A 56,029-nucleotide genomic window follows, 5' to 3' on the forward strand; every position below is an offset into this window, starting at 1 on the left:
CCTTGATGGCGAGTATCGCTCTCAAAAGACCGGAACGAAACCGGTGCAGGTCCAATTTGGTGGCAGCGGGCGATCGCGCCGAGCGCGTCCTCCGGGCGGACTTGGCTCGCCTCGTCGATCACCAGAAGGTCGAACTCCGCAGTGCCGGGGGGGAGGTATTGCGCGATCGAGATCGGGCTCATCAGGAAGACCGGTTTGATCCGCTGCACCATCGGCCCAGCCGCCTTCATGATCTGACGGATGGACCGGTGGCGGCGCTTCTTGGCCATCTCCCCGCGCAGGAACCCCATTGGACCGGACGCCCCCGTGGGCAGCTGCGCGAGGTGTTTGCCGCGCACGAGGCGCTGCGTCTCCTCCATCCGCGCGCCCTCCAGATCCCGAAACGCGGCGACCAGCGCGTGCCGGTCCAGATGGGCCAGCCCCTCCAGCTCCGACAGGGCCGCGCGCGCGGCCTCCCAGCGGGCCTCGCCGATCGCGTAGAGAAGCTCGTCCACCGCCCCCTCCGGACGCAGGGTCCCGTCGTCCAGCGCGGTCAGAAGCGGGGTCAGCCCGTCCCCGATGAGACCGGAGGCGAGCATAGAGAGGCGTGCCCACTCCCCGTAAAGGTCCAGCCGGGCCCGCATCCGCTCAAGCCGGGCTGACAGAGTCTCAAGGGGGATCTCCTCCCCCTCAGGCCAGGTGATCATGAGCCGGTTCGTGACCGTCTCCAGCGCCCCGATCGCCCCCTCAAGGGCCTGACCGAGCTCGGACGCGCGCGGTGCGGCCGCGCAGATCCGCGCAAGGGCGTCCACGTCCCCGATCGGGGAGAGGGCAGTGAGGGTCCGAAGCCAGCGCGCCTGCGCGAGCAACTGGGCGAACGGGGTCCGCTCGCCGCGCCATTGCGGACCAAGCAGATTTTGCAGCCACGCCTCCTCATCGGACAGGGTCCTGCGCAGCGCGCGCAACTGCTACGACAATTCCGCGGTCGAAAGCTTCTTCAAGTCGCTGAAGGCTGAACTCGTCTGGCGCCGCAACTGGCAAACCCGTCGCGAGGTCGAGATCGCCCTCTTCGAATACATCAACGGCTTCTACAACCCGCGACGCAAACACTCAGCCCTCGGCTGGAAATCCCCCGTGGCCTTCGAACAAAGGGCCGCCTAACATGAGCACCTGACCGGAACGAAACCGGTGCAGGTCCATGGAGAAGGCCCGGATGACTTTGGGCGTGACATCGACGGCGGCAAAGACCGCCGCGTCATCTGCCGCCAGCAGATCGGCCGGATCGGCGGCATCGAGGTCGAAGAAGGCCGCCTGATTGGGGTTGCTGGCCGAGGTTCCGCAGAAGCAGCCAATCGTCGGGCGCGGCGGGCCGCCCCCGAACCTCTCCACCAGCGCCATGGGCTGGAAGGTCGCGAGGCTGGCCTGGACTTGCGCCTTGTCGCGGTTGGCCAGCAGTTCTGTCCAGAGCACCGGGGCGCGATGGCCGATCTGGCGCGCGATGTGGATCGTTGCCTCGACGTCACCCAGAGCGTCATGCGCATTGTGCGCGGCGAAGCCGTTCAGCGGTGCGATGCGGTCCAGCTTGAAGCGCACCCGGCCATCGGGATCCCCAACCATGCGGGTGCTGCTCGAAGAGCTGCTTGATGACCTCGCCTACATCGAAGGGCGCATCAGCATATCATGCCCCCTGGTTGTCGAGTTGCGCGCGCACCGCCAGGCGCCCGCGTTTCGAGATGTAGTAAGGGCTGCCGGATCGGGATTCGACCAGCCGCTTGCGCCGCAGCCGGAAGAAGGTATCCAGAGCAAATTCGGACAGGATCATCCCTTCGCGGGTCACGCAGGTGACAGCCGTGACTTTACGGTGGTCATCGCGTTCATGCAGGATGTGACCCCCAAGAGCCAGAACGTGCAGCGCACGTTGTTCATTTCCTGAGATATTCATTGGAGTCTCGTGAGCAGGTGTGAATCAACGCTCAGGCGCTACCGCGCCCGGCGACTTTTGTTTCACGAGGCTCTCTGATCTTCAGAGAGCCTTATCACGCAAGCTCTGACATCCAGTCTCCATTGTCCGAGAGCCGATCTCTGCCGTCCCTCAACCCAAAAGATAGATACTGCCGGGATCAAGTGCAACCGGTGCAGATGATGTCTGCTGCCCGGCAACTCGTCCACGCTGCTGCCATTCAGCAACATGAAATGCTGCGCGATGGATGAATGGCCGGTCTGGTGAAGCTGTGACCTGCCACGGGATTTTTCCTCCATCTGCAACTAGAGTCCGCCCCAACGAGAGGACGGACTATGAAGAAGGCACGACGGACCGAGGAACAAATCATCGGCATTCTTGCGGAGCATGATGCAGGCGCGAAGTGCGCAGATCTGTGCCGCAAGCATGGCATGTCGGAAGGCACGTTCTAGGCGAAGTATTCGGGCATGACGGTGCCCGAGGCCAAGCGGCTGAAGACACTGGAGGACGAGAACGCGAAGCTGAAGAAGCTTCTGGCCGAGCAGATGCTCGACATGGCGGCGATGAAGGAACTGCTGTCAAAAATGTATGGTCCGCCCCGCTATTGCAAGGTTTTCGTGGGTGACGCACCGGCATGCGTAAATGTATCCGGCCTCTGATCAGTCAGCCGCTTTTGGCGGCAAGGCCTTGATGAGATCCGCCCCTCGGGTTCCAGATTAGTGGTGCGGGATCGGGTCCCGCTTTTTTGCGCGTGGCTTACCCGAGGTCGATCAACCGTTTGGTCATCACGTTCCCCTGCAATCGGTTCTGCGGTCGCCTGATCAGCCCTGGGCTGCCCCTTTCGACTGCAGATAGACGGTGCCCGGCCTTGTCAGGATGGCCCAGACGATCCGGGTCAGCTTGTTGGCCAAGGCGACGACGGCCTTGTTGCGATGGGTTCGGGCCTCAAGCGCCGAGAGCCAGCCACCGAGGGCATGGTTCGCCCGGTTGAGGTGCAGGAAGCAAGATCGCGCGCCGTGGATGATCAGCCGCCGCACATAGCGATTGCCGCGCTTGCTGATACCGAGAAGGGTCTGTTTGCCCCCCGTCGAATGTTCTGCCGGAACCAGCCCCAGCCACGCGGCCAGATCGCGTGCCTTGCGGAATTGCCGACCGTCTCCGGCGGCCGCAACAATCGCCGTCGCGCCAAGTGCCCCGATGCCCGGGATGGTCACCAGGCGGCTGACGGCGTCATGCTGGCTGGCATAGGCCTCGATCTTGCCATTCACGGCCTTGATCCGAAATGAAACTGTCGATGACATCCCCGAAATCCGCGCAGTTGTGACAGAGGCCATGACGATGCTGGCGCAATCCACCGGCACCGAGGCGCAGATTATTGACAGGTTAAGGGGAGACAACGCCCTCGCCCTGACACTTGTGGCGGTAGACCATGGCCGGGTGGTTGGCTATGTCGCTGCATCGCAAGCCCAGATCGGGGCGCATGATCGTTGGGGTCTGATTGGGCCGCTTGCGGTCTTGCCGTCGAGGCACGGCCAAGGGATCGGTAGCACCCTGATGGCCGAAACGATCCGGCGATTGCGGGCGACCTTCCACGGGGCGGTTCTCGTTGGCGATCCCCGATACTATGGCAGGTTCGGCTTCAAAGCTTACCCGGGGCTGGGCGTGGGGGCCATTCCTCTCGAGTTTGTGCAGGCCTTGCCGTTCGATGTTGCCGAGCCGCGAGGCGAAGTGATCCATCACCCGGCGTTCGGCCTGAAGCAACAAGGATGATGCAAGTCTGGGCCGCACCGCAAGCTTCGCGGCCCAGACAACGCGTTCTGGTTGCTACTATCTGCTGTGGGTTCGCTGCAGCCATGCTACGTCACAGAACGGGCCTCGCCTTCGAGCGTCGCAGCCCGTCGACATCGGCCTTTTGCGGACAGCCGGACCGCACGGATGCATTCGGGAAAGGCTCTCCAAAGCAGCCGCCCAGTTGTTGCCATAGCAAGACGCTCTCCGGAAAATCCCGGCCCGGATCACGACTTTCGTAGGAGCCACGAAGTGCTTGGAGAGCGGATCCCAGCATGCAAAAGTATATGCATGTTGTGAGGGCAAAAAAATGTCAGAACTTCTTCATATCGATGCAACTCCTCAGAAGAGATTGTTCCTGTCCATCATCGCAGATTACGATGTAAACACGGCTGTCTGCGAGCTTATTGACAACGCGATCGATCATTGGATTGATGGAGGCAAGGAGGGGACGCTAAAGGTTGACGCCAGAATAAACGCAGACAGACAGACAATAGTCATTAGTGACAACGCGGGTGGCGTAAAGAAGGAAGATTTACAGCTTCTTGTTGCGCCTGGGGCCAGTCGAGAAAGAATCCAAGAAGGCCTAATTGGTAATTTCGGCGTTGGCGGAAAGCGAGCGGGAATTGCTCTCGGCGAGCTCGTCGAGATAAAGACTCGGCACAAGAAAAGCAAGACTTTTGAATTCGAACTGTCGGATAAATGGTTGAGCCAAAGTGACTGGAATGTTGATGTATATGAATGTGAAAGCATTGGTGTAGGCACCACGACTGTTCGCATCTCCAAGATGAGGCAAGGTTTTGATAAAAAAACCGTCGCTAGTCTCAGAAAGCACATCGCCGAAACTTATGGAAAGTTCATCTCTGATAGCTGCAGGATAGAATTCAACGGCGAACCTGTTAATCCAGTCCAATTTGATCAGTGGGCTTTCCCTCCCAACTACCCCCCCTCTCAGCATTCTGGAGAAGTTGGACCGTTCGGAGTTGATGACTCCAAGGTGAAAGTAAGAATAACGGGCGGCCTAACTTATGACCGCGACCCATCAGATAGAAACTACGGCGTATATTTCTACTGCAATGATCGACTTGTATTGGCACATGAGAAGAGCCACCATGTCGGTTTTATGCAGAAGATTGCCGGGGTGCCACACCCAGACGCTTCGCTCTGTCGCGTAATTGTCGAACTGAGAGGTATGCCAACTCAGATGCCTTGGAATTCCAGCAAGAGCGGTGTGAATTGGAGTCACCCAGTGTATCTAGAAATACGGGAGGAAATATTTGCGCTTGCCACTCGCTACTCAACAATTTCTCGACGACTAAAGGGGGATCGAGAAGGTGAGGTTTATGCATATAAAAGCGGAAGCCTTGAACCTAAGGCACTTAACCCGGGATTAACAGGAAAGGAAATTGTATCACTTCCCGTTCCGCGAGGGCGTCAGAAAAACTACCCTGATCGAATTATTGAACAGAACGAGAATTTATTCAGAAAGAAGCCTTGGATCCGAGGGTTGGTTGAAGCTGTCGGCATTGCCGAATTAATATTCCGTCGAAAGGTTAGCACCAAGAACCGTGTTGCACTTATCGTGATTGACAGCACCTTGGAGATATCCCTAAAGGAATATCTGGTTCATCAGAAAACAAAATATTACAGCGACAGCCAAATTGCTGACCTATTCAAAAGTCGCGACAAAGTCCTGAAAGAAATAGAGTCGCTGACAAGAATATCGAAGCGTGATCTTGATCTTGCTAGACACTATGCCAACCTTCGGAATAAACTCATACATGAACGCGCTACGGTAAACATTCCCGACAATGACGTTGTGACATACAAAGCAGTCACCGATCGAATAATTCACAGGCTTTTTGGGGTGTCCCTAGACTAGTTGAATCAATATTTTTCCTAATTTGATGGCTGTGCGGAAATGCCATTTAGTGGATCCCCGGCAACTCGCAACGCGATCCTACTTCCGCACATACCGGTCATTCGGCCAGTGCGCAACGAACGACCGCTTTCCGCCCCTCGCGCGGGTGCCGCCACATCGACGAGTTCGGTTGTTTGTGTCGTTGGCATCTTAGTACACTGAGTAAGTCCGGCTCCCAAAAAGGGCTTCCCTGACCGTTGCCCGCCTTCTACCTTGGGCGGGGCGCGATCATGCTGGCCAAGGTTTTTCACGCGCGCCCGATACCTGAGAGTGTGTGCGTGTCCGATTATCACCATGCCATCACCCATATCTATGATGCAGCTGCGGATCACCTCCGCTGGAAGCAGGCTCTCAATGCCGTGGCTGACTGTGCCGGGGCGCGGGCCGGGGCGCTGCTGGTGCGCGACTTCGGCGACATGCCCTTCTCTATCACCGCCTTGAGTTCCGCGTACAGCATCCTCGAGCCCGCGGGACAGGTGCAGTATTACATGGAGAAACTGGCGCAGTTCGAAGCCCCGCAATGGGACTTCATCAGCCGCATGCGGCTCGGCCAGATCGAACGCGACGAGGAGATGGGCATTCCCCGGGCGGATCTGGATCTGCGGCCCGATTACGTCTTCCTGCGCGGGCAGATAGGCACGCTGCGCCGTCTAGCTTTCCGGCTCAACGACAACCGTGGCTGGTTCGATGGCGTGACGCTGGCCTTCCCGGCCGAGGTGACCCATGTTCCGCAGGCGGCGATTAACGTCCTAAGGCCGCTGCTACCGCACATGGCCAAGTCGATTGAGATCGGCCGCACCTTCATTAGGCTGAAAGAGCGCTATCACGCAGTACTGGCCATGCTCGACAAGGTGGCGATCGGCTTAGTGATGGCGTTGGAAACCGGCGAGATCGTCATCGCCAACCGCGAAGCCGAACGCACTCTTTCACTGCAGGACGGGATAGGCAAGTCTCTCGTCAACCGGCTGGTCCTGCGAGACAGCGACGAGAGCGCCCAGTTGCAGGCGCATGTTGCGGCGATGGCGCGTACTGCCTCGGGGGAGGCCTCCGCCGTTGAAAGGGTGATGCGCTGCACGCGGCCCTCTGGGCTGCATCCCTTCCTGATCGAGGTCGTGCCGCTGCGCGACAGCGGGGCCGAGATCGAGCGCAACCTGCAGGGCGCCTTGGTCATCCTGGTCGATCCCGAGAGCCAGACGGATCTGAATGTCGGCAGTTTCGCGGTGTTGCACCAACTGACCCCGGCTGAGACCCAAGTCTGCGACATGCTCATCCGCGGTTATCAGGCACCCGAGATCGCCGAGATCCGCAACACCAGCCTTGCCACCGCGCGCAACCAGATTGCGGCGGTCTATCTCAAGACCGCGACCCGGCGGCGCGGCGACCTGATCCGGCTTGTGATCCGCACCCTGCCGCCGATCCTCTGACATCTCGGACTCGCTCCGCATAGTGCTTTTGTATCATGAGAGAAAGATTGGGCTATGCTAAATCCTACAAAGAACCTTCGACGGGTCATGATTCTCCCGTTTTCTCTGCCGAACCTCTGTTAATAAGGATCTCTAAGATGGCACAGGATGAGAATAATCTTCGCGAAGTACATCGTGATCTTGGGCCATTCTTCACTGAGGATGGGGTTATAGATGACGATCATATCCCATTAGATGTTTCTGCACACATCGACAGACTCAAGCAAGCGATTGATTCAGCGAACGATATTTCGTCTTTGGCCTTTCTTGCGAGTATATACTATTCTGGAAGCTGTGGAGTTGGGGGGCAGAACGCCATACTGCGGAACCTAACAGGCAGGCGCATACGCGTATCCGTTCGCGTGACATCATATTTGATTGGCAACCAAAGTTTGACTCACACAGCCGAACGAATACTTGGGCCTAATGGAACAACAAATCTCGGCTGCACAAGGCCTAATACGTTTGTGCCCGGCGGTTGGCTCCAGCGGAGCTATACAATACTATCTGCTTCTTACGCCTGATCGGTGCTGCTAGGGTCAGGCCGAACCGAGGCACTTCGCGGCGCCAGTCTACCGTGGTCGATCAGTGTTTGTGCTCTGCCTACGTTTTCTAGACCGCCGGACGCAGGAGTTTCCGGCCTTGGTCACGACGGCGGGCTGGCTGCGCCATCGGGAAAGTGTGGTGCGCTCGGGACATTGTATCCGATCGCGCTATGGAGACGGTCAGCCCCTCCTCGCGGTAGAGGCGATAGATACAGTTACCCCCCGTGCTCAGTCAGTTTGTCGTCCGTGATGGCCGTCTGCAAGTTTATTTCCAGATATCATGCTGCGCTTCATCTCGGCGTTCAAGAATTGGGGGCCGAAGGTGAACGCGGTACGCGTCCCCATCTGAAAGATTGCTCGGCCAGCCCCAAGGCTTGCGGACGCAATCGAGTGTCGCGCGCCATAAACGGGCGATTTTGTCCCTCCTAGTGGCATGAACGGCTGGCAACACCTTACGTCGGTCAGAACCCTAGGGCAAAAAAGACCTTTGCTTCGGCACGTTTGTGTTCGACAGCCGAAGCTGCCGTTCGTCGACGGCGGGTCGGCAATGTCACCTCCTCTGGTGTCGCGAGAGAAGGGCCGCGTCCGCCTCCTTCGGCAAGGGATTGCCGCGCCTGCATCGGTCCGCTTTCCGCCCGATGCCCTCACTCCCGGCGCGAAACGTGGTATACTGTTGTGGTCGGCATGACCGAAGAAGGGTGGGCCCGGTGGACAGGAGGTAGCCCCATGTCCGTCGATTTTCTTCCCGTCCTCCGCCCCGTGCGCGTGCCTTGGAACAAGGGCCGCATCATCGGCCAGAAACGCCCGCTTCTGCCCCGGCATGTCTGGTCCATTCGCGTCCGCCTGGAGATGGCGGGCAACGCGCGCGACCTGGCGCTCTTCAACATGGCAGTGGACAGCAAGTTGCGCGGTTGCGATCTCGTCGGCCTCAGGGTCCGGGATGTTTTCGCCGCAGGGCGGGTCAAGGAACGAACCTCGATGATCCAGAGCAAAACAGGGAAGCCGGTCCGGTTCGAGATCACCGAGACGACGCGGCTGTCCCTCGAGCGCTGGATTCGCGATCCCGAAATGTTCGGGCTGGAGTTTCTGTGGCCCAGCCGGATTCACGGCAGCCTGCACCTGTCAACGCGACAGTATGCCCGGATCGTCCGGGGGTGGGTCGTGTCGATCGGCCTGGAGCCGAGCGCCTACGGCACGCATTCGATGCGGCGGACCAAGGTGGCGCAAATCTACAAGAAAACCGGAAACCTGCGTGCGGTCCAACTGCTGCTCGGCCACACGAAGATGGACAGCACGGTGCGTTACCTCGGCGTCGACATCGAGGATGCCTTGACGCTCTCCGAGGGAATAGACCTGTAGCAAACCGTCCCGACCGGCGCGGTCCGCGCCGGTCGGCCCAAAGCGGACACTGAACCGTCGTCCCCTACATCTTCAAAGTGCCGGTTGTTGCGCGGCGGGCGAACGCGCGATGACGGCCGCCATGCGCGAAGCCGGGACGGGGCTGAAAACGGCGTGGCGATTGCAGATCACCGGCGCGGGGCTCGGCACACGGCTCGCCAATTCGATACAGAGCCAGAACTTCCCGAGGTCGGGCAAGAGCCTCGACGCCGCGGCGCTGGTCTGGTCAAAGGCGCCGGTCATCGTGGGCGCGCATGACACGGGGCCGCTGATCCGCTCGAAAAACGGGTTCTGGCTGGCGATCCCGCTGCCAGCGGCGGGCAAATCCCTGCGCGGCGGTCGGATCACCCCCGGCGAATGGGAGCGGCGACGTGGGTTGCGCCTGCGCTTCGTCTATCGCCGCACCGGACCGAGCCTGCTGGTGGCGGAGGGCCGGCTGAACACGAAGGGCCAGGCGGTAGTGTCGCGCTCGAAGGCCGGGCGCGGCAACGTCACCGCGCCGATCTTCCTGCTGGTGCCGCAGGTCAAGCTGCCGAAGCGGCTCGATCTGGCGCGGGATGCCGAGCGGGCGTTGGACAGCGTGCCAGGGTTGATCGTGGCGAACTGGGTGGAGGGAAGGTTGTGAGCGTAAGGTTTACCACCAAAGAATTAACCCTTTTGTGTGAAGTTGGCGAAAACTCTGTCCAGGGGCTTCTGCATGCAAATCGACCCACATCTTTATCGCAAGGCGTTCCAAGCCTACCTGCGCAAAGGGACGCCTATCGAGTGGTCGATCAAGCAAGAGCGGCCAACCACGCATTACATCTGGCGCACGCGCGGAGATGACAAAGTCCGCCCAAGCCATGCTGCAAACAACGGTCAGGTCTTCGCATGGGATGACCCGCCCGAGACGGGCCACCCCGGCGAAGACTATGGCTGCCGCTGCACGGCTGAGCCATTCATGCCGTCAGTCGATGAGTTCATTGAAATCGAATTGGCCGATACGGGGGACTCCGGAGCCGCTTGGAGCAGCCGTGACTTCGTCCGCCACTACTACAACGGACGTGGGCGCGGTGTTACCGTTCGGGAAACCGGACATCTGAGCAGGATCGTGGCACAGTACATGGGTGAGGTGAGAGAGCGAATGAAAGGCCATATTGCCCGGGTCGCGAGAAGACACCCAAACGGTGCCTTCTCCGACGATTTCGTCAACACCTACAACATGACTGGGGTCGTATTCAGCATCGGTGACACGACGATAGGCGGTCGCTTCACGGGAAACTGTATTGCGGAGTTAGGCATTCTGACGGTCTCGGAGCAATTCGAGTTCTACCTAGAAGATGAATTCGCCGATCCAGCCGACGTCGGTTTGGAAGTCATCGACCTAGGCGAGACAATCTACGAAAATATCCATAGACCGCTAGATGACTATCTGCGTGGGCGCCCGAGCGGAAGGCAACGGCTCGGCATCCACACTGGCGAACCGTATGCGATCACGGACCGGTGGACTGGAAGCTTCTCGGGTCAGGTCTATGCGGACCCAGCTCGCAGCAACTTCTGATGAATTGCGGGCGGAACGATCAGGGAAGGGGAGTGTCAGCCGCCGTCGCTGGTGTCGTTCTGCTTCCGTGCGTATTATTGGCTCTTTGGGTCGTGATCGTTTTCAACGCCAGATATCGCACATGTGTCCAACTTGAGAACGGCGCGAACCTCGGCTACGAAGCGGTCTTCGACCTCAGCAGGCCGTACCTGAAGCCAATTGCGGTTCCGCGATTGGAGAATGGCACACCGATCCTGCGCGACATGCTTTGGTCGATCAAGATCACGCCGACAAGCATCTACGGCCTCTCGCTGGAGCCGATAGAGGAACGTGGGTATCAGTTCGCTTGGCGCAATGACGTCGGGCTTGTCTTGGAATCCGATGATCCCGCCGAATACGAGCGTCTTGTCGCCGAAGCGGGCCATGCGAACTGGGACATTGAGATCAACAATGTCGGCACCCAATGGTTGATGAATGAACTAGCCGGGCGACCGGATTTCGAAGTCCGCCGATGCCCGACGTCCTTGGTAACATGGTGATCCAGTGCCCACCCCCCGCGAAACCATCCTCGCCGCGCTGCACTCGCTGCTCTCGGTGCTGCCCGAGCGCGTGCCGGCCGAGGGTCTTCTGATCCTTCGGGACGGGGAGCCGGGCGAACCAGATGTCACGCTGTCGCCGCTCACCTACCACTACCGTCACCGCGCCGAGATCGAGGCGGTGGTTCAGGGCGCTGCACGTGACACCGCCTTCGACATGCTGACCGCCAGCATCGGCGCGGCTATCGCCGGGGACCGCACGCTTGGCGGGCTCTGCGACTGGGTCGAGACGGAAGCGCACGGCCCGTCGATCTTCCCAATGAGGGCGCGGCGAGCCTGAGGGCCGCCGTGATCCCGGTGGTGCTGCACTATTCCACGGCCGACCCGCTGGCCTGACCCAACCGACCACAGGAGTTGAGACATGGCACGAGCCCAGGGGGCGCGGGCGCTGATGGCGCTTGCGTTCGAGACGACCTGGAACGCCGCCCGCGGGCGGCTTCACCCGCATACCCTTCGCCAGCCCGTCGCTCGGCGCGGAGCAGCCGCTCCTGAACTCGGAGTTGCTGGGCTACGGCCGCGATCCGCTGGCGCCGATCAAGGATGCGGTGATGGCCGACGGCGATGTCGTGGTGCCGGTTCACTTCGAGAGTTCTTGGCCAAGAGCTGAAAGCTGTCTCTTGCGAGAAACAGTATTCGGGACACCTCAAGAGCCGGCCTACCACAACCTATGCATCTTGGTGCGACTGTCCGCTTCCCGCCCTCCTTGACGATGACGCGACACATGCTGCACCCTGCATGACGGTCCGCAATGTGGCTGGAACCAGCCGCATGTCCGAGTGCCGCTGGGCGGCGGTTATCGCGACTCTCGTCGGAGGGGCAAACCGGTTTACTTGCGCCAGACACCTTTTTACCGACATCGGTCTGAGCATGTAATCGGTATCCAGCTTCAGCGCGATCCTCCAGAGCGGGGTCTTGAGGACTTGGCACACATGCTTGCCGGGGCTGTCCTTGCGGGTCTCCGCCCTGGCAACGCTGCCGTTGCCCGGCTGACGTGCCAGACAAAGGGCGCTCTGCGCCCAGTTTCAAATCCTCATCAACCGGCCCGCAAAGCCGCGTTCTGGATCTTGCGCTGAGCCGGCCTATTTGATCGCCATGAACAATGGACCCGTAACAGCCGTTCTCTATAATGCCAACTTCCCTGTCTGCAGTTTCGAGATTTCGCACTATGCGCGCTATGCGAGCGCGCACGATTTGCCGATCCGGTTTGATGACCTGAACTCGGACGCACGGGAACAATGGGGCCTTGATGCCGATACCGCAGCGCGGCGGCTTTATGTGCTGCATGAAGGCGAATTAACCTCTGGCATACCTGCATTCCTGGTTCTTTGGGCGCAGATGCCAAAATACCGGTGGCTTGTCCGTTTCGTGGGCTTGCCGGGGGTCAGGCAGATCGCCTCGGTGCTTTATGATCATCTGCTGGCGCCGCTCATCTACCGCTGGCACCTGATCCGGCTACGCAAGAGAACCACCTGATCTGCGCCCCGCTCCATCGTCAGGGGTTTAGCGCCATCTTCATGCAGAACAGAGAGCAGAGCAAACCTTGCCACGAAAGAACCATGACAGTGGCGCCGCTGTGCCCACCGGTCGCGTAGAGCGGCTGTTGCGATTTGGCGGCATGGCCTCGGGGATTGCAGGCAATGTCGCGGCGGGCGGGTTGCGCGCGCTGGCGCAGGGCAGACGACCCGAGATGGCGCAGCTTTTGCTTACACCTGCCAATACACTTCGGCTTACGCAGGAGTTGTCGCATTTGCGGGGCGCTGCGCTGAAACTGGGGCAGATGCTGTCGATGGACCCCGGGCTGGTGCTGCCCGATGAACTGACGGCGATCCTTGGACGGATGCGCGATGACGCGCGCCACATGCCACCCAAACAACTGCAAAGCGTGCTGAATGCCGAATGGGGGCCGGGCTGGTACGGTCGATTTGCCCGGTGCGATGTGCGCCCCTTTGCGGCGGCCTCCATCGGCCAGGTGCATCACGCGGTTCTGCCGGATGGCCGCGAACTGGCCATAAAGGTGCAGTATCCCGGTGTGCGCGCTAGCATCGACAGCGATGTCGACAGCATCGCCGCGCTCTTGCGGCTGCCGGGGTTGCTGCCGCGCGGGATGGACATCACCCCCTTGCTGACCGAGGCTAAACGCCAGCTGCATACCGAGGCCGACTATCAAGCCGAAGCGCGGCATCTGGCACGTTTTGGTGCCCTTTTGGCCGGGTCCGACATGTTTGTGCTGCCCGAATTACATGCGGATCTCTGCACTCCGCAGGTTCTCGCCATGCGCTATCTGGCAAGCGCACCGTTGGAGAGCGTCATCGACGCCTCCCAATCAGTGCGTGACCGGGTTGCGACGGCGCTGATCGACCTCGTCTTGCGCGAATTGTTTGCCTTTGGCGCCATGCAGACCGATCCGAACCTCGCCAACTACCGATATGACATGGAAGCAGGCCGCATCGTGCTGCTGGATTTTGGCGCCGTGCAACTGATCGCCCCCGCGCTCGCTGCCGATTTCCAAAATCTCGCGCGGGTGGCACTGAATGGCGGGACGGATGAAACGCGAGAAGCGCTGCTGCGTGTGGGATACTTCGCCACCGACACTGCCCAGCATCACCAGGCCTTGATCCAGTCCATGTTTGATCTTGCCATGACGTCCTTTCGCCATGATACCCCCTTCGACTTTGCCCGCAGCGACCTGCTGCAACGCTTGCGCGACATGGGCATGGCCATCGGCAATGATCGTGAACTCAGCCATGTGCCACCACCCGCAACGCTGTTCCTGCACCGCAAGATCGGCGGTATGTATCTGATGGCTGCGAAACTACGCGCCCGCATCGCCTTGCGACCCATGCTTGAGGAATATGAAGGGCTGCGTTGAAAGCCCCTTGGCGCGCGACACAGCCACGTTGATGCGGTTGAGCGAGAACAGGAACTTGATCCCGCAGGACGTCTCTTCGGCCGAGGACGCGGTCATGGACACAAGGCAGACAGGTGCTTCTCCCGTCTTGCGGGCGTGTTGCACTCACATTCGCGCTTGTGTGACCAATCGCAGACGAATGTTCTCTGCCATACCACCGACCGGATGATCGACGCTTGCCAGCACCGCCATCGTGGTGACGCCAGCCGCCTCCAGCTTTTCCACCTGAGTACGGCTGATATTGGCCACGTTGAACAGGCTGTCCTCAACCTGCCAGACGCTTTCGCAACGTTCCGCACAACGGCAAAAGCTGCAGTCGGCACAGGGGACGGGACGCGTTGGCCCCGGGTCGGCAACGAAGCCCTCAAGGCGCGCCCGGGCCGCCCGCGCGTAATAGGCGTAATCGGCTAGCCGGAGTGTTGCACGCTCGCCTGTGCCAAGCTCGACATGGGTGAATTCCGGGGCAACGCCCTGAACCTCGGTAAGCAGGTCAGAATAGAGAACCAGTTGCAGCACATGCTTTGGACGGGGGCGCCGCTTCAACGTTGTGTCGGCGGCTTCGTATCTGAAGTGTCCGAGTGTCGAGGGTCGATCCATCCACATCAGAAAATCTGATCAACCCAAGCCACATCCAGACGCGACCAAAACCTCCATGAAAACCCTCTTTTGGCCATCCCCGGGCGGTTTCTTGTCCGGTGCCTTGGCGCTTCCGTTTGAAAATTTCCGGAATCCAAAAGGGGTGAAAATCCAAATTTTTCCGGGGGATAAACCTGGCATCGTCTGGGTGCCGGCCACCCCCCGCCCCCGAAAAAGCCTATACCGGGTGCAGGTCAACGGGACCGGGCAGCGCCCAGCGCGCAACATGCCCCCTCCCCTTGGCCTGACCTTTTCGCGTTTGGCCCCAGGCCAGACGACGGGACAGGTATGTCTAACAGAAACATGGTTCAAATTTTGAACCGCTTGCCACGAAAGGGAAAGAACATGGCAACGATTGAAACGATTTTGGCCGCAGGCCGCGCCGATTACCTTCTGGGCCGTAAGGCCGCTCTCCGGTCCATCATCTGGTTCGGGTTCGGCGCGCATGAGGTGCTGAGCAACGGCACCACCAAAGAACAAACCGCGTATTTCGATGATCTGGGCGCTATCTTGCGCGAAAGTGGCGCGGTCAAGTCGGAAGTGTCCACCAAGCGGAAACAGGCGAAACAGATTGGCGAGAAATTCGCCACGCTCTTCGGCAAAGAGCTGGCAACGTCCTATCGGACCGAGGCCGATTTTGTGCAGGCCTGTTTCGTGGCGGCGCAAGCGGCGGGTGCCTCTTCCGTCAACCGGCTTGTCGATTGGGCCGTGAACGGCGATCCTGACGCAACCGACAAGGCCAAGGCCGCGAAAGAGGCCGAACGCATGGCTGAAAAGGATGCCGCGCGGGCTGAGTCGCTGGCGGCGATCAACAACGCGCCGGTTGTTCAAATGGGCTTTGATGAAGTCCCTGAGCCGGTTCAAAATTTGAACCCGGTCATGGATCAGGATCAGGAGCCGCGCGCCATTGATTTTGTCGCGATTGCCCAGTCCCTGAATGATGAGCAGTTGGCAGAGATGGCGCAAGCGATTGCAGCCGAGATGGCCGCGCGCAAGGCCGCGCAGGCCGAAGTCAAGGCCGCATGATGGTGGCCTTGCCGCTGGCGACCATGCCCAGCGCCGGGGATGTGGAGCATATCCACATCCTCCGGCGGCAGCAGGATCTTGTGCGGCGGTTCACGTTGCCGGAACCGGCCAAGCCCGCGCGACCTCCTGAATTGCTCAAGCCCAGCCGGGTTATCACTACGCGTAAGTATGAGCGGTGGACCCACAAACTGAAGGGATTCAAAGTATGATCACGCTCCAGACCCGCAACCATGCGGCCGACCCATGGCGCAATGTCCAATCCTTCGCACAGGTCACACCGACCATGTGTGAGCGTGTCCTACGCTCCAAGCTGGAGGCCCGGCTGGTGGATCTCGCAAAAGGCGAGATCCTGGCCCAGTCCCTGCCCACGCTTGGGGTTCCGGTCACAGACGAGAACATCGAGGACGCAGTGCGGCTGTTCGGCTGATGGTGAAACTGCCTCCAATTCGAGCCTCGCCCCGATCCCGATCCTGGAGCTGATCCGGGTTCGGGTTCGTCGGCTGTTTTCCCCTTTCCCTTTCCAGTTGGCGAACCCGAACCGGCTTCCGGTTCGGGTCTTAGGGGGTATTCTGACTTACGAGGTTCAAAATTTGAACCCTCACACGGTCCTGGATCGGGATCGGGATCGGGATCGGGATCGGGATCGGGATCGGGATCGGAAAACTGTGGTGATTTTGGGCACAGTCGATGGTTTCCGGAAACTGTTACATATTGTGGTTTGGAGTACGAGGGACGCTATATATGCTAAATGGTTCTTTTTGGTATTAAAAACGGCGTCTATATGTTGTGGTCATTTTTTAGTTGACAACAAAAGTCGAGGGTTTTGTGTCAACTGCTCTAGTGTCCATGAGAACGGAATGAGAACAAATGTGAACAAATCATGCTTTCCTGAAACGAGTTAGTTTAACGTTAAACTATGCTGCGGTGCAGAATCGGGCTCGAGAGCGCCGTTTTTGGCCAGAAGTGGGGCGCCGGGCGGGTGATTTCTGGAAATAGGAGTCTTTGTAGACCCTTGAAAACAATACGTTTTCTCTAGAAGCGACCTGTTCATTTACTTTTACTTTATTTTTCTAGACTTTCTCTTTTCTAGAAATAATAAATATTTAATATAAAGAATTAGGTTAGTTTGAACAGGCCGGTTTTCGGCGCTATGTCGATCTTAGGCGAAGTTATGCCTCGGTCAACCCTCTTCATAAAATAAATCGCCTGCGGCCAGCACCACACTGCTGGTCGACCCCGATCTCAAACCCGGCCCTGAGCCTCAACCGGCATCCGCGCTGCTACCCGAACCCAAAACCTCGGCCCTAAATCGCTCAGCGCATCCCTGACGGCCAACTAGGGCCTGACCCCACCATTTTTTCTGCCAAAAAGCCAACTTGCACCCGCAGAGGCCCCCTGAGGGGCTGTACGCCATTTCCGGAAGTCAGCTCTTAACAACTGACAGTCAATTCCGCATCAACTGCGGAAAGGAGCCGAATCATGCCTACGAGTGCCGCCATCTGCCTTGCCGCCGTCATCTACGGTTCGGGCCCGCAAATCATGATGCAAGACCGCGACCGAGCCTACTGGGTCCAGTTTCAGGACGAAAGCCCCCTTCTGCCCAAGGTCAGCATGCTCTACTTCGACCCGTAGGTACGCAGTGAGGGCGGTGATCCCATTAACAAACGGGAAGATCTCTCCCGAGTGGAACTCAACCATCAGACGGCCGAGCCCGCCCAGGCAGAGGTCGTGTACCTCTGATGAAGAAGGAAACCCTAGCAAAACGGATCGCCCAGAAGGCCGGTTGTCCGGAACTGGGGCCCTATATCCTCGGTCTCACCGAGAAAGAAACCTTACCGACCCACTGCCTTCCTTGGCAAGGCATGCGTGAAGGCTTGGTAATCCGACCCCGCATGGTGCGTGTGGGGTTTGAGCTGCGGATGCGGACATCCGCCCAAGTTTCCCGCATCCGCTTTCAAGGGCAAAAGCACCAGGTAAACCGACTGATAAAAATCCTGCGGGACGACCCGCAGGAAAAGTTCCGGATGCGAAAGATCTGCCCCACGCCCTTCTGTGTGAACCCACTCCACTGGGAGATGGTGGTCACGACCACTGTCCTCACACAAGAAGAACCAACAATGGATTTGGATGAATGGACATCTCAGGACGTCGAAGAAATGCTCGAGATCCTGTTCACCGAGCACAACCCAAAAAACTGGGACGAGGTCATCAACGCACCTCTCATGCATGGCGCGCCACCGGCGTTGATCGTTCCGATACTGAAACGGTGGCATAAAAACCATCTTTGCCCGAATTGACCCTGGCGGTTATATGGGTTCACCCTGTCAAGCCCACACCTCGCGCCTCTGTTCCAGGACCCGTGCATCAAATGAATTCGGCCCCTCAGCTCGCCGCTGACGGGCAACTCGCCCCTCATGCCGTGAGGGCGCACGAGACGCATGACGAGACTCTGCGGGCCCTCTGAGCTGCTCTGCGGAATCTCTTGAAACGATATCATCTTCCACATGCGATGCGGCAGCAACCCCGTCGACGATACCGCAGCACCGTAACGCTGACCGATGCAGGCAGGGCGGTCGACACCGCACAACTGAGGTCGATCAGTGGGTTAAAATTCATCGGAATTGGTGATGAGTTCTCTGCATGCACAACGCCAAATGGCATGATCACGCCGAAGACGGGAGCAATGGCCGAAACGGCGATACGGTCGCATGCTGTTCGAGGCCGAGGCGGTGACCCTGACCGGCATCCCTCACCGCATCCCTGACAGCACATCACCGATTACCGCGCCGCCGAGTTTAAAAACCTCGCGCACGGTTCAATGAAAATTACCGCCACGCCATCAATAAGGCTGATCATGAACGCATTATATAAAACCCCGTCGCGCATCACTTCGGTTTTCTCAATCGACCGGAATTCGCTCCCTACGAAACCCGAACCGGCTCGGCTCCAGACACCCCCGTAAAATGACCGAGACGCCCGCAACACACTTAAAATCAACACAGTAATGGAACAACATATGCGACATGAAGTACACGTCATCCTCGGCCGCGCCGCGGTCGAGGCCTTCCGGGAGGGCGAAGCCTCCCTCTTGGTCCTCTCCCATCTCGGGGCGGTCAGAACCTTTCGCTTTGCGACGATCCAGGAGGTGAACGCCTTCACCGACGGGGTCGAAACCGCCGCCGGGTTCGACGATGCCCTGCCTGTTGAGGATCTGAAGCCATGAACAATCCCCTGGAGAACTATTTCGACATCATCTGTGGCGATCTCCCACGCGACAAGTTGGTGAGTGTCATTCTTCCTGATGACCAGTTGGAACTCCTTGCCGTAATGATGGACGTTGAGATGGACCCGATGCGTGTCACATTCGACAGGAACAAGGGCGATGCTGTGTTACATGCCGCCGGCCAGAAATGGCATATGCTTTCTGCCGCACAACTGCGTACCTTGGCAGGCTTGTCGGAACGCGCCCAAGCCATCTGGGAAAGGTGGCATAACGGTGAAGACCATCTATACAAATGGTTAGCCATGGGCGACAGCGGCATAGATATGCGCCGCAGGCGGCCATAGCGCCCAGCGAACAGCAGGGATCAGTCTGCGGGGTACAGGCCCCGCAGGTAACCGCGCTTCGCAAACAATTTCACCTAGACGATGCCTCAGCAGCCAGCGCCTCTCGTGAGGTTACAGCGGACCACCGGGCGCGAAGGCATCCGCCTGAACGCTTCCGCAGGCACCTCGGAGGCTCGCACCGGTATCGGACCTTCGTAGCAAGCTGTTCCCGTAAGCACCGCTTTATGGAAACCTCACCGACAAGACCTGCTTTGAGCAGACCATGCTCGGCAGTGGAAAACAGAATAATCAAGGCGAAGGGCCGCTTAGAAAACCCCTGGAACCAGTTCAGATTAACCGAACCGCCTCAATCTCAGTGATGTAGCAAGTTGGTGAGAAAGCAACCGACTAGCTCCGTCATACAGCCCGAATGCCGGACAACGCACGCTTGTAGCTTTCGGCAAGAACTTTGTGGTCAATAGAATAGACCAGAAAATTGCACGGGCGTTTTCGCCAGCGTTCAACCTCACCAGCGTTGGCAATGTAAGCCCCGGTGACGATTCCATGGTGGCCCGCAACCTCAAGGATCTGGCCCGTGGCCTGAAGCACTTCGTCGGCGGCAAACTGTCCGGGCAGGCCAAACGAGGTCGCCAGATCCGCCAGACCGGGCATCACTGCGTCAACCTTGGCGGCGGTCAGCAGATTATCGAGCCCTGCAAGCACTTCCTTGTCTTCGATCTGAACGACAACCAGAGCCTCGCTGTTGGCCTCGGCCACGACCCGGGTAAACGTTTGCAACCCGAAGCCAGAGGCCCGTGTTCCGGTGCAGGTTCCGCGGGTGCCGATTGGCGCGTAACGTGCGGCGCGTACCGCTTCCAGCCCCGCAGCATGATCCATACCGAAATGCGGTATCACCACCCCTTCCGCACCGATATCGAGCGACCGAGAGACTTCGTCACCCGAAGGCCCGCGCGTCCGCACAAGCATCGAGATTCCGACGGCTTGTGCTGCGCGGGCATGTTCGGTGATTTCGGACCAACTGTTCGCGCTGTGCTCCCGGTCGACGATCACGAAATCGAACCCCGCCTCACCGGCAATTTCTGTCGATGAAGGATCTTTGCTGAACACAAATGTCCCGTAGACAGGTTTCCCTGACTTGAACCTTGACTTGAGCCGGAACTGCATGATGCGCGCCTCCCTTTTCTTTACAATGACGCAAACCACGCATAAAGCAATCGAGTTTAATCGCATATACGATGGTTTACATTGAGTATGCGATATTTTCTGGCAGCTCAGAATTTCCAGTGCATAGTCGCAATGAAACCGCGCCCGCAGAAAGCTTCCGATGCAGTTTTCCTTCCCACCGACCCAACTTCCAGAAACAGCTTCCGAACTTCGCCATGCCGTGCGGGAATTCCTTGACCGTGAGCGGCGCGCTGGAACCTGGACAACCGCCGAATGCTCGGGCTGGATGGCGTTCAACAAGGCCTTTTCACTGCGCTGCGGCGCCGCGGGCTTCATCGGCATGACCTGGCCTGCCCGGTATGGCGGGCAGGAGCGCTCTGCGCTGGAGCGCTACGTCGTGATGGAGGAAATGCTGGCCGCAGGTGCGCCAATGGGGGCGCATTGGATCTCCGACCGACAAAGTGGCCCGCAGATACTCAAACATGGTGACGAGACACTTAAAGCGGCGATCATACCAGCCATATGCCGCGGGGAAGTGGCATTCGCTATCGGCATGAGCGAGCCTGACGCCGGCTCCGATCTGGCGGCGATCCGGTCGAGGGCGCATGCGGTCGAAAGCGGCTGGAGGCTGAACGGTCGCAAGATCTGGACAACAAACGGAAGTATTGCCGACTACATGATCGGTCTTTTCCGCACCGAAAATGCAGAGCCGGGAAAACGGCATCACGGGATGACCCAGTTCGTTGTGAAACTGACATCCGCGGGAATTACCCGCCGTCCGATTGCCGATATGCCGGGACGTGACGAATTTGCGGAGATCACGCTTGATGATGTGTTCGTGCCGGACAACCACGTGCTGGGCGCTCCGGGTGGCGGCTGGAACCTGGTAACGGCGGAACTTGCGAATGAACGCAGCGGCCCGGATCGTTTTCTGAGCGTTTTCCCCTTGTTGCAAGAAGTTGTCCGGGTTCTGGCCCGCGATCCCGGGCGCTTCCCGCCTTCTGAACTGGGTCGAATCGTGACACGGTTGTCGGTGCTGCGCGAGATGTCGGTGTCGATTGCCGGACAGATTGCCAGGGGTGAAACGCCGGCACTGAACGCCGCCATTTCCAAGGATATCGGCAACGCACTTGAGCGCGAAATTCCCGAGGTCTTGCGTCGCTACGGGGTGGTAGTGCCTGTATCGGGCGGGGCGGAGGCGGATTCGTTGCTGCGCGATGTCATCCTGTCGGCGCCATCTTTCACATTGAGGGGCGGAACACCGGAGATCTTGCGCGGGATCATTGCCAAGGGATTGGGGCTCAGCAAATGACGAATTCTCCGTTTGCCGAAGTTGCCGAACGCCTTTTTGTCGATCTTGCGGCACGTCCCGGTGTCGCTGGTCTCCTGGCCGACTGGTCGGCGATCGACGCGACCGAATTGGACCGGCTTTTGCTACCGGAAGATGATGGCGGCGCCGGGGACGCCTTCGAAGATGCCTGCGCCATCATGGCAGTATTTGGCCGTCGGGGACCGAATGTGCCATTGCTTGAAACGATGGTGGCCAACTGGCTTCTGGCGCATTCCGGCCTTCCAGTCGAGCGCGGCCCGAAAGCGTTGCTGGTTGCATCGGACATCGGGCCGATCCGGCTTGAAGGCGACCATTTCATGCTGCCCTCAGAACCGGTGGCGGTGACGTGGATGCCGATGACAACGACCGCCGTTGTCCTAGCCGAAGATGAAACGGGCGCCCTGCAAGTGGCAATGGTTGCGCGCCCGCAGGACGGGGCCGACGGCCAGACCCTTGCCGACGAGCCTGCTCGGTGGCTTTCAGGCAGGGCCCTGCGACTTTCTGGCCCTGCGCAGCCCTTGCAACAGCCACGCGCCCTTGCCCTTGCCCTGCCCGTACTGCTGCAGGCTTCCGCGATGACCGGCGCTATCGAGGCCGCCATTGCCATGACACTTGACCATGCAAACCTTCGCAAGCAATTCGGTCGCCCGATTGCCGCGTTTCAGGCCGTACAGCACATGGCGGCGCGCATGGCCTGCGCCGGCGCCGTCGCCGCGGCTTCGGTGGAGCAGGCGAAAAATTCTCTGCTCACACCTCAGGCTCTGTGGTTTGCGGCGGTGTCGAAATCCGCAACCAGCGAAGCGGCAGGGACTGTCGCCGCCGATGCACACCAGATCCATGGGGCAATCGGTTTCACACGCGAATACAATCTTCACAGGCACACGCGCCGACTTTGGGCATGGCGAGAGCGTTACGGCAATGAGGAATATTGGAATTCACACTTGGGCGGGGCGCTCTTAAAGTCGGCGGACACTTCGTTGTGGCGAGGTGTTTGCGAAGGTTTGTCGATTTGAGGTCCCAAGAGTAACTCGATGGTGGAAAACAAGGTAAAATCAGCGCAGCGGGCCCTTCAGGTGCTGGAGTATTTCGACGAGATCCAGCGCGATGCCAGTGTGATGGACATCTCTCGCGCGCTCTCGATGCCGCAGTCGTCCACCACGGAGCTGCTCAGAACCCTCGTGGACATGGGGTATCTGTCCTACAAGGTCGAGGGTCGCCGGTACATGCCCACGCACCGCGTCGCGCTGCTGGGTTCATGGATCCAGACCCAGTTGCTCAGCGGCGGCCGCCTGGTCAGGATGATGGAAGAGCTGGGCGAGACCACGCATGAAACCGTGATTCTCGGTGAATATTCGGGGCTTTCGGTCCGCTATATCTATGTCGTTCAGTCGCGAATGGCCATGCGCCTCCATGTCGGTCCCGGCACGGTTCGACCGCTGGCCCGCAGCGGGATAGGCCAGCTTTTCCTGTCGTCTTTTCCGGAAGAGCTGGTGAAAACATTGCTTAAGCGGATCAATTCCGAACGCGCCGACGACGAGCCGGTGATCGAGTATGCCAAACTTGAAACCGATCTTCGGGATATCCGGGAGAAGGGGTATCATCTTTTCACCAAGGGCGTGAATCCCGGTGCCGGGATCGTGGCAATGATGCTGCCCGAGACCGACGATACACTGCCGCTGGCTATCGGGATCGGTGGCTTGGCCGAAAACATCGTGCGCAATGGCCCCGCCTTGGTGAATGCGATGCGCAGCGCAATCCGGCGACACCTGACCTGACACCGGGATCGGGTGAGGACAATGCAAACAGGAGCCCCATTATGACGCAGGAAAAAGTCGTCTTCGAACGCAGTGGCCGGGTTGCCTTGGTCACGCTCAACCAAGCCGAGAGCCGCAATCCGCTCGATGATGAGACAGTGGAAGTCTTTGTCGATATTCTTCAGGCGATCAACCGCGACCCCGGAATATCGTGCATGATCCTGACAGGCGCCGGCGCTGCCTTTTCGGCGGGTGGCAATGTCAAGGACATGCGCGACCGCAAGGGCCTTTTTGCCGGAACCCCGGCCCAGATGCGACAGAGCTACATTCACGGCATTCAGCGTATTCCGCTCGCCATGTGGGGGCTGGAAGTGCCGTCAATCGCTGCGGTCAACGGCCCTGCGGTGGGGGCGGGCTGTGATCTGGCGATGATGTGTGACATGCGGATTGCGTCGCACGCGGCGTCTTTCGCGGAAAGCTTTCTGCGTGTCGGGCTGATTTCGGGTGATGGCGGGGCATGGTATCTTCCGCGTGTCGTCGGCGTGGCGCGCGCGTATCAGATGGCCTTTACCGGTGATCCGGTCAGCGCTGAAACCGCAGAACGCTGGGGATGCGTGGCCGAGGTGGTCGCAGAGGATGAATTGCTGCCACGCGCCCATGAGCTGGCCGCCAAGATCGCATCACAACCGCCGCAGGCCCTGCGGATGATGAAGCGGCTGATCCGCGAAGGACTTGTCAGCACATTGCCGCAGAATCTGGAGCTTGCCGCCGCAATGCAACCGCTGGCGCAACACGCTGAAGACCATGCCGAGGCGATTGCGGCGATGTTTGAAAAACGCGAATCCGACTTCAAGGGGCGCTGAGCGCACGCTCAGGTGCATCGCACCGAATACCGGGTTCGGCTTTTGACCGGCATTAACCGATTCCGTTTTTCCGGAAGACGGGCGTTTTGTTTTGTGCCCGGATACCAGATCAAATTTCCCGAGATATTGTAAAATATAACAGTCACTTAGGGAACATTTGCCCAGGGTTGGCAAATTCACATCCGCCGATTACATCACATATACGATTAATAGAATCGCACTGGCGTTATTTCTGGCTGGAATCGGAAACAGATGTTCTACTGCAAGACATGCGACGACTCCGTGAGTCGGCGTTGCCCGAAGTAACCGGGCGGGGGGAGACCAGAATGGAAGATGGACGTCATGCAAAGCGGCCAAGCGAGGCTGCGGTTCCTGGATCTGGGGCCGACGCATTGACGGCGTTCGCAATGCCCTTCGTCTGGCAAGGTGCCGCGACGCGGGTCTTGCAAGGTGAAGACCAGCTGCGCTTGCTTGGCGATCAATGTCAGTCCTTGGGAATGAAGCGGATCCTGTTCCTCTCCAGTCCCAGTGTGGCTGCCAGCAAGGCCGGGTCGGCTGTGAGGGATTTCCTCGGTGAACGGTTCGCTGCGCGGCTTGCGTCGATACCTCCGCATTCGGGCGAAGAGATTGTGGCGAATGGCGTCCAACTGGCGCGCGAGGCTGCGATTGACGGTGTGGTCGCACTTGGCGGGGGCAGCGTATCGGATACCGCAAAGGCAATCCTGATCGTTCTGGCCGAAGGTGGCGATATCGCCGATCATGCCAACATCTTTTTTCCGCCAGACCGCTATGACCAGAAAATCCTGGCCAAGCCCAAACTACCGCTTCTGGTCATTCCCACCACCGCCTCTGCCGCGGAAGTCACGCCCGGGTTGGGAATACGTGCGCGTGATGGCCACAAGCTGGTTTTCTGGGACGTCAATGTGGTGCCGCGGATCATCATCCTGGACCCTGAAGCCTATCGCGAGACCCCGGCAGGGGTGCTTACGTCAACCGGGATGAACGCTTTCGCGCATTGTGTCGAGGGGCTTTACTCCCGTGTTCGCAATCCGGTGTCGTCGGCACTTGCATTGCACGCGGCGCGCGGGCTTTCCCACGCCTTGCCTGCGATGATCGCCGAACCAGCCGTGGACAGATATCGAATGGCAGTGATGGCCGGCGCGCATCTTTCCGGCCATGTCATCGCTAATGCCAGGGTCGGTCTGCATCACGCCATCTGCCATGGGCTCGGCAGCCATGGCGGGCTCGGGCATGGTGAGGCAAACGCGATCATGTTGCCGCACGTCATGCGCTACAATGCAAGCGTTGCCGGCCCCGAACTGGCGCTTCTGGCCGAGTCGATGGGGGCCGATGTGCGCGGCAAACCAGAAGCGCAAAGCGCCCTTGCAGCAATTGACCTTGTGGTCGACCTGCAAAATCGGATCGGCGTTGCGACGCGGTTGCGCGACCTGGGGTTTGATCGCAACAAGATTGGCGCGATAGCGCGCATGACACTGTCCGACCGCGGCGCCTATTTCAATCCGCGCCCCGCCCCGCCTGCAGACGATATCGCCGCCATTATCGAGGCCGCATGGTGAAGGACGCCCGCATCACCCAGGCTTCGAGGCCGGAAGACCAGGTGGATCTGGCAGCGCGCGTCAGCGCACGGCATGTCCGCACGATTTCGCGCTGCATCTCACGGATCGAAAATGGTGATCCGTCTGTGCAACCCTTGCTCAATGTCATGAGCGCCCGCTCGGGGAACGCGCTGGTCGTTGGCGTCACCGGGGTTCCCGGCTCTGGCAAAAGCACGCTGGTTCCGGCCCTTGCGCGCGCATGGGCCAGCAGGGGCGTGCCGGTTGCCATTCTTGCGGTTGATCCATCAAGCCCTCTGACGGGTGGCGCAATCCTCGGTGACCGCATCCGTGACACCGCTCTCGGTGAAACCGATATCTTCTTTCGCAGCCTTGGCAGCCGGGGCAGCAACAGCGGCCTCGCCCGTGCCCTTTTTGACGTGGTCGAGCTGCTCGACGGGGCCGGCTATAAATTAATCCTGATCGAAACGGTTGGCACCGGCCAGTCCGAAATATCCGTCACGAAGCTGGCGCATACCACGCTTCTGCTGACCGCGCCCGGGCTTGGTGACGAGATTCAGGCGATGAAATCGGGTATCCTGGAAGTTGCCGACATGGTCATCGTTAACAAGGCCGATGCCGATCCGACGGGCGCAACGGCCACTGCCCTGACGCTGCGCCTGTCACTGGCCGAAGCTACCCGCGCGCATGGCTTGAAAGAGGGTGTCAACACCGACTCCGATGGCGTTCAGACGGCATGGCACCCACCCGTGCGCAAGATTTCCGCATTGGGCGGTGAGGGCGTTCACGAGCTTGTCGATCTGATCAGCCAACACCGCGGGTTTCTGGAAGCCAGTCGGAAACTGCTGGCCTGGAGAGGGCAAAGAAGAATCGAGCGGTTTGAAGAAGGAATGCGCGACGCATTGTTCAGGGTTTTCGCCGAACGCAATGGCGACATCCTCGACACGATCCGCGGCGCAGTTGCGGAGGGTTCCCTGTCACCACTTCGAGCGGCAGAGGAGGCCGCCCGCGCTGGAATAAGGGAGCAGAATTCAGAAGTCTCAACGGGAGGACGTCATGAAACTCAAAACGGTACTCGCACTTAGCACCAGCCTTGTTGCGGTTGTCGCGGCACAAGCGGCCATCGCACAGGATATCACCATGCGGGTGGCGGATGTCTATCCGACCACGCATCCCGTACCCAACAGCACGATCCGTGTGTTCATGGAGGAAATGGAACGCCGGGTCGGCGATCAGATCGGCTTTGAATACTATCCGGCGCAGCAACTTGGCTCAGGTGCCGATCTGTTGTCCCTGACGCAGCAGGGTGTGGTGGATATCGGCCTTGTCGTGCCGTCCTATGTTTCGGACATCCTGCCGCTTTCGGCGGTGTCGGAACTGCCGGGTGCCTATGGTTCGTCATGCCAAGGTACGCTGGCCATGTACGATCTGATGACCGGGGACGGCATCCTTGCGCGCGAAGAATTCGGAGCGAATGATGTGCGTGTCCTTATCGTGCATACATTTGCGCCGTTCCAGGCCTTTTCCACCCGGCCCTTTGAAAACCTGGCAAGCTATGAAGGCCAGAAGCTGCGCACGCTGGGGCTTGTGACCGATCTGACGATCGAAAGCATGAGGGCGATTCCGATCCGTATTTCCGCCCCCGAGATCAATGAAGCCATGTCGCGCGGCACGATTGATGGCGGCCTGCTGGGTGTAGCAACGGTGCTTTCCTATGACCTGGTTCCCTATATCCGTTCGGGCACCTACGGCGAAAGTTTTGGTGGCGCGGTCGTGACCTATATGATCAGCAACAGCAACTGGGATAGTCTGTCGCCTGAAGTTCAGGAGGCCATGACCGAGGCCGGACGAATAGCAACCCAGAACGGGTGCGAAGCCGCCGATGCAGCCGTGGACACCCAGTATGAAACCTTGCGCGAGGCAGGTGTCCAGATCGTCGAGCTGACCGGAGATGATGCAGCCACATTTGCTGCAAGCACTGGCCAGATTGGCGAGACATGGGCGCAATCCCTCAACGAGCGTGGGCGCCCCGGCACCGAGGTTCTGGAAGCCTTCCGCGCGGCACTTGCAGACTGATGCAACCTCCATCGACAGTTCAGGAGAGAAAGATGAAAAATCCGATTCTCAAGACGACGCTGATTGCATCCATAGGCCTTGGCGCAACGCAGGCCGTTCTGGCGCAGGAAACGCTTCGCTTCGCTGACTCGCTTCCGGCGACACACCTGTTCACGCGCGAGGTTGCGTTGCCCTGGATGGAGGCCGTTATCGCAGCCACCAATGGCGAGGTCACATTCGAACACTACCCGGCACAGCAACTGGGCAGTGCTCGCGACATGCTGAGTCTTGCGCAGACCGGCGTTGCCGATATCGCTTTCGTGGTGCCGATCTATACGACTGATGCCTTGCCGATGTCGGGCATCTATGACCTGCCCGGCGGGCCCTTTACCTCGTGCGAAGGGGTAGAGGCGTTCCTGAATCTGGCGACTGGCGACGGCATTCTGGCGCGTGAGGAATATGTACCCAACGGCGTCAGGGTTCTCATGGCGGTGGTGCAGCCACCCTTCCAGGTTTTCACCGCCTCGCGCCCGATCGCTTCGATCCGTGACCTTGAGGGGCTGAAACTGCGCTCGGCGGGTGGCGCGCAAGATCTTACAGCCAGCGCTTTGGGTATCGTTCCGGTGATGATCACCGCACCGGAAACCGCCGAGGCCATCAGCCGCGGCACCATTGACGGCGCAATCCTGGCGTCGGTTTCGGTGGCGGCCTACGGCATGACCGACATGATTCGCTATGCCACCGACGGGGCGAACTTCGGCAGTGCCGCGCTCACGTGGTCGATCAGCGAAGAGCGCTTCCAGTCCTTCTTGCCGGAAGTGCAGGAGATCATGGTTCAAGCTGGGCGCGATGTCAGCATGTCAGCTTGCCGGACCATCGAGAACGATGTCGCCACAGCCGTCGAAACCTGGCGCGCCAACGGTGTGACTATTGTTCAGTTCCCCGACGACGAGCAGGCCGAAATGACTGCCATGTTCGATGAAATCGGCCGCCAGTGGGCGCAATCGCTGGATGATCGGGGGCGTCCGGGTTCAGAGGTTCTTGCCGCCTTCCACGCTGCGCTGGAAGCGGCCCAGTGACCAATAACGCTGATAATCCGGCGGGTCAGAACGGTTGGGGGCGGCTTCTTGCCGCTCTCAACCGCGCAATCAGCGCCCTGGAACGCGGCCTGATATCCGTCAGCGCGATCGCAGTGCTGGCCATGATGGTGATTCTGGTGTTCGATGTTGCCGGGCGATACATGTTCAGCCGTCCGCTGCCGTGGTCGTATGACTTCATCCGACTCTATCTGATGCCCATGGTGATCCTGCTGGCGCTGGCCGATACGTTTCGGCGCGACGGGCATATCGCGGTTGACCTTTTCTATCTTCAGTTCGGTGTTGTTGCGCGTCGGTTGGTGCGCCTTCTGGCGTCGATCATGATTGCCTCCTCGCTCGCACCGATTGCCTGGCTGGCCTATTTTCAGGCGGTTCGGCGATTCACCAACAATACCGTCATTTCCGGCAGCATACTCTGGCCCACCTGGATCCCCTACGCCCTGCTGGTGATGGGAACTGCGCTACTGATCCTTCGCGCACTTCAGGATGCCGTCTCGCTGGCCAGCGCGCTTGCGCTGCGGTCTGAGACTGTATCCGGCGAGTCCGATGGGCGCACCGAGAATCCGGATGAAGTCGAAGGGCATGCGATATGACCGTTTTCGTCGCAGTAACCCTGCTGTTCGTTCTACTGCTTCTGGGTATCCCGGTTGCCTTCGTGCTGCTTTCGGTGGGCATTGTGGGCCTCTACATGGTCGGCGGAACGACCCTTGCGATGGGTATTCTGAACACCGCGCCGCTTTCTGCGGTATCATCTTACGAACTGATCACGATCCCTATGTTCATCCTGATGGCCAACTTCATCGTCATCGCCGGGATCGCTGAAGATCTGTTCAAATCCGCGACGATATGGATGGGCCGGGTGCGCGGCGGTCTTGCGATCGGCACGGCCCTAGTCGGCGCGATTTTTGGTGCCGTTTGCGGCTCCAGCGCTGCCGCTGCCGCAACACTGTCGTCGGTGACATTGCCTGCGATGGACAAGCGCGGTTATGAAAAATCATTCTCCAGCGGCGTCGTGGCGATTTCAGGAACGTTGGCGATGCTGATCCCGCCTTCGATCCTGGTGCTGATCTATGCCATCATCGCTGAAGCCAGCATCGGCAAACTGCTGGTTGCCACGATCCTGCCTTCGCTGGTAGTTGCTCTGACGATCGTTCTGACCGTCATGTTTCTGGTCTGGCGCGATCCCAGCCTTGCACCCAAGGGCGAGGCCACGACCTGGAAAGCGAAGCTTGTTTCACTCAAGATCGCCGGGCCGATGGTCGGACTGATCGTGACGGTGATGGGCCTTATCTACCTTGGCGTGGCCACACCGACCGAGGCTTCGGGCCTTGGTGCGGCCGGTGCGCTACTGGTGGCGCTCATGTTCGGGCGCATGACCTGGGTGACCTTCTGGTCGGCGCTGGTTCGGACCGCTTCGACCAGCGTGATGATCCTGGCCATCATCCTTGGTGCGAAGATATTCGGCTATTTCATCACCGTGACTCAGATGACCCAGTTGCTGATCGGTTTTGTCGGCGGTCTGAATGTTCAACCGTGGGTGATCCTGGCGATAGTCATTCTTGTCTATCTGATCCTCGGCGCGTTCATGGACTCGTTGGCGATCATCATCCTGACCGTGCCGATCATTCTGCCGATGATGGTGTCGCTTGGTTACGATCCGATCTTTTTTGGCGTCATCATGATTATCGTCGTCGAGATCGGCCTCGTCACGCCACCCTTCGGAATCATCTCGTTCATTGTCGCCAAAACCGCCAACCGACCGATCGGAACGGTATTCCGGGGTGTTTGGCCGCATGTGGCGACGCACCTCATCGCAATCCTGATCCTTTGTCTGTTCCCGCAGATCATCCTGTGGCTTCCCTCGCACATGTAGGGGGAACGGCCTTATCGGAGTTGACTGAAATGACTGCCAAACCTGAAACCCGCACCACCGAAGCCGCCAATCCGCGCGAGGAATGGGAAGTCCGACATGCGACCGCCCTCGCTGATTTGCGCAAGCCGAAGTTTGAAACCTCCAGCGGAATTCCGATCAAGGCGGTCTATGCGCCGCATGATCTGGAACAACTGGGCTGGAGCTACGACATGGATGTCGGTTACCCCGGCGAAGAGCCGTGGACCCGCGGCTTCACCCCTGGCGGCTATCGCAAACGCCTGTGGGAGATTGAAATGTACGCAGGCTTCGGTTCGGCGGAAGACGCGAACAAGCGCTACCGTTATCTGCTTGAGAACGGATCGACAGGTGGCGTTTCGATCGCGCTCGATCTGCCGACACAGATAGGGTTGGACCCCGACCACCCGCTTGCCGCCGATGAGATCGGCCAGATCGGCGTGTCGCTGATGTCTCTCGACGATATCGAGATCATGTTCGACGGTATCCCGCTGGACAAGGCCGGGCATGTATTCACAACCGGCAACTGCATCGGTCCGCTGGCTGCGGCGTGGTTCCTTGCCCTCGCCAAAGAGCGCAAGACCGACCCTGGGTGTTTCACTCTTCAGGTGCAGAATGATCCGATCAAGGAATACATCGCGCGCGGAACCCAGTTCCTGCCCATCGAGGCCTCGGTGAAACTGGCGACCGACATGCTTCAATATGTCGTCGAAAATGTGCCCGAGTGGCTACCGATCAGTATTTCCGGCTCTCATATGAAGCAGGCGGGCGGCTCTACCGTTCAAGAGGCTGCCTTCACCATCTGCAACGGGATCGCCTATGTCGAGACCTGCCTGGCGAAGGGCATGAAGATCGACGATTTCGGTGACCGCATCGAATTGCACTTCTGCACCGAAATGGACTTCTTTGAAGAAGTTTCGAAGTATCGCGCCGTTCGCAAGGTCTGGACAAAGCTTGTCCGCGAACGCTTTGGGGGGACCACGCGCAAGGCGCAAATGTTCCGGCTTCATGCCGCAACATCGGGCCGACCGCTGACGGCACAGCAGACCCTCAACAACATTTCGCGCATCACCTTGCAGGCGTTGGCGCAGATAGTCGGTGGGTGCGAGCAGACGCGCACGGCCTCGTTCGATGAGGCGCTCGGTATTCCGACCGAAATGGCGGCGCGGACGTCGATCAGGATCAATCAGATCATCGGCCATGAGACAGGCATTCCCGATACGGTCGATCCCCTTGGCGGCTCTTATTACGTCGAAGCGTTGACCAAGGAATTCGAGACTCGGATCTGGGAAATCATCGCCGAGGTTGACGGAATGGGCGGGGCACTGGCGGCGACCAAGGCAAGCTGGTTCCAGCGGCAACTGGCCATCGGGGCCTACCGTGAACAGTGCCGGGTGGAATCGGGTGAGCAAATCATCGTTGGCGTCAACGCCTTCAAATCCGACGATCCACCACCGGAGCAGACCTTCAAGGTCAACCCGAATGCCGGTGCCCATCAGCTTGCCAAGCTCAGGGCCCTGCGCGAGCGACGTGACAACACGAAATTGCATAAAACGCTCGAACGCCTCCGCGAGGATTGCAAGTCCGGCGCCAATGTCATGCCCGCGATGATCGAGGCGGTGCGCGCGCGCGCCACGGTCGGGGAGATCGGGCAGGTCTGGCGCGATGTCTTCGGCGAGTATCAGCCCCAGTCCGAGCGGTTCTGAAGGGATCAACCAATGCAAACAGCAACACAGACCAAACGCCCCCTCCGCGTCGTGATGACCAAGGTCGGCCTCGACGGACATGATCGCGGTGTCAAGGTGATTGCGCAGGCATTTCGCGATGCCGGGATGGAAGTGATCTACGCCGGGCTCCGGCGCACTCCGGACGAAATCGCCGACATCGTGCTTCAGGAAGACGCCGATATCCTGGGACTTTCAATCCTGTCTGGAGCCGTCGTGCCTCTGACACGCCGTGTATCTGAGGCACTGGAGAAACGGGAACTCGACGATGTTCTGCTGATCGTCGGCGGAATCGTTACACCAGACGCGCGCCAGGAACTGTCCGATATGGGTGTCAACGGTGTCTTTGGCCCCGGAGCCTCGCTTGCGGAAATAATCGCGTTCGCTCGCTCGAACGCACCAGAACGGAGCTACACATAACAATGCCTTTGAACGACGCATTTGTGACCGGCGTGGGTTTCCACCCCTTCGGGCGGTTCCCCGACAAGACCTTGAAGGAAATTGCGGGCCATGCCGCATTGGCCGCCCTCAATGATGCGGGTCTTGACCCTGATGGCATCGACGCTGTTTTCTGCTCGAACGCCTATGCCGGGCTGCTCAACGGGCAGGAATCGGTGCGGGGCGAGACATGGATGCGCACCCTAGGCATCGGCGGCATCCCCATCGTCAATATCGAGAATGCCTGTGCGGGGGGCGGAACGGCGGTCTATCTGGCGACGATGGCAGTGCGCAGCGGACAATTTCGCCGTGTTCTCGTGGTCGGTGCCGAGAAAATGTATAGCGGCGATACCGCACGCGCGATTGCCGCGCTTGCCACTTCATCGGATATCGAATTCACGCAGGGGATCGGCATGCAGTTCGCGGCAGTCGATGCTATTCGCGTGAAGAAAGTGATGCAGGAAGAGGGTGTCGGTGAAGAGGCGCTGAATTGGATCGCATCGAAAAGCCACAACAACGGCGCGCTCAATCCAAATGCACAATTCCAGATGCCGATGACCCCGCAGGAGGTGGGGGCATCGCGCATGATCGCCGATCCGGTACGGCTATACATGTGCAGTGCCATTTCCGATGGTGCGGCGGCATGCGTGATCGCGGCAGAGCCCGGCCAACGAAACGTCCGGATCGCCGGCAGTGCCCTGGCCTCGTCGCCTGTTCGTGCGCGGCAGGGCAATCGCTCTACCGCCAAGCGCGCCGCCGAGGCTTGTTATGCGCAGGCAGGCGTCGGCCCGGATGCCATCGACTTCGCCGAGGTCCATGACGCCGTCGCGCCGATCGAGCTGATCTATTACCGCGATCTGGGTTTTTGCGCTCCCGGCGAGGTGGCCCGTTTCGTGGATGAAGAGCGCCCCGCCCTTCGCGGCACGATGCCTTTCAACCCTTCGGGTGGCATCAATGCCCGCGGTCACCCTGTCGGCGCGACCGGCATTGCACAGATCTGCGAGTTGACGCTGCAGATTTCCGGTGACGCCGGCCAGCGCCAGTTGGAACGCGCGCGCCGCGGTATCGCGCTGAATGCAGGCGGCTGGATGGGCGAAGACCCGGCCATTAACGCGATCCATATTCTGGAGGCGGTTTGAACCGATTGATGCAATGACCGACACAAAAACCAATCCACATGTATTTGTATTGAAAGACGAATTACCAAACGGCCCCGGTTTGCGTGCTGCGCGCTGCGAGGCGTGCAACGGATATACCCAAGGCCGGGTACCGATCTGTGCGCACTGTTTTTCCCAGGACATCAAAGCTGTCGCCGCGGGCCAGTCTGCTGCGCTGATCGAGTTTTCGATTGCCCGGGTTTCGGCTGGTGGTTTCGATGCGCCCTATGCCATCGGCCAGATCTGCACAGATGAAGGCATGATCCTGTTCGCGCCACTGGTCGGTGATCCGCAAGCGTTCGACCCCGGCAAGCGGCTGCGCTATGTTCAGGTCGATCATCCGACAGGTGTGTCAGGGTTTGCATATGAACTGAACGAGCAAGGAGCGCAGTAATGAACGTGGCAGATCAGATCCGACGCGCCGTTGTGCGTTTCGGCAGTCGAACGGCTGCGATCTCTGGTAGCGAAACAAGAAGCTATCTCGAAATCGACGACCGTTCGAACCGACTGGCAAATGCCCTAAATGCTGCCGGCCTTGCCAAAGGGGCGCGTGTTGCCACATTGCTTGAGAATTCCATTCGCTGCGTCGAGGCAGACTTCGGGCTTGCGAAGGCCGGGCTGGTACGCGTGTCGCTCAATCCGATGTCGAACAGCCGTGATGTTATCTACATGCTCGAAGATTCCGGAGCGGAGGCGTTTATTTACGATGAGAAATATTCCGCCGTCATTTCCGAAGTTACGAACGCTGTCACGCGCCCGGTCCGCTGGATCATGGTGCAGGCGAAGGAGGGTTCGGGCGCTGCCCTGGCGCGACCTCAGCCCGACCGATATGAAGACATGCTTGCCGCAGCCAATCCCGCCCCGCATGTCTGCCCTTGCGATGGCGAGGATCTCTATTGCCTTTTCTACACCTCCGGCACGACCGGGCGCCCCAAGGGCGTGATGCTCAGTCACCGTGCGATCCTTCAGGTCGGTTTCAATCTGGTCATGGAAGTTGGCCCGCACGCGCCCGGTGAAAAAGTGCTTCTGATGCAACCGATGAGCCATGGTGCAGGGTTCTTCGTGCTGCCGTGGTTCATCAAGGGCGGCATTTCGGTGATCATGCCCCAGTTTGACGCCGAGGAAGCGCTCAGACTGGCACGTGATCTTGAAATCGAAACCATCAAGCTGGTCCCGACGATGATGCAGCGCATTCTCAACGGATCGAGCGAGATCACCGGCAAGGATCTACCGATGCTGCGCCAGATCATCTACGGTGCCAGCCCGATGCCCATTGAAGTGCTGCGAAACGGGATCAACCGGTTCGGGCCTGTGTTTGTCCAGATCTATGGCCAGAGCGAGGCCCCGGTGACCATCAGCATCCTGCCGATCGAGGATCACGAACTGGATGGCAAGGGCGCGGCGCGGCTAGCGTCTGCCGGTGCCGTCTGGCCAACGGTTCACCTGCGCATCGTTGACTCAAACAACGTTGAAGTCCCTGCCGGCACACCCGGAGAAGTGCTGGTTCGCGCGCCGCAAATGATGTCCGGTTACTGGAAGCGCCCGGACCTGACCGAAGCGACTCTTGTCGATGGCTGGCTGCATACCAAGGATCTGGGTCGAATGGACGAAAAGGGTTTCCTGTATCTTCTCGGACGACTTGACGAGATGATCATCTCTGGCGGCTACAACATCGCCCCCCGCGAGGTTGAAGACGTGCTCTATCAGCATCCAGCCGTCCGCGAAGCCGCCGTGGTTGGCGAGGCTGACGCGGAATGGGGCGCTGCGGTCGTGGCTTATGTCGTGCTGAACGGGACGGTTGAAGAAGCTGAAATCCGGGATTTCGTGAAGACCGAGATTGGCTTCAAACGGCCGAAGCGGGTGTATCGGGTGTCGGAATTGCCCAAGAATTCGAATGGCAAGATACAAAAATCCGCGCTCAAGCCCGAACTGGCACTGCCCTGGGAAGAAGCGGTCCAATGATCCGCGAGATTGCACGTCTTGTAACCGGCCTGAAGCTTGATGACCTCACGCCTATGGCGCGCGAACGCCTCGAGCTTTGCCTGCTGGCGAATCTCAGCGTGGGCGTCGCCGGGGTGCCATATTGCCGTCTGCCAGTGCCGATCTCGCCAGGCGGGCGCTATCCGCTACTTTCGGGTGGCGGAGCATCAGATGCCCGCGCCGCTGCCTTCTACAACGCAGCGGTGATGCACGCGCGCACCCAGGATGATTTCGACCCGATCGGCAATCTTCATGCCGGGACCGTCATCATCCCGGCGCTTATGGCCGTGGCCGAAGACACCGCGTTATCGGGCAAGCAGTTCCTTGAGGCCATCGCAGCAGGCTACATGGTTGCGATCGGTATCTCCCGCTTCCTGTCGCCCCGAACGACGCCGCGCGGCATCCGGTCCACGGGCTACTATGCCCCGTTCGGCGCAACTGCGGCGGTGGCAAGGGCACGGGGGCTCGACGCCACGCTGACCGGCCATGCACTGGCGCTAACAACAGTGTTCGCCGGTGGCACAACGCAAACCTGGCTGGATGGCAGCGACGAATGGCAGCTTCACGTCGCCAATGCCGCAGAAACCGGGATCAAGGCTGTCGAGCTCGCGCTGGCCGGAGTGCTGGGTGGCGAACACGCGCTGGATGGTCCTGCAGGCTTTCATGCCTCGCTGCTCAATGAACGCGTTTCCTTCGACATGATCGCCGCCGATTTTGACCCGTCGCGCGCCCTGGAGGAAAGCGTCATCAAGCGTTACCCGGTATCCGGAATATGCCAGTCTGTCGTTCTGGCCGCCGAGCGGGTCCGTGAACAGATCGTCGATCCTGCCGCGATTGCGCGGATCAAGGTTGAGATGAATGCCTTCGAGATGGGCTATCCCGGGACGCTGAACAAGGGCCCAGTCTTTCGCGCGTTCGGCGAGCGGCTGATGAGCGCGCCTTTCTGCGCCTCTGCTGTCATCGCGCGTGGCAGGTTGCAATTTCCTGATTTCCATGGCGCGACCGACCCCGTGCGCGACAGATTACTGCCGGTTGTCGACGTCGTCGCGGACAAGACCCGCCCGATGCTGTCAGCCAAGGTCATCGTCACCATGCAGAATGGCCGCATCCTGACAGGCGAAACCCGGGATTCGCGCGCCGAAGTGCGCCTTGACTGGCTCACTGTTGCCGATTGGGGGAAGGCCCTTTGGCAAGAGGGGGGACGCGAAGATAGCGCATTCAAGAGGTGCGCAGAAGCAGTACGCTCGCTTCACAAAGCGTCGCAGGTCGAGTTATTCCTAGAACAAGACGGGTTATTCCCAAAGGCCGAAAGAGTGCACCCGTGAAAAATCGCGGTAGTGTCCAGAATCTTTCGCACATTTTTTTCAGGCGACGGCTCCGTGGGTTGAGGCCATCCCCGCGTAGAGCGGGACCATGTTCTTGTATTTCCGGGTCGACCACTGGCTGCCCACGATCTGGCGCAGCTTGGCCGCGGCCAGTTTCTGGCAGTTCTGCCCGTCGGGAAGCGCTACCACCACGCGGGTGCGTCGGCGGATTTCCTTCATGATGCGCCCTAGTGGGTTGTTCGTTCGGATTCTCAGCCAATGGCTGTCTGGGAAGTAATAGTAACTCAGCGTCTCGCCGATTTTGAATGCTGGACGTATTCTCCCCAAAAGCGTGGAGTGCGCCCCTCGCACTGGACCAGTCAGGCGGCTCTTTTTGACCGTGGCGCGGCGTTTCTTTCTTCGAACTGGTTGAGGCTCAGATAGCCGAGCGCGGAATGCAGCCTGGTGGCGTTGTAGACGTTGTCGATGAAGTTTGGCAAATCTGCCGCGACTTCATCGAAGGTCTCATATTCGGTCACATAGACCGCCTCGACCTTCCGCGTCTTCATGAAGGCGTGAATCGGCATGCAAAAGTGGCTCTGACTCATTTTTGGTGCAGCTTTGGGCACGGTTCCCGCAGAGCTGCGGCGACCGAGTCTTGATCTCGCCGGAGCCCTACCAGATCCAACACCTCCGCTGCACATGTACGCGGAGAATGCTGGCTTCAGGTCAGAAATGGCAGGAGGGGATTGGCGTCGCGCTTACGCTGCGGCCGTCGTCTCGCCTACTTTTGCGTCCGTTTATTCGCGCCCGGAACCGGACACGTGACGGACACCCCTTTGCACAGCAAAAAGCCCCGCTTTGTGGCGGGGCGCATGGCGTTGATAACTAAAGAATTTTTGGTTGCGGGGGTAGGATTTGAACCTACGACCTTCAGGTTATGAGCCAAAATTCCAGCGTTTCCAATAACTTAGCTGAACCAATGGCTTAGCAGACAAGCCTTTGATTTCACGAGTTTTCGCCTCTGACATTGGACGACATTAGCCTCTTTCCACCGTCATAAACATTCGCAAAATGACATAAGCGCGTTGACATGGCGTTGACATGAACGCACGCCAGTTCGTCCTAAGATAATCGCTTTGCCACCTCCAACCGAACCATTTTTCCGACCCGCTTGCACCTAACCGCTCAACAGCTGCCACCCAGGCACCGCGCGGCGAAGGGCAGCAGCAGCCTCATTGTGGACCATAGCACAGGGTGCAGCTTCAGTCAGGTCATCAAAGTGGAGGGCGGGAAGCGGACGTACAGCCACGCCGCGCGAGTCATGCCTGTCAAGATCCGAGGCTGATCTTCAGGGGACAACTCCAGATACCTAACTGAGCAACAGAGCCCACTCGCAGCAGATAGCCGCCCCGAAAGCTCCCGGAGGACGAATGAGATAAACTACGAGAAAGCTTCCATCATATCGCGTTCCAGATCTGCTATTTCCCGGCTGATGCATTTCTTGAATAACGCGTCCAAATCTTCGGGGTTCATCGCGTCTAACTCTGCCCTCGATTTCCTTGGCATTAACACCGCAATTTGATGTTTTTTCTGTTCCGAATCAAAATTGTCAAAATTCGGGAAATAGGCGCTGGAATCTGCATTGTAACGAATTTCATGATAGGCTTTTACAAAAGTCTTTATCCTTTCCAAGTCACCGACAGAAAGCACCTCGCCAGCTTTCTGCCTGACGAACGCATCCAATCTTGATAGCTGACTTACATTATTCGTCTGGGAGAAAAAGAATAGCCACCCGATATTCTTTCCGACAAAGCGACATCCGGAAATTCTGAGATTCATCTTCCAAATTAGCGGCCCCTTATTATTTGCATACTTCATTCCCGACACAATCTTCATGACGTTTGAGAACATCTTCTTGTACGACGCAAGCCGAACCTCTATGCGATCCAGTCGAAAATGGTATCCTAAATAGTCAATCCCATCCGTGATTGGAATAATCGCACTCTTTCCCGAAGTCCCAACAGGGTGACACTTGATCTTCCGCTTTGATTTCAACAAGCGCGGAACAAATTTAGACAATTCATCGATGTGAGTAGGCTCACCCAGTATCAAGATGTCATCCACATACCTAAAGTATTCGATGCCGGAAATCTCAATCATTTCCTTGTCAACGTCAGCAAGATATATTGACGAAAGGATATTTGATATACTTAGACCTTGTGGAATTCCAACCTCATTCCGGCGACCTGAGGACTTCTTGATGCCGGTCGGCGTTTTTATGGCGTTCTCAATAAGATGCAATATCTCCTTCTTCCTGACTCTTCTCCGCAGGATGCGCATAAGAATCTTGTGGTCGATTGACGGAAAATAACCTTGGATATCGAGGCGAAGATAGCTATCGGTCGTCGGTCGAGTTCTTGAGGCTGTGTGGACCTGCTTGATCGTAGAGTGCGGGACCCGCGTCACATGTTCCGGATAAATTCTCGCCAGCAGCTCGGCTAAAAACTTCAATACCAGCTTGTCCCGGACGGTAGGAATCGAAATTTGGCGCGGGGGGGTCGACGCTCCTTTGGAAATCAACTTTTCCTTGAAAGACGAAAACTCGTAGCCACAGCTTCGCACCTTGCGAATAACAATTTCAATTTCGGCGTCTATCCGGGACGCAAAGACCTTAGCAGAAACACCATCGCGCCCTACAGCTGATCGATCTGCAATGTAGTCGTTAAATATGTCTTTCAGCTGCGTCGGGCCAAAAGTTTCCTGAAAGAGTTTTCCTGGGAGAGCTGTCATGACACTTGCAAGAAAATCAGTATAAAAGTGTAAAGACCCAAGACGAATATAGCGGCGCAAGCCAGCCAGAATATTAGACCGAAAACCACATGCTTTAACAGCATAGGCCAAGACCAAACAATACTTGAGCCGTCTTTTCCTTGCATCGCACGCTCCTGTCCTTCCCTTTTGTTCAAAAGGGTTAAGCTTAGCACTACAGATTCATAGTCCCAGCTTCCATGGTTGCCGTAGCCTGCGAGTATTTCGTGGTACTGCTGCGTGAATTCATCTAGAGAAGCTCCAGAATCCAGAAGCTTTTGCAGCCTCAAATAGCACTCCCGATGCTGCGCTGCATTCTCACCAAACTTAAATCCGAAGACAATGACGGAGAAAGCGAAAACGAATACCGACAATATGGCCGTATACAGATCGATCAAAACACCGTTTTCTACAGAAGACCGGACAACTGACCAGGCGATGACGCTGAGAGAAAGCCAACTAAGAAGCAAATGCGCCACCCAGTCATATAGCCGAAGTCGCTTTTCGGCATACATGCGACTTTTAGATGTTATCCAAGCAGCTGCACCAATCCCCTCAGTTTTTTCGATGCTCATTTACTCCCTCGAACTTAGAATACAATGTGTGTGCGAGGCATAAATCACAGTATCATTTCCTCCGAAGAAGATAGCCGAAGCTCCGGCAACGCCACGCTTCCCAAGTTTAGCCCGTCTCCGAGCTGGCAGAAGCTCTGCCCCCTCGCACACAGCAGACAAAGTGCTATTTATCCCTCGTACTGTCCAGCGTCATTTCCACTATTTCGGCACCAGCCTCTGGTGAACGAACTCGCCAATCGCAGCATGAGAAGGCCGCGTCCCGCGACCTCGGGCAACGCGGCCAAGGTCATGTGTGTGAAGGCGGACTTTGTCTACGACGCCAACCGCGATGTCTATGTCTGCCCCGCAGGCGACGACCTGACCTACCGCTACACGACCGAGGAACGCGGCATCAAGATCCGGCGATACTGTATCAACGGAAGCAAGACCTGCCCGCTTCGAACCAAATGCACGACCGGCAACGAACGGCGGATCTCACGCTGGGAACATGAACACCTCGTTGACGAGTTGTCCGACCGTCTGGACCGCGACCCGGACTTCATGACCCTCCGCCGATGCACGGTCGAGCACCTGTTCGGCACGATCAAGGCGTGGATGGGCAGCACCCATTTCCTGACGCGAAGGCTGAAGAACGTCCGCAGCGAGATGGCGCTGAATGTGCTGGCCTACAACATGAAACGGATGGCTGCCCTGATCGGCGTCAGAGGGCTGATGCGGGCCATGCAGGGCTGATCACGGTCCGCAACAAATCCATCAGGCCAAACCATGGACGTCAGAAGCCACCCAGAGCCGCTGTAGGAAGCGATGAGACCCTCGGACGACCGTAGCTGCCTGAGATGCCGGTCCGCCTGCGTAACACTGTATTGCCGCCGGTTTCCACTCAGCCTCGGCCGTCAGCGACCAATCCGCTTTGGGTAGTGAAACCGCTCTGGCTCAGCCGCCAAGATTGCCATAGTTCACGCCGCTGCCCAGCATAGCGTCTCGACAGAGTCGCCTTGCCAAAATAGCTGCCAGAACGACTTCACGTTTTTGCAACTGGGCCAGCGGCACCCTCGGGAACGGCCACCGCGCCTGCCGCAAGCGGCTTGAAGGCGAACTGCGTTTCGCATTTGTCGTGTGCGCACACCGGCTTGCTTAGGCCGAACGGCCGCTGATATTTGGTGCGCCCGCAGACGCACTCGAACTGCCCGCGGAACACCTTGAACTCGTCCCACCTGGTCTGTTCGTCCCCAATTGAGCCGTCGCCATAAGGCGCATCCTGAAAATGGCTTCCGAAATTCTCAATATCGCCCTTCATGAGGCTGGTGATGAAGCGATTGTTGACACCCGGCACATCGGCGGGGGTTAACTTGAGGTTACCGAGGAACCCCCCAATCGCCGAAGCCAGCTCGGAGCGCTCATATGAATAGGCCTTTTCGAGCTGCCGGATGCGGACATTGACGCCAAACCCGCGCGCAATGCCCAGCAGCCATTCTTCCTCGGCCTGGCGCATCTCGTTGGCGGCGGATTCTCCCTTGGCCCAGCGGTCGGCGATCATCTCGTCGGTGACCTTGTGGTCGGCGAAGCGCGGCCCAAACGCCGGGTCCAGTCCGATGATGCGGCTGAACTGCCAGTCCTTTGCGGCTAGCTGGTCCTTCAGATGATTAAAGAAACGCTCGTCATGAGTGACTAGGATAATCTGGCAGTCGGTGAACATCTTCGCGATCAACGCACCGATCGCGCGGCGGTGATCGGCGTCATAGGATGTGACGACATCGTCCAGCGCGATCACCGGTGCGGCACCGTTGAATTTCTTGATTGCCGCGAGGCGCAGAGCGAGCGCGACCGAATGGATCTGAGAGTCGCTGAGATAGCCGCCCGGCGCGACGCTTGGACGGTTTTCCGCGAAATGGATCACCAGCTGCATGCGCTGCTGGTTGATGTCATCCTCGCCGGGCAGTTCCAGCCGGATCAGTTTGGCTTTGGCACCCTGGATCTCCTTGTAAATGTCGTTCATCGGCGCCTGAAGCGTGTCGAGCAGCGACTGGACCTTTTCACGGATCTTGCCCGATACGAGCGTGGCCTGCGCGACGAGCGCTTCGTGCAGCGCGGTTAGCTCCTCGGCGGTTCGCGCTGCCAGCGCCACATCCTCCTGAAGCTTCAGCAGCCGGTCGATGCTGGCCTTAGCCTTGACCCATGTATGCTCGCCCTGCTTCGCTTCGATGTCCGCGATGTCTTGGTCGAGTTCTGCCAGACGGGTCTCAAGCTCGGCGACAATGGCGGCGGACTCAGGCGCATCGGCGGCCGGCCATCCGAAAACGCCGGTCTGATAGGCGATGAGCGCGATCTTGAACCAGTCGCCAAAATCGTCGGGCAGATGCTCGATCATGGCGGGAAGACGCGCCACGAGCTGGTTGTGTGCTTGGATAGCGGCAGTCTCAGCGTCGTCCAGCGCGGTCTTCGCGTCGTTGTAGCTTTGAAGTTCCTCGAGATGGGTCTGCAGCAGATCGCGGATTGCGGGCACGCTCCCGGCAGCGGTGTCGCCGATCGCCGTGGCGCATACCGGGCAGGCGTCGGGCGCCGTCGCGACATCGGAAAACAGCTTCTCGGCTTCCTTCCACACCGATCGGAAAACGGTCCCGGCCGCTTTGTCCCGCTCATCGGCCTCAGTGGCCTTGGCATCAGCCTGAACGGCCAGCGCCTTATCGAATGCCGCGATGGCGCCGCACAATTTGGCGTCACCACCGTCCTCGGGGACAATCTTCTGCCACAGGGCCACGACCGAATTACGGATCTGTTTCAGGACAGCGAGCCCGACCCGCTTTTCCTCCGCCTCGACACGCTTGCCGACCTCGACATAGCCCTCGTCTCGAGCGGCGAGCGTTGTGAGCGTCAACGCCGGATCGAGCGGCGCGATGACGCTCGTGTTGATGAAGCCGAGCACGGCCGCGTCGTCCCACGCCTGAACTGCCTGGGCGGTTTCGGTCCGCAACAGGCCGACAACGCGTTCCTGTTCGGTGGTGCTCTCGGCAGCGGCCTTCACATCACGGCGCAGTAGGCGGAGGTTCTTTTGCACTTCCACCAGCGGTGAAAGCTGGAGCCAGTCCGCCACGTCGCTGTAACGATTCTCAGGGCTATGCGATTCAACGAAGGTGCGCAGCGTATAGCCGCGGATGATCGGTGGGACGACGAAACCGGCCTTCATTGCGGTCGCGGCCGCGTGGATCGGGCGCGGGTTGCCTACTGCGGCGCGGCTGCCCTCGGCCGTCGTCTTGCCGGTAATCGTCGTGAATTTGACCACCGGCGTAATGCCCGCTGCCTGCGCACCATTGTGCATGAGCGCGGGCGGTCCGGCCTGGTTGTTCAGGGTGCGCTGCCCGAGCCGTTCGAGCGTGCCATGTTCGGAGAAGAGAAATTCGAGCGCGTCGATGACGCTCGACTTGCCCAGACCATTCGGCGCGAAAATTGCCAAGCAGGGCTTTTTGCTAAAATCGAAAGTCTTGGGCTGAAGATAGGCGCGGAAGCCTTCCAGCGTCAGCGAGTGGAAAAGCATCGGATCAGGCATTGGCCTGCTCCACAGCTGATGCCGCGCGCTTCATTGCCAACGCGACGATTGCGGCCTTCGCATTGGCCACGGCATTGGCATGCGGCGTGACAGTCAGCAGGTGATCCGAAAGAATGCTGGCAAGATCGGCGTCCACATTGACCGACACCTTGAGGGTCTTGGACACGACTGCCAGGAACGCGTCAGGCGTCTCCGCTGGTTCGACCTCTGGCAAAGCGAGCACACCATTTGCCGCCGCATCGTCCAGTGCTTCCGTTTCGTCCTTTTCCACCAGTCCCTCCATCAGCGACTTCTTTGCGCGAATCGGCGCAGCAATACACCGATTGCCCGCGCGCATGCCGAGTCAGACTAACCAGATTGATCCCAGCCGAAAATGATCGATCGCGCCATCACGCCGGATCGGTTGCAATATCGCCAGGCGGACAAGCTACCAAATTTCTCCGACCGCCGAGCGCTATGCCTAAACCGTGGGGATGCCGGCATAGCGAAGGACATTGTTCAGGTCATCGAGGCAGCGCTGGCGCAGTTCGTCGAGATAGCGCGCCAGGTCAGGCTGCCGGATATCAAGGCAGGTGCCGACCGTCACGATCGTGCCATCTTTGAGGCCTTGTTCGAGCTGCGTGCGCAGAAGCTTCAGATGCTTGTCGACGTCGCCAAGGCCAGTGCGGGCCAGATCATCGTCCAGTTCGCGATAACCACCTATCGCTTTGCGGATGACCTGCCGGCTTTCGCGATCAACCAGCTCTCCAGTGCGAAGCGCCTTCTGCGTGTCCTTCAGAGCATGGAAGAATTCGCTGGGGGTTTCGCAGTGAAGCGGCACCTCGAAGGCCGGTCGGGCAAACGCCATGGCGATGGTGCGCAGGATGATCTCGTCGATATCCTTGGGCGAGCCCACCTGGATCACATCGCGATAATATCGGCGCTGGAGTTCGGGATAGCTGTTCAGATGCGAGATGCACTCGTCCCAAGTCCAAACGATCGCAATCCGTTTGCGGCCCATCTGCTCCCACTCGTTGTTAAGTTCCTCGACCCATCCCTGTACCTTGGTGTCGCGGCGGGCGGTGGTTGCGAGGATCCACAGCTTGAGATCCGGTACGAAGCTAAGAGCGTCGTCGGCCGCGTCACGCAGCAAAGCGCGGGTGATCGGACCGCCCGGATAGGGATTGTTGTTCTCGTCGAGGTCGGAGAGGCGCTTGCACTGGATCCCTATCCGTCCGTGGCGGGCCGATGTGCCGAAGACATCGACGCCGTTCTGTGCCTGGCCAGGGCGGCCCACTTGCTGCGCATTGGGGACGCCATAGACCTCGGTCAGAAGGCCAGCGCAGAGCTCTTCGAATTGCTGCCAGTAGAGCGGTGGCTGGAAGAACTGCCAGACATTTCCCAAGGATCGTCCCCCCAAATCATCGCGCGATCGTCGCGAAGCCTCACGCGACCAGTCGCCGGTCGTCGCTGGCCCCTTGTGCTATTTCCGGGTCGGATAGTGAAGGTACTTAGTTTCGGTCCGCCGGTGATAGACGAAGCCCCCGTCGATCACTGCGTTGATCGCCTTCGCGCCCCTAAACGACTGCAATGCGGGCGCAAATGCGGACTTTTAGTGGAGAACTGTCGATCGGCAACTATGGGCCGAGGCTGTGTGCGTCGCCGGGGCGATCACTGTTTGCAAGTTTGCTCCGCCCGTTTCTCCTGCCCAACAGCCGCCGGTCAAAGATGCCACTTTGAACGTCCGCTGTGGCGGCTTTCTGCGGATGCATTGCCGCGGCAAAGCCTGATGTCGCCCAATCCGCCGCAGACGTCCAATCTTTAACATGAAAGCTTGGCAGGCGCTCACGGCGGCACCTTGATCCGGTCATTTTGAAATCCCGCCACCATCTCGCGCAGCGCCGCGGGCTCGATCACCTCGACCGCATCGCCCCACTTGTAAAGGTGCCAGGCCATCTCGACCAGACCGCTGGCCTCGAACGTCACGATCAGCCCGCCGTCGTCCTGCTCGACCATCTCCTGTTTCGGGTGGAATTCATACTCGCGCGCAGTCGCTGCGGCGGCCGGGCTGAACCGCCACACGACGCGGGTGAACTCTGCGTCTGAATGGAACGAACCGAAGGACTGCGCCGCATAGGCGTCAAGGTCGAAGTCCTTGTCCTTCTTGAACCAGATCATGGTCATTTCGACCTTTGCAATGCGGTCTAGGCGGAACCGGCGCAAGCCGTCACCCTTGGCGGGATCGCGCGCGATCAGGTAGTGACGTGTCCCAAGGAGCAGCCCATAGGGCTCAACAACGCGCTTTTTCGGCTCTGCATCCTGCGCGCCCCGATACGACATGATCAGCTGAAACTGCCCCTTCAGCGCGGCGGTGAGGATGCTCATGTGGTCAGGGCATGTCTTGACCCGGGGGCCAGGGCGACAGGCATATCCCTTTACCTCCAGCATCGCCTCTGCATTCGCCTCGGTCCGCCGGGCTTCGGGTGTGGGCAATTTCGCCACCAGCCTGTCGCGCACAGCCTCGAGGGAAGCCGTCTCCGCATGCGCCCCCTCCCGCTGCGCGCGACGGATCGCCATTTCAATGGCCGTCAGTTCATGGTCATAGACGCCCTGCATGCCGAGCTTGTTGGTTTCGCGCAGCGTCCACCAGCGGCGGCGCTCGCTGTCAGTTTTGTGGGACAGGCTCGGATACACTTCCTTCAGGGCAAAGAGCATGCGCTGGGCCGTGCGTTCGTTCACGCTGAACTCTGTTGAAATGTCCTTGACCGTGACACCCTGATGACGCGACGCGGCGATGTGCGCGAGCTTCAGCAAGTCCTGCGCCTTCTGGAATGACATGGCGTTCCCCCTTTATCCCCGACAGCTTATGACGGAATCCCTGACGTATACTCTACCTGAGGGCGATTCGCCTTAAGGTTGTTAATTGATTGAAGAATTTGACAGGTGCCCCTCTGGCGCCCCGGTCAAGGCGTGCCTTCGTCAATCGCATGCCCAGCCGTCTCCCCCCTCGCATCACCGCGTCGCGCGGCTTGCCACCTGCTGCTGGTGGCAAGCCCGCATGCCCCCAGAACGAGAATTGGAGTCAGAATGGCACTTCCACCCAGAGCATTTTTCAACCTGCATGAAACCGCGTCACGTTGGGGCTGCATGATCGCCGACATTGCAGGCTGGGCCACCGAGGGCAAACTGGACATTGTGACCGGCATTCCCCTCGCTATTTGCGGGACCGACAAGGTGTCAGGCAAGATCACCGTTTCCCCCATGGACATGCTGCCCCTTTTCCGTCGCGGCGGGACCGGGCCGACCGTCATCAAGCTGCTGCGGATCAAGCCCGAGGGTGGGCACGATTGGGCCTATGTCACCGAGCCTACCGACGGCGTCGAGGTGTCGATCGCGGATCTGATGGTCACGGGCCAGGATGTGCAGCGCTTCGAGGATGATTACGATCTGCTGCGCCGTATCGGCGGTGGGACAGGGTCGCTGTCGCCTTATGATTGGGAAGGCATGTATGTGACCATGATCCAGCGCATCCACGAACACGGCCTGCCCGCCACACAGGCAGAGCTGATCGGCGAGTTGCAGGAGTGGTTCGCCAATGTGGCCGAGAACGGCGAGGTTCCGGACGAAAGCACTATCCGCCGCAGGTTGCGTCCGTTCTGGCGCGCGCTGCGCGGGAACAGCTGAACGACTGGGGCGCTTCAGGCGCGCTTGGCATCCGCATCGTGGACAATCTTCGGGCGTGGCCGGAACATTCCGGCCACAGCATCCACCCCGGCGCGCAGGGGCGAATCCATCAGATGCGCATAGCGCAACGTCGTCTGCATCTGGCTATGGCCCAGCAGCTTGCCGATCATCTCAAGCGAAGCCCCACCACTGACCAGCAGCGATGCGAAGGTGTGGCGCAGATCGTGGATGCGCACATCGGGCAGGTTCGCCTCGCGTTGCACCATCATCCAGAACCGGCGGATTTCCTTGACGGGTTGGCCCGGCACATCGCCGGGGAAAAGCCATGGATTGCCTTTGGGCACCAGAAGCCCGCGCTGGCGCACGATGGCGGCGACATCGCCCGAGATCGGGACCCGGTGGACCTTACGCTGCTTGGTAGTGGCCGCCGGTTTCGACCAGACGCCGAGTTCGAGATTGAACTGCTCGAACTGCGCCTGACGCACCTCGCCCACGCGGGCACCCGTCAACATGCAGATCCGGATGATGCCTGCGGCGCGCTGATCCACGGCCGCGTCCAGCACTTCGGCCAGCTTCGCAATTTCTTCATGGGACAGGAAGCGCTCGCGCGCGGTCTCGACCCGCTTCTTGAACCCTGCCGCCGGATTGTCTGTGCGCCAGCCCCATGTGATGGCAAGGCTGAACATCTTGCGCAACACCTCTCCCACGCGGTTGGCGCGGACTGGCGTGGGCTTCTTGCCTTGCAGCTTGCGCGCGCGGTTATTGGGCTTTTGCTTTGAAGGTCGCGCCCGGCCCTCGGCAATGATGTTGAGCAGTTTGGCAACGTCATGCGGGGTGATGTCCGCCACCAGCTTATTGGCCCAAAGCGGCGCAATCAGCTTGGTCAGTACCGCGCGCTGATCAGAGGCATTCAGGGGCGCCAGATGCGGGACATGCTCGACCAGATAGCGGTCGATCATGTCTTTGAACCGTGGGGCTTCGCGCAAATCGCCACGCTCGCCCAATGGATCGCAACCCTCATCGATGACGCGGCGCAACTCGCGGGCCCGTTCCCTGACCGCCGTCACGCTCCATTCAGGCCAGCGGCCAATCGCCATGCGGCGCTGGCGCCCTGCGAACCGGTAATCCAGCACGAAGGATCGCGCGCCAGATCGCAAGACGCGGATCGACAGCCCCCGGATCTCGGTGTCAAAGACCTGATAATCCCGATCCTCTTCCGGGATCAGCTCGCGCACTGATTTATCGTTCAATCGCAATCTCTTGACCATTCTCGCACCTCCTGCTGCGCCTGACACAGGCGTAGATGCGCAGGCTTATCAAGCGAAGCATGCAGCCCCCTCCGGCACATAGGCGGTGACCGGTGGTGATGCGCCGCAGGGCTGCCGGTCTCTGAATTCATGGGGAAAATCGAAGCGCGACTGGATCAAAGCCTGGCCGCGAGCAACAGAATCAGGGCGCGGAATAGCCGCCTGTGCGCCCCCCCGATCCATTCCGTGTGTTCGGTAGGCAGCGAAACCAGCCCGGATCTTGTAAATTCCTTTTGAAATCAATGACCGGCAAGGCTCCGGACCCCTTGCCGGTTGGTCCAATTCGTGTGGATGCTTGCCAAACCCCGCGAAACACAGGCAAACGCCTGTAAATCGGCCATGCAACAGGGCCTGAGGCCCCGCGTGGCGTCGTCTGTCGCGGTGATTCGACATCGGACCTGACAGGCGTCACGGTGCGCACTCCTCGGAAAACCCAGCGATATCAATGACCGGCAAGCCTCCGGCGCATCACCGCCGTTCACTGCCTTCCCGCCACCCTGTCTGCTCTGCGCTTCTAAAGCCCTGAACCCCGTCCATGCCGGGCGACGACCAGGAGAGACCAGATGACAGAAACAGCGACGTTCTTCATCCTGGCCCACACCGATGAGCCTGCATCCCGGCACGGCCAGCTACAACGCGGCCGGGAACAGCGACTTCACGCGGAAGGCGGAGGCGCTGGCGTTGGGCATCACCAACTGGTCGACGCCCAAGGCGACAGATGGCGCGAAGGGCGGGCCGGGCCAGAGTTATGGTTCGGGCGGGATGCCGCCCCTGCCCGCGCAGGCGGCGCAATGGCCGACACCAGCCGCGCAGAACTGGAAGGGCAGTTCGGAGGCCAGCATCACCCGGGCGGATGGCAAATCCCGGATGGACATCCTGCACTACCGGGCGGAACAGGGCTTCACCCGCCCGGCCCCGGCGACCACGACGCGTGGCGCGAGGTTCTCGCCGCACGCCCCGATCTCGCGCCCGCTTTGGGCTTCGATGATTGCCTCGCATGGGCGCGTCGTCTCGCGGCGGATCCTGAAGGGCCGATCAAAGCGGCGGCTGAACCCGCTCTTCGTCGGATGGCTGATGGGCTGGCCCATCGGTCACGCGCTCTGCGCCTGCTCGGCAACGGAGTTCATCCACTGGCAGCAGCACATGCGTGGCGCTCTCTCGCAGCTGCACACGGCCTCGGGCCCGTGGATCTGGCGGCCATCGGACGAGGCCCAGCGCCCAGCGCAAATGGCACTGTTTGAAGGTTGGCCAGAATGACGATGCAAGGAAAGATCGGGCGGCGAGGCGGCCAAAAAACCAAACGCGCGCTGGGCGTCCAAGTGACGACGCCGAGGCGGCGCGGCTGGAAGATCAGCACGCCCAGATACATGGAATGACCGATGACCCTCGAGCAACTGAAATCCCGCCACAGCGCGCTGCTGGCCGCGCGCTACAGCGGCACGCGGTCGGTCAGCTATGACGGCAAGACCGTGAATTACGGCTCCGACGCGGAACTGGCCGCAGCAATCGGCGATATCGAGCGCCGGATCGCCAAGCTGGAACGCGGCGCTAGGCGGGTGCTGCGTCCCTTCGCTGTGAAGGATCTATGATGGGCGGGTCAATGAACTGGCGTCAGCGCCTCGGGGCCTTCATCGGCGGGTTCGATGCGGGTCAGCATCACCGCCGCCTGCGCGGGTTCCGCGCGACCCGTGCCCATGTCAACGCGCTGATCGCCGCCGCCGGGCCCGACATCACCGCCCGCGCCCGCTGGCTGGTGCGCAACAACGGTTATGCCGTGAATGCGGTAGAAAGCTGGGCCGCAAACACCGTGGGCGACGGGATCAAGCCTATCTCGAAGATCGCGGATCCTGCACGCAAGGAAGAGCTGCAGCGCCTGTGGCTTGCCTGGACCGACGAGGCGGATGCCGAGGGGTTGACCGATTTCTATGGCCTCCAGCGCCGCGCCGCGCGCGAAGTGTTCATGGCGGGTGGCGGGCCCGCGAACCTGCTGGAGACCGCCAACACCATCGGCCTGCCACTTTATGCCCGCCAGATGATGGACGCCAAGGGCCGCTGGATCGACCTGATGACCGAAGCCTCGATCCTGCCGGTCAACAAACGGCCCCGCCTCGCAATCCGCTTGCACAGCTCGAACTGACGGGCGCGCACGTGTCAGTCTTTGCTGCCGCCATCGACAACCTGTTTGGTGATCCGAACATCGCCCGCGATGCAACCTACATCGCGGACGGTGGCGCACCGAAACTCGTCCGCGTGGTCCTGCGCCGCGCGGATGACATCACGGACTTCGGGGCTGCGCGCGTCTGGTCGGAAACCACGCGCATCGACCTGCGCGTGGCCGAGGTGCCAGCCCCGCGCCCCGGGGATCGCATCGAGATCGACGGCGAATGTTTCAACATTCAGGGCGAGCCAGTGCGCGACCGCGAGCGGCTCGTCTGGACCTTGGATTTGCGCCCCGCATGAAACTGAAGATCGAGTTCAACCCCGACATTGTCGCCCTCATGAAGGCCGAAGTCGCCGCCGGGGAAAAAGCTGTCTCGGCAGCCATGCGCGAGGCGGGCACTTCCCTGAAATCCGCCTGGCGGGGCCAGATCACCGGCGCTGGCCTCGGCACCAGGCTTGGCAACTCCATCCGCCTCGCCAGCTTCCCCATATCCGGCGACAGTCTGAATGCAGCGGCGCTGGTCTGGTCTAACGCCCCGGTCATCATCGGCGCGCATGATACCGGCCCGCTGATCCGGTCCAAGGACGGATTTTGGCTGGCCATCCCCACCCCCGCCGCTGGCAAAAGCACCAAGGGCGGCAGGATCACACCAGGCGAATGGGAACGCCGCACCGGTTTGCGGCTGAGGTTCATCTATCGTCGCCGAGGCCCAAGCCTGCTGGTGGCCGAGGGGCGGCTGAATTCCAAAGGCCGGGCCGTAGCTTCAAAATCCAAGACCGGGCGCGGCGTGGCGACCGTGCCGATCTTCCTGCTGGTGCCGCAGGTCAAGCTGCGCAAGCGGCTCGATCTTGCGCGGGATGCAGAGCGGGCAGTGGACAGTGTACCGGGGCGGATTGTGGCGGGGTGGGTTGATACGAGGGACTAAGTGGACGAGGCTAATCGTCAGGGAAGTAGCAACCACCGCAAACAGGGTGGCGTGGTGCAAGCATTTCTGTTGCTTCCAGCGAGAGCGTCGCTACAACCTAAAATGATGAACCAACACACGCCCATCCACGAGTTCGTTGGGGTTGGCCTTTACTCTGTGGCCGACGCAGCGCAGCTCCTGAAGGCACCACCCCGTACCCTGCGGCGGTGGCTAGATGGGTATGACTACAAGAAAGATGACGAAGTCCGGCATGTTGCGCCGCTCTGGAAGCCAGATATCCCCAAGATCGACGATGAGATCGAACTGAGCTTTCGCGACCTGATTGAGCTTCGGTTCGTGCGGGCTTTCCTCGAAAATGGGATCGGGCTGAAGGCAGTTCGGAACTGTCTTGACTACGCTCGGCAATGCATTCAGACGGATCGCCCCTTTTCATCTGGTCGTTTCCGGACCGATGGACGCACAATCTTCCTCGAGAGCCTTGAGGCCGCGGGCGAGCCTAAGTTGCTTGATCTCAAGGCCAAGCAGTATGTCTTCAAGCAGATAGTCGAGCAGAGCTTCAAGGATCTGGATCTTGAAGGCGACATCGTAAGGCGTTGGCGGCCGTTTCGGGGCAAGGAGAGCATTGTCGTCGACCCCACGCGCTCTTTTGGTCAGCCGGTCGCATCCGCCTCCGGCGTTCCGACTATCGTGCTGGCAGAGGCGGTCAAGGCCGAAGGTTCGGTGGCACGCGTGGCGGCGATGTATGAAGTCGAAAAGTCAGTGGTCCAGGATGCCGTCAGATTCCATGAGGAGCTGATGGCCGCTTGAAGGTGATGGTTGATGAAAACCTGCCTCCGGCCATGGCGAAATCGCTCGCAGCACTTTTCGCTGGCAAGCACGAGGTGGTTCACCTTAGAGAAAAATTCGGTGCCGCAGTAAAGGACACCGAGTGGATCGGCGCTTTGAATGCCGAGGGCCACTGGGTCATCATCTCTGCTGACCGCCGGATCACGAAAAACAAGGCCGAGCAACAGGCGTTCAAGAGTTCCAAACTGGTTGGGTTTTTTCTCGCACCCGGTCTTCAAAAGGCTAAGCTTACCAAGCAGATGGAACGCTTGATGGCGCTTTGGGAAACGATAGAAACCCAAGCCAATCTGGTTGGCGGCGGCGCGATGTTCGAAATACCGATGAAAAGTAGCAAGCTTAACCAGATCTGACCGTCAAGTCTTCACGCCGGAACACGCGCGCTGCACCGCCTTGTAAAGACATCGCGACCATCGCCAATTTCTTTTGGAACAGCCCCGAAGTGCCCACCACCCGCGAAACCGTCCTCGCTGCGCTGCATGCGCGGCTGCAGCCGCTTGCCGCCCTCACCCTGCGTGATGAGGTGCTGCCCGAGCGGATCCCAACTGCCGGGCTGATCATTCTGCGCGATGGCCAGCCGGGCGACCCGGAGGTGACGCTGTCGCCGCTGCGCTATCACTACCAGCACCGCGCCGAGCTGGAGGTCGTCGTTCAAGCCCCGAATGGCCGGGCCAGCACCTTCGACACCCTGATCGCTGCCATCGGCGCAGCGCTGGAAGCCGACCGCACACTTGGCGGCCTCTGCGATTGGGTCGAACCCGAAGCCCCGGCCTCGGTCGACCTGCCCATCGAAGGAGCGGCAGCGCTGAAGGCGGCGGTGATTACCGTCGTTCTGCATTACACCACAACTGGCCCTCTGGCCTGACACCCCCAACATCGAGGAGACCCCCATGGCACGTGCGCAAGGCGCGCGGGCGCAGATGGCGCTTGCGTATGAAACGGTTTACGGCACCCCGCCGGTCAGTGGGTTCCGCTTGATGCCCTTTGCCCGGACGACGCTCGGATCGGAGCAACCGCTGCTGGAATCCGAACTGCTGGGCTATGGCCGCGATCCGCTGGCCCCGATCAAGGACGCGGTTACGGCTGACGGCGAGGTGGTGATCCCCATCGATGTGGAGGCCTTCGGGTTCTGGCTGAAGGCCGCATTCGGCCAACCGGTCACGACCGGCACGACGCCGAAGACCCACACCTTCCAGTCGGGCAACTGGACCCTGCCCAGCATGGCCATCGAGACCGCCATGCCGGAGGTGCCGCGCTTCGCGATGTATTCCGGCTGCGTGCTGGATCAGTTGTCCTGGCAGATGCAGCGATCCGGCCTGCTGACAGCGACAGCCCGGCTTATTGCCCAAGGCGAAACCATCGCCGCCGCCACCGCTGCAGGCACGCCGACCGCCCTCGGGCTGCAACGCTTCGGCCATTTCAACGGCACGGTGAAGCGCAACGGCACGGCATTGGGCAATGTCGTCTCTGCCGAGATCACCTATTTCAACAACCTCGACCGGATCGAGACCATCCGGGGCGATGGCCGCATCGATGGCGCCGACCCGACTATGGCGGCGCTCACTGGCCGGATCGAAGTGCGCTTCTCCGACACGTCGCTGGTGACCCAAGCCATCGACGGCAGTTCCTGCGAGCTGGAGTTCGTCTACAGCCTCGGCGCGAATGCCAGCTTCACCTTCACCGCGCATGCCGTCTATCTGCCGATCCCCCGGATCGAAATCGCCGGACCGCAAGGCGTGCAGGCCAGCTTCGACTGGCAGGCGGCGAAGGCCACCAGCCCCGCCCGCATGTGCACCGCAGTTCTCGTCAACACCCTTGCAGGATATTGATCATGATCCGACTGAACCTGACCGCCACGCCCGAATGGCTGGACCTCGCCCCGGGCCTGCGCTTGCTTGTCTCTCCGCTGACCACCGCGCTGATGGTGTCGGCGCGCGCCGACCCAAGCATCGAGGCCCTGCCCGACGATGCCAGTCAGGAAGACCTGGCGCTTGCCATGGCGAAAGCCGTCGCCCGCCGCGCGGTGCTGAATTGGGAAGGTGTCGGCGATGATGCGGGCAATATCATCCCCGTCTCGCCGGAAGGCATCGACGCCCTGCTGGAAATCTGGCCGGTCTTCGAGGTGTTCCAGACCCAATACGTCGCAAAGGGTCTGATCCTGGACGCGGAAAAAAACGTCTCCGCGCCCTTGCCGACTGGTCCTTCGGCTGGGGCGACCGCTACTGCGCTGCCTGCGAGGGGCGCTGCCCGGACTGCCCGGCAAGACTGAACCGACCCCAGACGACCGAGGGCTGGCAGGTCTGGGATTTGGTCGGCCGCCTTGGCGGTCAGCTGCGCGTCACCCCCAGTGCGGTCCTCGGCTGGGACATGGGTGCGGCGCTGGCGATGGCCCGCGCCCTCGGGATCGACACCCTGATCACCGCCGAACTGCTGCCGGAGATCGAGGCCGTGATGGTGCGCAAACTGAACGAACAGATGGAAGGAAGCCGCGATGGCTGAAAAGCGTGTATCCGTCCGCCTCGTCGCTGAAGGCGGCCGCCAGGTGCGTGCGGAACTAGAGGGCGTC

At 59.7% G+C, this 56,029-nt stretch carries 56 protein-coding genes and 8 pseudogenes (1 of these 64 cut by a window edge); 49 read left to right on the forward strand and 15 right to left on the reverse strand.

Features of this window, described 5'->3' with window-relative positions; all coding sequences use genetic code 11:
* A pseudogene (locus V7Q53_RS05900) lies at positions 1–944 on the reverse strand (DUF3320 domain-containing protein); the annotation flags it as partial.
* Between V7Q53_RS05900 and V7Q53_RS05905 the strand changes: the two are divergent.
* A pseudogene (locus V7Q53_RS05905) lies at positions 889–1,140 on the forward strand (IS3 family transposase); the annotation flags it as partial. The pseudogenes V7Q53_RS05900 and V7Q53_RS05905 sit on opposite strands and share 56 nt — an antisense overlap.
* Here V7Q53_RS05905 and V7Q53_RS05910 read toward each other — a convergent pair.
* Positions 1,090–1,596, reverse strand: a complete 507-nt coding sequence (locus V7Q53_RS05910; RefSeq protein ID WP_333827538.1) for a hypothetical protein — start codon at positions 1,594–1,596, stop codon at positions 1,090–1,092. The pseudogene V7Q53_RS05905 and the gene V7Q53_RS05910 sit on opposite strands and share 51 nt — an antisense overlap.
* 61 nt (positions 1,597–1,657) lie before the next feature.
* Complete coding sequence (locus V7Q53_RS05915; protein ID WP_333827539.1) at positions 1,658–1,921, reverse strand: YjhX family toxin; 264 nt, start codon at positions 1,919–1,921, stop codon at positions 1,658–1,660.
* A 353-nt stretch (positions 1,922–2,274) separates the two neighbouring features.
* Between V7Q53_RS05915 and V7Q53_RS05920 the strand changes: the two are divergent.
* A pseudogene (locus tag V7Q53_RS05920) lies at positions 2,275–2,535 on the forward strand (transposase); the annotation flags it as partial.
* Between the two features lie 225 nt (positions 2,536–2,760).
* Here the strand turns inward: V7Q53_RS05920 and V7Q53_RS05925 are convergent.
* A pseudogene (locus V7Q53_RS05925) lies at positions 2,761–3,219 on the reverse strand (IS110 family transposase); the annotation flags it as partial.
* Positions 3,220–3,271: 52 nt separating this feature from the next.
* On the opposite strand from V7Q53_RS05925, the gene V7Q53_RS05930 reads away from it, so the two are divergent.
* From V7Q53_RS05930 to V7Q53_RS05980, 11 genes and pseudogenes are all read left to right on the forward strand, one after another.
* Complete coding sequence (locus V7Q53_RS05930) at positions 3,272–3,709, forward strand: GNAT family N-acetyltransferase (protein WP_333827541.1); 438 nt, start codon at positions 3,272–3,274, stop codon at positions 3,707–3,709.
* 328 nt (positions 3,710–4,037) lie between these two features.
* Positions 4,038–5,609 (forward strand): ATP-binding protein, encoded by a 1,572-nt coding sequence (locus tag V7Q53_RS05935; protein ID WP_333827542.1) that lies wholly within the window; start codon positions 4,038–4,040, stop codon positions 5,607–5,609.
* A gap of 269 nt (positions 5,610–5,878) precedes the next feature.
* Positions 5,879–7,072 carry a helix-turn-helix transcriptional regulator gene (locus V7Q53_RS05940; RefSeq protein WP_333827543.1) on the forward strand — a complete coding sequence of 398 codons (1,194 nt, stop codon included), beginning with the start codon at positions 5,879–5,881 and terminating at the stop codon, positions 7,070–7,072.
* Between the two features lie 1,310 nt (positions 7,073–8,382).
* The gene (locus tag V7Q53_RS05945; RefSeq protein ID WP_333827544.1) at positions 8,383–9,015 is read left to right on the forward strand and encodes a tyrosine-type recombinase/integrase; all 633 of its coding nucleotides are present in this window, start codon (positions 8,383–8,385) and stop codon (positions 9,013–9,015) included.
* A 49-nt stretch (positions 9,016–9,064) separates the two neighbouring features.
* On the forward strand, positions 9,065–9,679 hold the full coding sequence (locus V7Q53_RS05950) for a DUF6441 family protein (RefSeq protein WP_333827609.1): 615 nt from the start codon (positions 9,065–9,067) through the stop codon (positions 9,677–9,679).
* 72 nt (positions 9,680–9,751) lie between these two features.
* Positions 9,752–10,594, forward strand: coding sequence for a minor capsid protein (locus tag V7Q53_RS05955; RefSeq protein ID WP_333827545.1), 843 nt, complete (start codon positions 9,752–9,754; stop codon positions 10,592–10,594).
* Between the two features lie 32 nt (positions 10,595–10,626).
* The gene (locus tag V7Q53_RS05960) at positions 10,627–11,112 is read left to right on the forward strand and encodes a hypothetical protein (protein ID WP_333827546.1); all 486 of its coding nucleotides are present in this window, start codon (positions 10,627–10,629) and stop codon (positions 11,110–11,112) included.
* Positions 11,113–11,116: 4 nt separating this feature from the next.
* A pseudogene (locus V7Q53_RS05965) lies at positions 11,117–11,505 on the forward strand (acyl-CoA transferase).
* Between the two features lie 25 nt (positions 11,506–11,530).
* Positions 11,531–11,759, forward strand: a pseudogene (locus V7Q53_RS05970) (phage tail tube protein); the annotation flags it as partial.
* A gap of 502 nt (positions 11,760–12,261) precedes the next feature.
* Complete coding sequence (locus tag V7Q53_RS05975; RefSeq protein ID WP_333827610.1) at positions 12,262–12,642, forward strand: thiol-disulfide oxidoreductase DCC family protein; 381 nt, start codon at positions 12,262–12,264, stop codon at positions 12,640–12,642.
* A gap of 100 nt (positions 12,643–12,742) precedes the next feature.
* Positions 12,743–14,038 carry an ABC1 kinase family protein gene (locus V7Q53_RS05980; protein WP_442954419.1) on the forward strand — a complete coding sequence of 432 codons (1,296 nt, stop codon included), beginning with the start codon at positions 12,743–12,745 and terminating at the stop codon, positions 14,036–14,038.
* A gap of 144 nt (positions 14,039–14,182) precedes the next feature.
* Here V7Q53_RS05980 and V7Q53_RS05985 read toward each other — a convergent pair whose 3' ends face one another.
* Positions 14,183–14,620, reverse strand: a complete 438-nt coding sequence (locus V7Q53_RS05985) for a hypothetical protein (RefSeq protein WP_333827547.1) — start codon at positions 14,618–14,620, stop codon at positions 14,183–14,185.
* 438 nt (positions 14,621–15,058) lie between these two features.
* On the opposite strand from V7Q53_RS05985, the gene V7Q53_RS05990 reads away from it, so the two are divergent.
* The 6 genes from V7Q53_RS05990 (at position 15,059) to V7Q53_RS06015 (ending at position 19,306) form a co-directional block, all read left to right on the forward strand.
* The gene (locus V7Q53_RS05990; protein ID WP_333827548.1) at positions 15,059–15,739 is read left to right on the forward strand and encodes a hypothetical protein; all 681 of its coding nucleotides are present in this window, start codon (positions 15,059–15,061) and stop codon (positions 15,737–15,739) included.
* Between the two features lie 205 nt (positions 15,740–15,944).
* The gene (locus V7Q53_RS05995) at positions 15,945–16,166 is read left to right on the forward strand and encodes a hypothetical protein (protein ID WP_333827549.1); all 222 of its coding nucleotides are present in this window, start codon (positions 15,945–15,947) and stop codon (positions 16,164–16,166) included.
* A gap of 1,052 nt (positions 16,167–17,218) precedes the next feature.
* Entirely contained in the window at positions 17,219–17,371 is a 153-nt protein-coding gene (locus tag V7Q53_RS06000; RefSeq protein ID WP_333827550.1) for a hypothetical protein, read from the forward strand.
* A 107-nt stretch (positions 17,372–17,478) separates the two neighbouring features.
* Entirely contained in the window at positions 17,479–18,036 is a 558-nt protein-coding gene (locus V7Q53_RS06005; RefSeq protein WP_333827551.1) for a hypothetical protein, read from the forward strand.
* A gap of 719 nt (positions 18,037–18,755) precedes the next feature.
* Positions 18,756–18,962 (forward strand): hypothetical protein, encoded by a 207-nt coding sequence (locus V7Q53_RS06010; RefSeq protein ID WP_333827552.1) that lies wholly within the window; start codon positions 18,756–18,758, stop codon positions 18,960–18,962.
* Positions 18,959–19,306, forward strand: coding sequence for a hypothetical protein (locus V7Q53_RS06015; RefSeq protein WP_333827553.1), 348 nt, complete (start codon positions 18,959–18,961; stop codon positions 19,304–19,306). The genes V7Q53_RS06010 and V7Q53_RS06015 overlap by 4 nt, the downstream gene beginning before the upstream one ends.
* A 396-nt stretch (positions 19,307–19,702) precedes the next feature.
* Here V7Q53_RS06015 and V7Q53_RS06020 read toward each other — a convergent pair whose 3' ends face one another.
* Complete coding sequence (locus V7Q53_RS06020) at positions 19,703–20,470, reverse strand: HpcH/HpaI aldolase family protein (RefSeq protein ID WP_333827554.1); 768 nt, start codon at positions 20,468–20,470, stop codon at positions 19,703–19,705.
* Positions 20,471–20,630: 160 nt separating this feature from the next.
* Here V7Q53_RS06020 and V7Q53_RS06025 point away from each other — a divergent pair, with 160 nt between their 5' ends.
* The 16 genes from V7Q53_RS06025 to V7Q53_RS06100 all read left to right on the forward strand — a co-directional run bounded on the left by V7Q53_RS06025 (position 20,631) and on the right by V7Q53_RS06100 (position 37,655).
* Positions 20,631–21,782: an acyl-CoA dehydrogenase family protein gene (locus V7Q53_RS06025; RefSeq protein ID WP_333827555.1), complete on the forward strand. Its 1,152-nt coding sequence runs from the start codon at positions 20,631–20,633 to the stop codon at positions 21,780–21,782.
* On the forward strand, positions 21,779–22,813 hold the full coding sequence (locus V7Q53_RS06030; RefSeq protein ID WP_333827556.1) for an acyl-CoA dehydrogenase family protein: 1,035 nt from the start codon (positions 21,779–21,781) through the stop codon (positions 22,811–22,813). The genes V7Q53_RS06025 and V7Q53_RS06030 overlap by 4 nt, the downstream gene beginning before the upstream one ends.
* 18 nt (positions 22,814–22,831) lie before the next feature.
* Positions 22,832–23,575: an IclR family transcriptional regulator gene (locus V7Q53_RS06035; protein WP_333827557.1), complete on the forward strand. Its 744-nt coding sequence runs from the start codon at positions 22,832–22,834 to the stop codon at positions 23,573–23,575.
* A gap of 41 nt (positions 23,576–23,616) precedes the next feature.
* Positions 23,617–24,417 carry a crotonase/enoyl-CoA hydratase family protein gene (locus V7Q53_RS06040; protein ID WP_333827558.1) on the forward strand — a complete coding sequence of 267 codons (801 nt, stop codon included), beginning with the start codon at positions 23,617–23,619 and terminating at the stop codon, positions 24,415–24,417.
* 326 nt (positions 24,418–24,743) lie between these two features.
* A complete protein-coding gene (locus V7Q53_RS06045) occupies positions 24,744–25,994 on the forward strand; it encodes an iron-containing alcohol dehydrogenase family protein (protein WP_333827559.1) in 1,251 nt (416 codons plus the stop codon).
* On the forward strand, positions 25,988–27,076 hold the full coding sequence (meaB, locus tag V7Q53_RS06050; RefSeq protein WP_333827560.1) for a methylmalonyl Co-A mutase-associated GTPase MeaB: 1,089 nt from the start codon (positions 25,988–25,990) through the stop codon (positions 27,074–27,076). The genes V7Q53_RS06045 and meaB overlap by 7 nt, the downstream gene beginning before the upstream one ends.
* On the forward strand, positions 27,048–28,067 hold the full coding sequence (locus V7Q53_RS06055) for a TRAP transporter substrate-binding protein (protein WP_333827561.1): 1,020 nt from the start codon (positions 27,048–27,050) through the stop codon (positions 28,065–28,067). Before meaB ends, V7Q53_RS06055 begins: the two co-directional genes overlap by 29 nt.
* A gap of 32 nt (positions 28,068–28,099) precedes the next feature.
* The gene (locus V7Q53_RS06060) at positions 28,100–29,125 is read left to right on the forward strand and encodes a TRAP transporter substrate-binding protein (RefSeq protein ID WP_333827562.1); all 1,026 of its coding nucleotides are present in this window, start codon (positions 28,100–28,102) and stop codon (positions 29,123–29,125) included.
* Positions 29,122–29,736 (forward strand): TRAP transporter small permease, encoded by a 615-nt coding sequence (locus V7Q53_RS06065; protein ID WP_333827563.1) that lies wholly within the window; start codon positions 29,122–29,124, stop codon positions 29,734–29,736. Before V7Q53_RS06060 ends, V7Q53_RS06065 begins: the two co-directional genes overlap by 4 nt.
* Positions 29,733–31,016, forward strand: a complete 1,284-nt coding sequence (locus tag V7Q53_RS06070) for a TRAP transporter large permease (protein WP_333827564.1) — start codon at positions 29,733–29,735, stop codon at positions 31,014–31,016. Before V7Q53_RS06065 ends, V7Q53_RS06070 begins: the two co-directional genes overlap by 4 nt.
* 29 nt (positions 31,017–31,045) lie before the next feature.
* On the forward strand, positions 31,046–32,737 hold the full coding sequence (locus tag V7Q53_RS06075; protein ID WP_333827565.1) for an acyl-CoA mutase large subunit family protein: 1,692 nt from the start codon (positions 31,046–31,048) through the stop codon (positions 32,735–32,737).
* 12 nt (positions 32,738–32,749) lie between these two features.
* A complete protein-coding gene (locus V7Q53_RS06080) occupies positions 32,750–33,175 on the forward strand; it encodes a cobalamin B12-binding domain-containing protein (RefSeq protein WP_333827566.1) in 426 nt (141 codons plus the stop codon).
* Between the two features lie 2 nt (positions 33,176–33,177).
* Positions 33,178–34,332: a thiolase family protein gene (locus tag V7Q53_RS06085; RefSeq protein WP_333827567.1), complete on the forward strand. Its 1,155-nt coding sequence runs from the start codon at positions 33,178–33,180 to the stop codon at positions 34,330–34,332.
* Positions 34,333–34,345: 13 nt separating this feature from the next.
* Positions 34,346–34,744 carry a Zn-ribbon domain-containing OB-fold protein gene (locus V7Q53_RS06090; protein ID WP_333827568.1) on the forward strand — a complete coding sequence of 133 codons (399 nt, stop codon included), beginning with the start codon at positions 34,346–34,348 and terminating at the stop codon, positions 34,742–34,744.
* Entirely contained in the window at positions 34,744–36,312 is a 1,569-nt protein-coding gene (locus V7Q53_RS06095; protein WP_333827569.1) for a class I adenylate-forming enzyme family protein, read from the forward strand. The genes V7Q53_RS06090 and V7Q53_RS06095 overlap by 1 nt, the downstream gene beginning before the upstream one ends.
* The gene (locus tag V7Q53_RS06100) at positions 36,309–37,655 is read left to right on the forward strand and encodes an MmgE/PrpD family protein (RefSeq protein ID WP_333827570.1); all 1,347 of its coding nucleotides are present in this window, start codon (positions 36,309–36,311) and stop codon (positions 37,653–37,655) included. Before V7Q53_RS06095 ends, V7Q53_RS06100 begins: the two co-directional genes overlap by 4 nt.
* A gap of 39 nt (positions 37,656–37,694) precedes the next feature.
* On the opposite strand, the pseudogene V7Q53_RS06105 reads toward V7Q53_RS06100, so the two are convergent.
* The 4 genes and pseudogenes from V7Q53_RS06105 to V7Q53_RS06120 form a co-directional block, all read right to left on the reverse strand.
* A pseudogene (locus tag V7Q53_RS06105) lies at positions 37,695–37,955 on the reverse strand (transposase); the annotation flags it as partial.
* Positions 37,956–38,014: 59 nt separating this feature from the next.
* Positions 38,015–38,221: an IS3 family transposase gene (locus V7Q53_RS06110; RefSeq protein ID WP_333827572.1), complete on the reverse strand. Its 207-nt coding sequence runs from the start codon at positions 38,219–38,221 to the stop codon at positions 38,015–38,017.
* An 856-nt stretch (positions 38,222–39,077) separates the two neighbouring features.
* On the reverse strand, positions 39,078–40,427 hold the full coding sequence (locus V7Q53_RS06115) for a reverse transcriptase/maturase family protein (RefSeq protein WP_333827573.1): 1,350 nt from the start codon (positions 40,425–40,427) through the stop codon (positions 39,078–39,080).
* A complete protein-coding gene (locus V7Q53_RS06120) occupies positions 40,424–41,020 on the reverse strand; it encodes an SLATT domain-containing protein (protein WP_333827574.1) in 597 nt (198 codons plus the stop codon). The genes V7Q53_RS06115 and V7Q53_RS06120 overlap by 4 nt, the downstream gene beginning before the upstream one ends.
* Positions 41,021–41,272: 252 nt before the next feature.
* On the opposite strand from V7Q53_RS06120, the pseudogene V7Q53_RS06125 reads away from it, so the two are divergent.
* A pseudogene (locus V7Q53_RS06125) lies at positions 41,273–41,752 on the forward strand (transposase); the annotation flags it as partial.
* Positions 41,753–42,041: 289 nt separating this feature from the next.
* Here the strand turns inward: V7Q53_RS06125 and V7Q53_RS06130 are convergent.
* The 4 genes from V7Q53_RS06130 to V7Q53_RS06145 form a co-directional block, all read right to left on the reverse strand.
* A complete protein-coding gene (locus V7Q53_RS06130; protein ID WP_333827575.1) occupies positions 42,042–44,564 on the reverse strand; it encodes an AAA family ATPase in 2,523 nt (840 codons plus the stop codon).
* Complete coding sequence (locus tag V7Q53_RS06135) at positions 44,557–44,847, reverse strand: hypothetical protein (RefSeq protein WP_333827576.1); 291 nt, start codon at positions 44,845–44,847, stop codon at positions 44,557–44,559. Before V7Q53_RS06135 ends, V7Q53_RS06130 begins: the two co-directional genes overlap by 8 nt.
* Positions 44,848–45,024: 177 nt before the next feature.
* Positions 45,025–45,948, reverse strand: a complete 924-nt coding sequence (locus tag V7Q53_RS06140) for a hypothetical protein (RefSeq protein ID WP_333827577.1) — start codon at positions 45,946–45,948, stop codon at positions 45,025–45,027.
* A gap of 440 nt (positions 45,949–46,388) precedes the next feature.
* The gene (locus V7Q53_RS06145; protein ID WP_333827578.1) at positions 46,389–47,381 is read right to left on the reverse strand and encodes a helix-turn-helix transcriptional regulator; all 993 of its coding nucleotides are present in this window, start codon (positions 47,379–47,381) and stop codon (positions 46,389–46,391) included.
* A 249-nt stretch (positions 47,382–47,630) separates the two neighbouring features.
* Between V7Q53_RS06145 and V7Q53_RS06150 the strand changes: the two genes are divergently transcribed.
* Positions 47,631–48,227: a hypothetical protein gene (locus tag V7Q53_RS06150; protein ID WP_333827579.1), complete on the forward strand. Its 597-nt coding sequence runs from the start codon at positions 47,631–47,633 to the stop codon at positions 48,225–48,227.
* Between the two features lie 14 nt (positions 48,228–48,241).
* Here V7Q53_RS06150 and V7Q53_RS06155 read toward each other — a convergent pair whose 3' ends face one another.
* Positions 48,242–49,495, reverse strand: a complete 1,254-nt coding sequence (locus V7Q53_RS06155; RefSeq protein WP_333827580.1) for a tyrosine-type recombinase/integrase — start codon at positions 49,493–49,495, stop codon at positions 48,242–48,244.
* A 642-nt stretch (positions 49,496–50,137) separates the two neighbouring features.
* Between V7Q53_RS06155 and V7Q53_RS06160 the strand changes: the two genes are divergently transcribed.
* The 12 genes from V7Q53_RS06160 to V7Q53_RS06215 form a co-directional block, all read left to right on the forward strand.
* Positions 50,138–50,791, forward strand: a complete 654-nt coding sequence (locus V7Q53_RS06160; RefSeq protein ID WP_333827581.1) for a DNA methyltransferase — start codon at positions 50,138–50,140, stop codon at positions 50,789–50,791.
* Between the two features lie 122 nt (positions 50,792–50,913).
* On the forward strand, positions 50,914–51,123 hold the full coding sequence (locus V7Q53_RS06165; protein ID WP_333827582.1) for a phage head-tail joining protein: 210 nt from the start codon (positions 50,914–50,916) through the stop codon (positions 51,121–51,123).
* A gap of 11 nt (positions 51,124–51,134) precedes the next feature.
* Positions 51,135–51,671, forward strand: coding sequence for a phage portal protein (locus tag V7Q53_RS06170; protein WP_333827583.1), 537 nt, complete (start codon positions 51,135–51,137; stop codon positions 51,669–51,671).
* Positions 51,672–51,682: 11 nt separating this feature from the next.
* A complete protein-coding gene (locus tag V7Q53_RS06175) occupies positions 51,683–51,994 on the forward strand; it encodes a head-tail joining protein (RefSeq protein WP_333827584.1) in 312 nt (103 codons plus the stop codon).
* Complete coding sequence (locus V7Q53_RS06180; RefSeq protein ID WP_333827585.1) at positions 51,991–52,620, forward strand: DUF6441 family protein; 630 nt, start codon at positions 51,991–51,993, stop codon at positions 52,618–52,620. Before V7Q53_RS06175 ends, V7Q53_RS06180 begins: the two co-directional genes overlap by 4 nt.
* Entirely contained in the window at positions 52,621–53,427 is an 807-nt protein-coding gene (locus V7Q53_RS06185; RefSeq protein WP_333827586.1) for a hypothetical protein, read from the forward strand.
* A 5-nt stretch (positions 53,428–53,432) separates the two neighbouring features.
* Positions 53,433–53,816: a hypothetical protein gene (locus V7Q53_RS06190; protein WP_333827612.1), complete on the forward strand. Its 384-nt coding sequence runs from the start codon at positions 53,433–53,435 to the stop codon at positions 53,814–53,816.
* Between the two features lie 89 nt (positions 53,817–53,905).
* Positions 53,906–54,328 (forward strand): acyl-CoA transferase, encoded by a 423-nt coding sequence (locus V7Q53_RS06195; RefSeq protein WP_333827587.1) that lies wholly within the window; start codon positions 53,906–53,908, stop codon positions 54,326–54,328.
* Positions 54,329–54,353: 25 nt separating this feature from the next.
* Positions 54,354–55,292, forward strand: coding sequence for a phage tail tube protein (locus V7Q53_RS06200; RefSeq protein WP_333827588.1), 939 nt, complete (start codon positions 54,354–54,356; stop codon positions 55,290–55,292).
* A 2-nt stretch (positions 55,293–55,294) separates the two neighbouring features.
* Entirely contained in the window at positions 55,295–55,732 is a 438-nt protein-coding gene (locus V7Q53_RS06205; RefSeq protein WP_333827589.1) for a hypothetical protein, read from the forward strand.
* Between the two features lie 38 nt (positions 55,733–55,770).
* Positions 55,771–55,962, forward strand: coding sequence for a DUF7697 family protein (locus tag V7Q53_RS06210; RefSeq protein WP_333827590.1), 192 nt, complete (start codon positions 55,771–55,773; stop codon positions 55,960–55,962).
* A protein-coding gene (locus V7Q53_RS06215) for a phage tail tape measure C-terminal domain-containing protein (protein WP_333827591.1) crosses the window boundary here: on the forward strand, positions 55,955–56,029 show its 5' end (the start). Its footprint extends 2,373 nt past the window's final position; the window shows 75 of its 2,448 coding nt (coding positions 1–75); its start codon is at positions 55,955–55,957; its stop codon lies off the right edge, out of view. The genes V7Q53_RS06210 and V7Q53_RS06215 overlap by 8 nt, the downstream gene beginning before the upstream one ends.

Source organism: Pararhodobacter sp. (assembly GCF_036802785.1).
In the GTDB taxonomy this organism is placed as follows: domain Bacteria; phylum Pseudomonadota; class Alphaproteobacteria; order Rhodobacterales; family Rhodobacteraceae; genus Pararhodobacter.

Excerpts from the sequence above, each read along its gene's own strand:
- V7Q53_RS06005 (WP_333827551.1), top strand. The coding sequence starts at position 17,479 with ATGAAGAAGGAAACCCTAGCAAAACGGATCGCCCAGAAGGCCGGTTGT.
- V7Q53_RS06015 (WP_333827553.1), top strand. The coding sequence starts at position 18,959 with ATGAACAATCCCCTGGAGAACTATTTCGACATCATCTGTGGCGATCTC.
- V7Q53_RS06205 (WP_333827589.1), top strand. The coding sequence starts at position 55,295 with ATGATCCGACTGAACCTGACCGCCACGCCCGAATGGCTGGACCTCGCC.
- V7Q53_RS05995 (WP_333827549.1), top strand. The coding sequence starts at position 15,945 with ATGATCACGCTCCAGACCCGCAACCATGCGGCCGACCCATGGCGCAAT.
- V7Q53_RS06055 (WP_333827561.1), top strand. The coding sequence starts at position 27,048 with ATGAAACTCAAAACGGTACTCGCACTTAGCACCAGCCTTGTTGCGGTT.
- V7Q53_RS05915 (WP_333827539.1), bottom strand. The coding sequence starts at position 1,921 with ATGAATATCTCAGGAAATGAACAACGTGCGCTGCACGTTCTGGCTCTT.
- V7Q53_RS06090 (WP_333827568.1), top strand. The coding sequence starts at position 34,346 with ATGACCGACACAAAAACCAATCCACATGTATTTGTATTGAAAGACGAA.
- V7Q53_RS06075 (WP_333827565.1), top strand. The coding sequence starts at position 31,046 with ATGACTGCCAAACCTGAAACCCGCACCACCGAAGCCGCCAATCCGCGC.
- V7Q53_RS06160 (WP_333827581.1), top strand. The coding sequence starts at position 50,138 with ATGAGCCTGCATCCCGGCACGGCCAGCTACAACGCGGCCGGGAACAGC.
- V7Q53_RS06060 (WP_333827562.1), top strand. The coding sequence starts at position 28,100 with ATGAAAAATCCGATTCTCAAGACGACGCTGATTGCATCCATAGGCCTT.
- V7Q53_RS05955 (WP_333827545.1), top strand. The coding sequence starts at position 9,752 with ATGCAAATCGACCCACATCTTTATCGCAAGGCGTTCCAAGCCTACCTG.
- V7Q53_RS05940 (WP_333827543.1), top strand. The coding sequence starts at position 5,879 with ATGCTGGCCAAGGTTTTTCACGCGCGCCCGATACCTGAGAGTGTGTGC.
- V7Q53_RS06170 (WP_333827583.1), top strand. The coding sequence starts at position 51,135 with ATGAACTGGCGTCAGCGCCTCGGGGCCTTCATCGGCGGGTTCGATGCG.
- V7Q53_RS06100 (WP_333827570.1), top strand. The coding sequence starts at position 36,309 with ATGATCCGCGAGATTGCACGTCTTGTAACCGGCCTGAAGCTTGATGAC.
- V7Q53_RS05930 (WP_333827541.1), top strand. The coding sequence starts at position 3,272 with ATGACGATGCTGGCGCAATCCACCGGCACCGAGGCGCAGATTATTGAC.
- V7Q53_RS06085 (WP_333827567.1), top strand. The coding sequence starts at position 33,178 with ATGCCTTTGAACGACGCATTTGTGACCGGCGTGGGTTTCCACCCCTTC.
- V7Q53_RS06115 (WP_333827573.1), bottom strand. The coding sequence starts at position 40,427 with ATGACAGCTCTCCCAGGAAAACTCTTTCAGGAAACTTTTGGCCCGACG.
- V7Q53_RS06130 (WP_333827575.1), bottom strand. The coding sequence starts at position 44,564 with ATGCCTGATCCGATGCTTTTCCACTCGCTGACGCTGGAAGGCTTCCGC.
- V7Q53_RS05975 (WP_333827610.1), top strand. The coding sequence starts at position 12,262 with ATGAACAATGGACCCGTAACAGCCGTTCTCTATAATGCCAACTTCCCT.
- V7Q53_RS06190 (WP_333827612.1), top strand. The coding sequence starts at position 53,433 with ATGGTTGATGAAAACCTGCCTCCGGCCATGGCGAAATCGCTCGCAGCA.
- V7Q53_RS06180 (WP_333827585.1), top strand. The coding sequence starts at position 51,991 with ATGAAACTGAAGATCGAGTTCAACCCCGACATTGTCGCCCTCATGAAG.
- V7Q53_RS06145 (WP_333827578.1), bottom strand. The coding sequence starts at position 47,381 with ATGTCATTCCAGAAGGCGCAGGACTTGCTGAAGCTCGCGCACATCGCC.
- V7Q53_RS06135 (WP_333827576.1), bottom strand. The coding sequence starts at position 44,847 with ATGGAGGGACTGGTGGAAAAGGACGAAACGGAAGCACTGGACGATGCG.
- V7Q53_RS06150 (WP_333827579.1), top strand. The coding sequence starts at position 47,631 with ATGGCACTTCCACCCAGAGCATTTTTCAACCTGCATGAAACCGCGTCA.
- V7Q53_RS06000 (WP_333827550.1), top strand. The coding sequence starts at position 17,219 with ATGCCTACGAGTGCCGCCATCTGCCTTGCCGCCGTCATCTACGGTTCG.
- V7Q53_RS06030 (WP_333827556.1), top strand. The coding sequence starts at position 21,779 with ATGACGAATTCTCCGTTTGCCGAAGTTGCCGAACGCCTTTTTGTCGAT.
- V7Q53_RS06200 (WP_333827588.1), top strand. The coding sequence starts at position 54,354 with ATGGCACGTGCGCAAGGCGCGCGGGCGCAGATGGCGCTTGCGTATGAA.
- meaB (WP_333827560.1), top strand. The coding sequence starts at position 25,988 with ATGGTGAAGGACGCCCGCATCACCCAGGCTTCGAGGCCGGAAGACCAG.
- V7Q53_RS06025 (WP_333827555.1), top strand. The coding sequence starts at position 20,631 with ATGCAGTTTTCCTTCCCACCGACCCAACTTCCAGAAACAGCTTCCGAA.
- V7Q53_RS05945 (WP_333827544.1), top strand. The coding sequence starts at position 8,383 with ATGTCCGTCGATTTTCTTCCCGTCCTCCGCCCCGTGCGCGTGCCTTGG.
- V7Q53_RS05990 (WP_333827548.1), top strand. The coding sequence starts at position 15,059 with ATGGCAACGATTGAAACGATTTTGGCCGCAGGCCGCGCCGATTACCTT.
- V7Q53_RS06080 (WP_333827566.1), top strand. The coding sequence starts at position 32,750 with ATGCAAACAGCAACACAGACCAAACGCCCCCTCCGCGTCGTGATGACC.
- V7Q53_RS06165 (WP_333827582.1), top strand. The coding sequence starts at position 50,914 with ATGACCCTCGAGCAACTGAAATCCCGCCACAGCGCGCTGCTGGCCGCG.
- V7Q53_RS06120 (WP_333827574.1), bottom strand. The coding sequence starts at position 41,020 with ATGAGCATCGAAAAAACTGAGGGGATTGGTGCAGCTGCTTGGATAACA.
- V7Q53_RS06070 (WP_333827564.1), top strand. The coding sequence starts at position 29,733 with ATGACCGTTTTCGTCGCAGTAACCCTGCTGTTCGTTCTACTGCTTCTG.
- V7Q53_RS06045 (WP_333827559.1), top strand. The coding sequence starts at position 24,744 with ATGGAAGATGGACGTCATGCAAAGCGGCCAAGCGAGGCTGCGGTTCCT.
- V7Q53_RS05910 (WP_333827538.1), bottom strand. The coding sequence starts at position 1,596 with ATGGTTGGGGATCCCGATGGCCGGGTGCGCTTCAAGCTGGACCGCATC.
- V7Q53_RS06020 (WP_333827554.1), bottom strand. The coding sequence starts at position 20,470 with ATGCAGTTCCGGCTCAAGTCAAGGTTCAAGTCAGGGAAACCTGTCTAC.
- V7Q53_RS06095 (WP_333827569.1), top strand. The coding sequence starts at position 34,744 with ATGAACGTGGCAGATCAGATCCGACGCGCCGTTGTGCGTTTCGGCAGT.
- V7Q53_RS06040 (WP_333827558.1), top strand. The coding sequence starts at position 23,617 with ATGACGCAGGAAAAAGTCGTCTTCGAACGCAGTGGCCGGGTTGCCTTG.
- V7Q53_RS05935 (WP_333827542.1), top strand. The coding sequence starts at position 4,038 with ATGTCAGAACTTCTTCATATCGATGCAACTCCTCAGAAGAGATTGTTC.
- V7Q53_RS06110 (WP_333827572.1), bottom strand. The coding sequence starts at position 38,221 with ATGCCGATTCACGCCTTCATGAAGACGCGGAAGGTCGAGGCGGTCTAT.
- V7Q53_RS06035 (WP_333827557.1), top strand. The coding sequence starts at position 22,832 with ATGGTGGAAAACAAGGTAAAATCAGCGCAGCGGGCCCTTCAGGTGCTG.
- V7Q53_RS06155 (WP_333827580.1), bottom strand. The coding sequence starts at position 49,495 with ATGGTCAAGAGATTGCGATTGAACGATAAATCAGTGCGCGAGCTGATC.
- V7Q53_RS06010 (WP_333827552.1), top strand. The coding sequence starts at position 18,756 with ATGCGACATGAAGTACACGTCATCCTCGGCCGCGCCGCGGTCGAGGCC.